General features: G+C 58.4%; 57 protein-coding genes and 1 other RNA gene (2 of these 58 only partly in view). 39 read left to right on the top strand and 19 right to left on the bottom strand.

What is annotated here, in order from left to right:
• On the top strand, positions 1-413 hold the 3' portion of the coding sequence (locus tag Q0903_RS01895) for an HlyD family efflux transporter periplasmic adaptor subunit (RefSeq protein ID WP_299024558.1). 769 nt of this gene lie to the left of the window's left edge; only the last 413 of its 1,182 coding nucleotides appear in the window; its start codon lies beyond the left edge, outside the window; the stop codon is at positions 411-413.
• Between the two features lie 54 nt (positions 414-467).
• Here Q0903_RS01895 and dtd read toward each other — a convergent pair whose 3' ends face one another.
• The 12 genes from dtd to Q0903_RS01835 form a co-directional block, all read right to left on the bottom strand.
• Positions 468-911 (bottom strand): D-aminoacyl-tRNA deacylase, encoded by a 444-nt coding sequence (dtd, locus tag Q0903_RS01890; RefSeq protein WP_299412355.1) that lies wholly within the window; start codon positions 909-911, stop codon positions 468-470.
• Positions 908-1,585, bottom strand: coding sequence for a nitroreductase (locus tag Q0903_RS01885; RefSeq protein WP_299412353.1), 678 nt, complete (start codon positions 1,583-1,585; stop codon positions 908-910). The genes dtd and Q0903_RS01885 overlap by 4 nt, the downstream gene beginning before the upstream one ends.
• 3 nt (positions 1,586-1,588) lie before the next feature.
• Positions 1,589-2,698, bottom strand: a complete 1,110-nt coding sequence (locus Q0903_RS01880) for a TFIIB-type zinc finger domain-containing protein (RefSeq protein ID WP_299412350.1) — start codon at positions 2,696-2,698, stop codon at positions 1,589-1,591.
• Between the two features lie 69 nt (positions 2,699-2,767).
• Positions 2,768-3,319 (bottom strand): cytochrome B, encoded by a 552-nt coding sequence (locus Q0903_RS01875; protein WP_299412347.1) that lies wholly within the window; start codon positions 3,317-3,319, stop codon positions 2,768-2,770.
• Between the two features lie 30 nt (positions 3,320-3,349).
• A complete protein-coding gene (locus tag Q0903_RS01870) occupies positions 3,350-3,751 on the bottom strand; it encodes a Rid family hydrolase (RefSeq protein ID WP_299412345.1) in 402 nt (133 codons plus the stop codon).
• A gap of 2 nt (positions 3,752-3,753) precedes the next feature.
• Entirely contained in the window at positions 3,754-4,863 is a 1,110-nt protein-coding gene (locus Q0903_RS01865) for an SPFH domain-containing protein (RefSeq protein WP_299024546.1), read from the bottom strand.
• A 101-nt stretch (positions 4,864-4,964) separates the two neighbouring features.
• Positions 4,965-5,609 carry a hypothetical protein gene (locus tag Q0903_RS01860; RefSeq protein ID WP_299412342.1) on the bottom strand — a complete coding sequence of 215 codons (645 nt, stop codon included), beginning with the start codon at positions 5,607-5,609 and terminating at the stop codon, positions 4,965-4,967.
• Positions 5,606-6,571 carry a DUF2927 domain-containing protein gene (locus tag Q0903_RS01855; protein WP_299412339.1) on the bottom strand — a complete coding sequence of 322 codons (966 nt, stop codon included), beginning with the start codon at positions 6,569-6,571 and terminating at the stop codon, positions 5,606-5,608. The genes Q0903_RS01860 and Q0903_RS01855 overlap by 4 nt, the downstream gene beginning before the upstream one ends.
• A 2-nt stretch (positions 6,572-6,573) precedes the next feature.
• Complete coding sequence (locus Q0903_RS01850; protein ID WP_299024540.1) at positions 6,574-7,758, bottom strand: toxic anion resistance protein; 1,185 nt, start codon at positions 7,756-7,758, stop codon at positions 6,574-6,576.
• 32 nt (positions 7,759-7,790) lie between these two features.
• A complete protein-coding gene (locus Q0903_RS01845) occupies positions 7,791-8,681 on the bottom strand; it encodes a 5-bromo-4-chloroindolyl phosphate hydrolysis family protein (protein ID WP_299412336.1) in 891 nt (296 codons plus the stop codon).
• A gap of 159 nt (positions 8,682-8,840) precedes the next feature.
• Positions 8,841-9,671: a tellurium resistance protein TerC gene (locus tag Q0903_RS01840; RefSeq protein WP_299024537.1), complete on the bottom strand. Its 831-nt coding sequence runs from the start codon at positions 9,669-9,671 to the stop codon at positions 8,841-8,843.
• Positions 9,672-9,992: 321 nt separating this feature from the next.
• On the bottom strand, positions 9,993-11,054 hold the full coding sequence (locus Q0903_RS01835) for a pseudouridine synthase (RefSeq protein WP_299412333.1): 1,062 nt from the start codon (positions 11,052-11,054) through the stop codon (positions 9,993-9,995).
• Positions 11,055-11,117: 63 nt separating this feature from the next.
• On the opposite strand from Q0903_RS01835, the gene Q0903_RS01830 reads away from it, so the two are divergent.
• The gene (locus Q0903_RS01830) at positions 11,118-11,582 is read left to right on the top strand and encodes a nucleoside deaminase (RefSeq protein ID WP_299412331.1); all 465 of its coding nucleotides are present in this window, start codon (positions 11,118-11,120) and stop codon (positions 11,580-11,582) included.
• Here the strand turns inward: Q0903_RS01830 and Q0903_RS01825 are convergent.
• Complete coding sequence (locus tag Q0903_RS01825; protein WP_299024531.1) at positions 11,579-12,277, bottom strand: metal-dependent hydrolase; 699 nt, start codon at positions 12,275-12,277, stop codon at positions 11,579-11,581. The two genes, Q0903_RS01830 and Q0903_RS01825, sit on opposite strands and share 4 nt — an antisense overlap.
• A 163-nt stretch (positions 12,278-12,440) precedes the next feature.
• Here Q0903_RS01825 and gatC point away from each other — a divergent pair, with 163 nt between their 5' ends.
• From gatC to Q0903_RS01790, 7 genes are all read left to right on the top strand, one after another.
• On the top strand, positions 12,441-12,728 hold the full coding sequence (gene gatC / locus Q0903_RS01820) for an Asp-tRNA(Asn)/Glu-tRNA(Gln) amidotransferase subunit GatC (RefSeq protein ID WP_299024529.1): 288 nt from the start codon (positions 12,441-12,443) through the stop codon (positions 12,726-12,728).
• 83 nt (positions 12,729-12,811) lie between these two features.
• Positions 12,812-14,302, top strand: a complete 1,491-nt coding sequence (gene gatA, locus Q0903_RS01815) for an Asp-tRNA(Asn)/Glu-tRNA(Gln) amidotransferase subunit GatA (RefSeq protein WP_299412327.1) — start codon at positions 12,812-12,814, stop codon at positions 14,300-14,302.
• A gap of 38 nt (positions 14,303-14,340) precedes the next feature.
• A complete protein-coding gene (locus tag Q0903_RS01810; RefSeq protein ID WP_366141467.1) occupies positions 14,341-15,084 on the top strand; it encodes a hypothetical protein in 744 nt (247 codons plus the stop codon).
• Between the two features lie 10 nt (positions 15,085-15,094).
• On the top strand, positions 15,095-15,757 hold the full coding sequence (locus Q0903_RS01805) for an N-acetylmuramoyl-L-alanine amidase (RefSeq protein ID WP_299412324.1): 663 nt from the start codon (positions 15,095-15,097) through the stop codon (positions 15,755-15,757).
• A 35-nt stretch (positions 15,758-15,792) separates the two neighbouring features.
• Positions 15,793-16,211: RNase P RNA component class A (gene rnpB / locus Q0903_RS01800), an RNA gene on the top strand.
• Positions 16,212-16,393: 182 nt separating this feature from the next.
• The gene (rpmG, locus tag Q0903_RS01795) at positions 16,394-16,561 is read left to right on the top strand and encodes a 50S ribosomal protein L33 (RefSeq protein WP_013961079.1); all 168 of its coding nucleotides are present in this window, start codon (positions 16,394-16,396) and stop codon (positions 16,559-16,561) included.
• Positions 16,562-17,078: 517 nt separating this feature from the next.
• Positions 17,079-17,222, top strand: a complete 144-nt coding sequence (locus tag Q0903_RS01790) for a hypothetical protein (RefSeq protein ID WP_299024508.1) — start codon at positions 17,079-17,081, stop codon at positions 17,220-17,222.
• On the opposite strand, the gene Q0903_RS01785 is transcribed toward Q0903_RS01790, so the two are convergent.
• The 3 genes from Q0903_RS01785 to Q0903_RS01775 form a co-directional block, all read right to left on the bottom strand.
• Entirely contained in the window at positions 17,219-17,527 is a 309-nt protein-coding gene (locus tag Q0903_RS01785) for a DUF1272 domain-containing protein (RefSeq protein WP_299412320.1), read from the bottom strand. The two genes, Q0903_RS01790 and Q0903_RS01785, sit on opposite strands and share 4 nt — an antisense overlap.
• Before the next feature lie 82 nt (positions 17,528-17,609).
• Entirely contained in the window at positions 17,610-18,386 is a 777-nt protein-coding gene (locus Q0903_RS01780) for a Bax inhibitor-1/YccA family protein (protein ID WP_299024504.1), read from the bottom strand.
• A 109-nt stretch (positions 18,387-18,495) separates the two neighbouring features.
• A complete protein-coding gene (locus Q0903_RS01775; RefSeq protein WP_299412317.1) occupies positions 18,496-18,696 on the bottom strand; it encodes a DUF1127 domain-containing protein in 201 nt (66 codons plus the stop codon).
• A 118-nt stretch (positions 18,697-18,814) separates the two neighbouring features.
• Here Q0903_RS01775 and Q0903_RS01770 point away from each other — a divergent pair, with 118 nt between their 5' ends.
• The 5 genes from Q0903_RS01770 (at position 18,815) to Q0903_RS01750 (ending at position 22,943) form a co-directional block, all read left to right on the top strand.
• Positions 18,815-19,666, top strand: coding sequence for a LysR family transcriptional regulator (locus Q0903_RS01770; protein ID WP_299024500.1), 852 nt, complete (start codon positions 18,815-18,817; stop codon positions 19,664-19,666).
• Positions 19,667-19,805: 139 nt separating this feature from the next.
• Complete coding sequence (locus Q0903_RS01765) at positions 19,806-20,180, top strand: helix-turn-helix transcriptional regulator (RefSeq protein ID WP_299024498.1); 375 nt, start codon at positions 19,806-19,808, stop codon at positions 20,178-20,180.
• A gap of 93 nt (positions 20,181-20,273) precedes the next feature.
• Positions 20,274-21,101, top strand: a complete 828-nt coding sequence (locus tag Q0903_RS01760) for an inositol monophosphatase family protein (RefSeq protein WP_299412313.1) — start codon at positions 20,274-20,276, stop codon at positions 21,099-21,101.
• Positions 21,094-22,473: an 8-oxoguanine deaminase gene (locus Q0903_RS01755; protein ID WP_299412310.1), complete on the top strand. Its 1,380-nt coding sequence runs from the start codon at positions 21,094-21,096 to the stop codon at positions 22,471-22,473. Before Q0903_RS01760 ends, Q0903_RS01755 begins: the two co-directional genes overlap by 8 nt.
• Positions 22,470-22,943 carry a CAP domain-containing protein gene (locus tag Q0903_RS01750; RefSeq protein ID WP_299412307.1) on the top strand — a complete coding sequence of 158 codons (474 nt, stop codon included), beginning with the start codon at positions 22,470-22,472 and terminating at the stop codon, positions 22,941-22,943. Before Q0903_RS01755 ends, Q0903_RS01750 begins: the two co-directional genes overlap by 4 nt.
• Positions 22,944-23,040: 97 nt before the next feature.
• Here Q0903_RS01750 and guaD read toward each other — a convergent pair whose 3' ends face one another.
• Positions 23,041-24,336 (bottom strand): guanine deaminase, encoded by a 1,296-nt coding sequence (guaD, locus tag Q0903_RS01745; protein ID WP_299412305.1) that lies wholly within the window; start codon positions 24,334-24,336, stop codon positions 23,041-23,043.
• A gap of 113 nt (positions 24,337-24,449) precedes the next feature.
• Between guaD and mgtE the strand changes: the two genes are divergently transcribed.
• The 23 genes from mgtE (at position 24,450) to Q0903_RS01630 (ending at position 52,829) form a co-directional block, all read left to right on the top strand.
• On the top strand, positions 24,450-25,850 hold the full coding sequence (mgtE, locus tag Q0903_RS01740) for a magnesium transporter (protein ID WP_299024487.1): 1,401 nt from the start codon (positions 24,450-24,452) through the stop codon (positions 25,848-25,850).
• A complete protein-coding gene (locus tag Q0903_RS01735; RefSeq protein ID WP_299412302.1) occupies positions 25,847-26,404 on the top strand; it encodes a 5-formyltetrahydrofolate cyclo-ligase in 558 nt (185 codons plus the stop codon). The genes mgtE and Q0903_RS01735 overlap by 4 nt, the downstream gene beginning before the upstream one ends.
• A gap of 394 nt (positions 26,405-26,798) precedes the next feature.
• Positions 26,799-27,383 (top strand): ANTAR domain-containing protein, encoded by a 585-nt coding sequence (locus Q0903_RS01730; RefSeq protein WP_299412300.1) that lies wholly within the window; start codon positions 26,799-26,801, stop codon positions 27,381-27,383.
• Complete coding sequence (locus Q0903_RS01725) at positions 27,380-28,528, top strand: CmpA/NrtA family ABC transporter substrate-binding protein (protein ID WP_299412297.1); 1,149 nt, start codon at positions 27,380-27,382, stop codon at positions 28,526-28,528. Before Q0903_RS01730 ends, Q0903_RS01725 begins: the two co-directional genes overlap by 4 nt.
• A gap of 247 nt (positions 28,529-28,775) precedes the next feature.
• Positions 28,776-30,146, top strand: coding sequence for a CmpA/NrtA family ABC transporter substrate-binding protein (locus tag Q0903_RS01720; protein ID WP_299412295.1), 1,371 nt, complete (start codon positions 28,776-28,778; stop codon positions 30,144-30,146).
• Between the two features lie 65 nt (positions 30,147-30,211).
• Positions 30,212-31,285, top strand: coding sequence for an ABC transporter permease (locus Q0903_RS01715; protein WP_299412292.1), 1,074 nt, complete (start codon positions 30,212-30,214; stop codon positions 31,283-31,285).
• 43 nt (positions 31,286-31,328) lie between these two features.
• Positions 31,329-33,017 (top strand): nitrate ABC transporter ATP-binding protein, encoded by a 1,689-nt coding sequence (locus tag Q0903_RS01710; protein WP_299412290.1) that lies wholly within the window; start codon positions 31,329-31,331, stop codon positions 33,015-33,017.
• Between the two features lie 4 nt (positions 33,018-33,021).
• Positions 33,022-35,451, top strand: a complete 2,430-nt coding sequence (gene nirB, locus Q0903_RS01705) for a nitrite reductase large subunit NirB (RefSeq protein WP_299412287.1) — start codon at positions 33,022-33,024, stop codon at positions 35,449-35,451.
• Positions 35,448-35,783, top strand: a complete 336-nt coding sequence (nirD, locus tag Q0903_RS01700) for a nitrite reductase small subunit NirD (RefSeq protein ID WP_299412285.1) — start codon at positions 35,448-35,450, stop codon at positions 35,781-35,783. The genes nirB and nirD overlap by 4 nt, the downstream gene beginning before the upstream one ends.
• Positions 35,780-38,371, top strand: a complete 2,592-nt coding sequence (locus Q0903_RS01695) for a nitrate reductase (protein WP_299412282.1) — start codon at positions 35,780-35,782, stop codon at positions 38,369-38,371. The genes nirD and Q0903_RS01695 overlap by 4 nt, the downstream gene beginning before the upstream one ends.
• Complete coding sequence (locus Q0903_RS01690) at positions 38,368-39,303, top strand: glycosyl transferase family 3 (RefSeq protein WP_299412279.1); 936 nt, start codon at positions 38,368-38,370, stop codon at positions 39,301-39,303. Before Q0903_RS01695 ends, Q0903_RS01690 begins: the two co-directional genes overlap by 4 nt.
• Positions 39,300-40,715, top strand: a complete 1,416-nt coding sequence (gene cysG, locus Q0903_RS01685; protein ID WP_299412277.1) for a siroheme synthase CysG — start codon at positions 39,300-39,302, stop codon at positions 40,713-40,715. The genes Q0903_RS01690 and cysG overlap by 4 nt, the downstream gene beginning before the upstream one ends.
• Positions 40,716-41,288: 573 nt before the next feature.
• The gene (locus Q0903_RS01680) at positions 41,289-42,023 is read left to right on the top strand and encodes a GntR family transcriptional regulator (RefSeq protein WP_299024454.1); all 735 of its coding nucleotides are present in this window, start codon (positions 41,289-41,291) and stop codon (positions 42,021-42,023) included.
• Positions 42,024-43,187 carry an enolase C-terminal domain-like protein gene (locus Q0903_RS01675; protein ID WP_299412274.1) on the top strand — a complete coding sequence of 388 codons (1,164 nt, stop codon included), beginning with the start codon at positions 42,024-42,026 and terminating at the stop codon, positions 43,185-43,187. It begins immediately after the preceding gene.
• A gap of 21 nt (positions 43,188-43,208) precedes the next feature.
• A complete protein-coding gene (locus tag Q0903_RS01670; protein WP_299412272.1) occupies positions 43,209-44,243 on the top strand; it encodes a transporter substrate-binding domain-containing protein in 1,035 nt (344 codons plus the stop codon).
• A gap of 54 nt (positions 44,244-44,297) precedes the next feature.
• Entirely contained in the window at positions 44,298-45,434 is a 1,137-nt protein-coding gene (locus tag Q0903_RS01665; protein ID WP_299412269.1) for an ABC transporter permease subunit, read from the top strand.
• 2 nt (positions 45,435-45,436) lie between these two features.
• Positions 45,437-46,516, top strand: coding sequence for an amino acid ABC transporter permease (locus Q0903_RS01660; protein ID WP_299412266.1), 1,080 nt, complete (start codon positions 45,437-45,439; stop codon positions 46,514-46,516).
• Positions 46,509-47,246: an amino acid ABC transporter ATP-binding protein gene (locus Q0903_RS01655; RefSeq protein WP_299412263.1), complete on the top strand. Its 738-nt coding sequence runs from the start codon at positions 46,509-46,511 to the stop codon at positions 47,244-47,246. Before Q0903_RS01660 ends, Q0903_RS01655 begins: the two co-directional genes overlap by 8 nt.
• Positions 47,243-48,190 carry an ornithine cyclodeaminase gene (locus tag Q0903_RS01650; protein WP_299412261.1) on the top strand — a complete coding sequence of 316 codons (948 nt, stop codon included), beginning with the start codon at positions 47,243-47,245 and terminating at the stop codon, positions 48,188-48,190. Before Q0903_RS01655 ends, Q0903_RS01650 begins: the two co-directional genes overlap by 4 nt.
• A gap of 12 nt (positions 48,191-48,202) precedes the next feature.
• Complete coding sequence (gene betC, locus Q0903_RS01645; RefSeq protein ID WP_299412258.1) at positions 48,203-49,738, top strand: choline-sulfatase; 1,536 nt, start codon at positions 48,203-48,205, stop codon at positions 49,736-49,738.
• Between the two features lie 309 nt (positions 49,739-50,047).
• Entirely contained in the window at positions 50,048-51,277 is a 1,230-nt protein-coding gene (fabB, locus tag Q0903_RS01640) for a beta-ketoacyl-ACP synthase I (protein ID WP_299412255.1), read from the top strand.
• 11 nt (positions 51,278-51,288) lie between these two features.
• Positions 51,289-52,080, top strand: coding sequence for an enoyl-ACP reductase (locus Q0903_RS01635; protein WP_299412253.1), 792 nt, complete (start codon positions 51,289-51,291; stop codon positions 52,078-52,080).
• Complete coding sequence (locus Q0903_RS01630) at positions 52,005-52,829, top strand: RDD family protein (protein WP_366141483.1); 825 nt, start codon at positions 52,005-52,007, stop codon at positions 52,827-52,829. Before Q0903_RS01635 ends, Q0903_RS01630 begins: the two co-directional genes overlap by 76 nt.
• Before the next feature lie 82 nt (positions 52,830-52,911).
• Here Q0903_RS01630 and Q0903_RS01625 read toward each other — a convergent pair whose 3' ends face one another.
• Positions 52,912-54,024 (bottom strand): class I SAM-dependent RNA methyltransferase, encoded by a 1,113-nt coding sequence (locus tag Q0903_RS01625; protein ID WP_299412250.1) that lies wholly within the window; start codon positions 54,022-54,024, stop codon positions 52,912-52,914.
• Between the two features lie 111 nt (positions 54,025-54,135).
• On the opposite strand from Q0903_RS01625, the gene Q0903_RS01620 reads away from it, so the two are divergent.
• Entirely contained in the window at positions 54,136-54,513 is a 378-nt protein-coding gene (locus Q0903_RS01620) for a hypothetical protein (protein WP_299024433.1), read from the top strand.
• Here the strand turns inward: Q0903_RS01620 and tcuA are convergent.
• Complete coding sequence (gene tcuA, locus Q0903_RS01615; protein ID WP_299412247.1) at positions 54,510-55,976, bottom strand: FAD-dependent tricarballylate dehydrogenase TcuA; 1,467 nt, start codon at positions 55,974-55,976, stop codon at positions 54,510-54,512. The two genes, Q0903_RS01620 and tcuA, sit on opposite strands and share 4 nt — an antisense overlap.
• A 59-nt stretch (positions 55,977-56,035) precedes the next feature.
• Between tcuA and Q0903_RS01610 the strand changes: the two genes are divergently transcribed.
• Positions 56,036-56,639, top strand: partial view of a GntR family transcriptional regulator gene (locus Q0903_RS01610; protein ID WP_299412244.1) — the 5' portion only. It continues 47 nt past the right edge of the window; 604 of the gene's 651 nt are visible here — the first part of the coding sequence; its start codon is at positions 56,036-56,038; its stop codon lies off the right edge, out of view.

Here is a 56,639-nt window from a genome sequence, read left to right as displayed (position 1 = left end):
TTGGCGGGGTTGTGCGCCCTGGCGAAGAGATTTTGCAGATCATTCCGCTGGACGAAGAGCTGTTTGTGGAAGCACGGGTGAAGCCCGAGGATATTGCAGGCGTACGGCGCGGGCAGGCGGCGACTGTAAAACTGTCGGCATATGATTACACGATTTATGGCACGCTCAAGGGCGAAGTGAAGCTGATATCGGCGGATACGTTCAAAGACGAGCGTGCGCGTGATCCTGACGGTGATCCGCACTACAAAGTGACGTTGGCTGTGGACACGGAGAACCTGACAGAGCGTCAGGTGGCGCTGGAAATTCGCCCCGGTATGCAGGCAAGTGTGGAATTGCACACAGGCTCCAAGACCGTGCTGCAATATCTGCTGAAGCCTTTGTATAAATCCAAAGAAGCATTCCGCGAGCCATAGGGCCTGCGCGCGCGCTCGCACAGCTACGCGTGCATCGCCCGCCCGCCGACCCTGTCAGCTGTCGGTATCGAGCCAGATGGTGACGGGACCGTCATTGGTGAGGGCCACGGACATATCGGCACCGAACTTTCCCGTTTGCACGGGAATACCCAGATCGCGCAGGGCACCAGCGAACTGTAGATACAGGGTTTCGGCCAGATCGGGCTTTGCCGCATAAGAGAAACCGGGCCTTGTGCCGCGGGATGTATCTGCCGCCAGCGTGAACTGGCTGACGACCAGCGCACCGCCACCTGTTTGCGCAAGGCTGAGGTTCATCTTGCCTGCATCGTCTTTGAACAGGCGCAGTTTGGATATCTTGAGTGCGAGGGCCTTGGCAGTGTTATCGGTATCGTCCGGCATTGCACAGACGAAGATCAGCATGCCCGTGTCGATCTGGCTGATGATCGCCCCTTCTACAGTCACACTGGCGTCTGTGACGCGTTGCAGCAGCGCCTTCATGTGTCGTGCCAGCGGATGATGTCATCGGTCTGCGCCCGTTGGGTGCGAAACTGGTTGGCGGGGGCCTGAGTATCGGCGTAGCCCAGTGAAATGGCACACAGGATCAGGCGATCGTCCGCGATGTCCAGATGCTCTTTGAGCAGGGGGGCATAGGCGGCGATTGCGGCCTGCGCGACCGTGGCAATACCCAGTGCTGTGGCGGCAAGAGTGAAGGCGGTGACAAAGCCGCCCGTATCCATCGCGCCGTAGGGGCCGAGTTCTGCGGGGGAGTGGATGATGGCCACGTGAGGCGCGTCAAAGAAGGCGTAGTTGCGCAGCATTTGCGCGGCACGGCCTGCGCGGTCCGATTTCTCGATTCCTACGGCATCATAGAGCTGGAAACCGCAAGTGCGGCGGCGCATCGCGTAGTCGCCTGTGTATTTGGAGGGCCATGTCAGATCGGGGGAGGGAGGTGTGCCTGCGCTGGCAGTCTCGGACAGTTTGGCGCGCAGGCGGTTGGTTGCCTCACCGCGCGTTATGTCCACTTGCCACGGCTGTGCGTTGCACCAGGACGGCACGTGGCGTGCGGCCTGCACAATGCGGCCTAGATCGGCATCCGGCACAGGATCAGGCAGGAATGCGCGGCAGGAATAGCGATCTGTCAGGATCTGGGAAAGGGTGTCGATCTGGCTCATGACTTATCCGTTTTGTGCATATAGGTAGCCGATAATGGCGGCGATGATGAGACCTGTGATCACTGCAAAGGCGATCTTTATCGCGGAATAGGGGCGTTCGCCCTGTACCCGCCCTGTACGGCCGTTGACGACAAAGCGGTAGGATTTGCCGCGGTACTTGTAGGCAGCCAGCCAGACAGGCAGCAAGATGTGTTTGAATGTCATATTGCTGAGGTCGACATCCATGTTGTGGATACGCTGGCGGTCACCGCCGATGTCGAATTTAACGTCGCGGCGGATCATGGCGTCCATCTTTGCGCGTGCCTCGGTAAAGCCTTCGTCGAGGGGGACAGTATAGCCCTCTGCGCGAAATCCAGCGAGGTATTCGGGGGCGTAGGGTTCCAGTGCGGCCAGATCCCACGGCTCTAGCGCGTCGGTGAAGCGTTTGGGCAAGGAGCGCGAGCCGAGTACCAGCACATCGTCAAAGAACCGCGCCACACGGCCCGAGACGCCGCGCCAGCGGACCTTGGCCACGCGCACAGTGGTGCGTTTGCCATCGCGCATGACGGTGCGGTTTTCATAATAGACTGTGCCGCGCTCGCCCGAATAGCGCGTGTCGCTTTGCGCGTCATAGGTCCAGTACGGAACATAGATGCCATCCATACGCCGCCCCTTGCGCGCGTAGGCTTGCAGCCCGTTTGGCGCAAACCACAGGCTGCCGAGCCAGTCTTTCATCGCATCGCGCGCGACCTCCTGCGGCAAGGCAAATGGTAGAACGGCGCGGGGTTTGATGTGGCGGTGCAGCCCTGTGTCCACCACCACGGGGGTGGCGCAAAAGGGACATTCAGCCGCTTGGGATTGTGCGTCGAATTCCACCTGTGCGGCGCAGTTGGGGCATTGGCTGACGCGGGTTTCTTCCATCTCGGCGGTGTCGAGCGTCTGGCTGAGGCCGCGTTGCAAATCAAGCTCGGCGATGGCGCGCGACTGCGTCCAGACAGTGCCTATCGGCTCTACATGGCCGCAATGGTCGCATTTCAGCTCACTTGCCTGGGGATCAAACCGCAGGTCGCTGCCGCATGTATCACACGGAAAGCGGTGCTCTTGCAGGACGGTGTCTGGTGTGGTGTCGGGCAAGGGCAGACCTTTTGGGGTTGGGGGTTCCGCGCCAACATTGTGCTTGCGCACGGTGGGGTCAAGGGGCGGTCACAAAAAGCGGTGAAGGAAGCGTGGGGCCATAATGCGCAGGGCGTTGTCGCGCAGTTTGACATGCCGCCAGATGTGGAAGGCTGCATGCCCCGCGATGAGTACCCCCAGCAGATAAAACTGGTAGATATGCAGCTTGCCGATGATCTCGTTTGCGTCGCGCCAGCCCATGGGCGGGGCGATGGGTAGCCACAGGCCCGCCTTGAGTTGCACAAAGGATGTGAGCCCCAGCGCGAAGCCGCCAAGGGCGACCAGAAACAGGCCCCAGATGATGCTCAGATGCAGTGGGCGATGGATGTACCGCGCCCAGCCTTGCAGCTTGGGACCAGGGCGAGAGGCAAGGCCGCGACGCATGACATCGGCCGTCCAGAGCAGGCAGATAGACACGAATACCAGCGCCAGATTGGAGTGGATCGCAAACCATGGACTACCCAGTGGCACGACCATGTCGGGCGTGACAATCAAAAACCAGATGAACAGCGGGATCATCAGGCCATGGGTCCACTTTAGCACCGTGCGGCGGTTGGGTTTGTATTTTGCAAAGCGTTGCATGGCGCTAAGGTAGTGCCACGGGCCTTTCTGTCACGTCTGAGGGAGGGGAGCGTGCACAACAATTCGCATTTCGATCACGGCACCTTCTCTGCGCAGGCCTGCGACCTCGACAGCCGTCCATGCGGGCAGGGGCAGGCCGAGTGTCTCGCGCAGCAGCGCATCTACAGTATCAAAATGATCGCGCAGGCCAATGTGATAGCTGGTGATCTCGACCACGTCTTGCGGCTGGGCGCCTGCGGCGTCGAGGATTGTCAGGACCTTTTGCAGCGCATTGCGGGTCTGTGTGGCGGCGTCATCAGGCATCACGCCTTGCGCATCAGCGCCAGTAGCCCCTGTCAGAAATATCAAGTCCCCCGCACGGATGGCGGGGGAAAAGCCGCTGGCGGCAACTGCGTGGGCCAGTGCGGGTGGAAAGACGGCCTGCCGTGCCATGATCAGGCGGGCGGCGGCGGCGGGGGCAGCACGGTGAAGAGCTGTGCCAACTCCATCACATCTTCGGCGCGCATCCAGCCGTCCTGACCGGGTGTCCAGACAAAAGTCTGGCGGGTCAGTTTGCCCTCGGCGGCCATGCGCCCCATCTTTGCCTTGGAATAGGGGCCTGTTGTCTCGCCCCCTTCGGCGATGTGCCACACATGTTCAACGGGTGGGGGGGGAGGCGCCATAGGGGCGGCTTTTGCTGCGGGTTGTGCGCCCCACGGGCCACCTGCTGCGGCCTGTGCGCCGATCTGCATACCAAGGCCAGCGCCCAGACCCGCCTGAATGGCTGCTGCCCCAGTGCCGTCACGGCCCAAAGCCTCGGCTGTCTGGAACTGCATATATTCGTTGAGGTTGCCGATCACGCCCATGGAAGAGCGTTTGTCCATAACTTCCTCTACCGCAGGGGGCAGCGAGATGTTCTCGATGTAGAGCTCGGGCATGGCGAGACCGTATTCGGCCAGTTGACCCGCGATTTCACCGCCGACCAGTTTGCCCAGTTCACGCGTGTTGGCAGCCATGTCGAGCACGGGGATCTGTGCGCGTGCAATGGTGCGCGAGAATTCCTGTACGATGATGTTGCGGATCTGGAACGAGATTTCGTCCATTGTGAATTCGCCGTCTGTACCGACGATTTCGCGCAGGAACAGGGCGGGATCGACCACGCGGATCGAGTAGGTGCCAAAGGCGCGCAGGCGCACAGGGCCGAACTCGGGGTCGCGCACGATGATGGGGTTTTTGGTGCCCCATTTCAGATCGTTGAACCGCGTGGTGTTGACGTAGTAAATCTCGGATTTGAACGGCGATTTGAACCCGTGGTCCCAATGCTGGAGCGTGGTCATGATCGGCATGTTGTTCGTCTCTAGCATGTAGAGACCGGGGGTGAAAACATCGGCCAGCTGGCCCTCGTGGACAAACACCGCTGCTTGCCCCTCACGTACGGTCAGCTTGGCGCCGTATTTGATTTCATGCGCCTCGCGCTCGAACCGCCAGACCAGAGTGTCGCGGGTGTCATCGGTCCAGTGGATGACGTCAATGAATTCACCTGAGAGGAAATCGAAAATGCCCATGGAATGTCCTTTAGGGTTGTTTGGCGATTAACCTAATCGCCGCGCGGCTGGTTATCAAGAAACAGCTGGTTGGGCGCATGAGCGGTCAACCTGCAAGACTGTCAGCCCTCACACGCTGGCGGGATGAGGGGGGATGTCGCCGTGCGGCTGAAGTCAACGGTCAAAGAGACCATATCGCCAGCACCGTCAAACAGGGCCGAGACGGAAAAACCACCGTCACCGCCTGTGAAAAAGCCGGGGAACACGACACCGTCCGGTAATTTGAACAAGGTCAGGTCGTTGCGACCATCATCGCTTTGATCTGCCAATAGCCCGTCGTACAGGCTCCATCCTTCGGGGAGCGTGGCGAGATATGCCTTGATGCTTTCTTGGGTTTTGGACGTTGTAAACGCGCCCATGCCGCCATCGACGCCAAACAGACCACCAGACCTATGGCAGACGGGCGTATTCCGAGAGAATGTGACAAATGCGGCCAAAGGCGCTTGGTTGGGCGGGCCAGACATCAGCATCTGGACCTGCGCTGGCCCGTTGGGAATTTTGACCCATTCGCTGTCGAAACTTTCGGGAAATACAACAGGATCAACAATTTGGATTTCGGTGCCGTCGGGTGTCCAGTCAAATGTCTGCGACAAGGTGCTGCCCGAGGGCGCGCGCGAAAGCATGAAATCTGCCGTTGACGGCCCTGCGTTTGCTGCGACTGGCATGAAAGCGGTGAGTAGCCCGACGAGCTTTTGTGTGATCTTCATACAGGCCCGCCGGTCGTCAGCTCTGACGCGATCTGGCGGACGGTGGGGCGCGCTTGATCCGCGCTCATTCCCGTGCGCAAGCGGGGATCATAGAGCATTTGCAATAGCAGCTCGTCATGGCGTGTCAGCAGCGCGAATTCATCATCATCATTAAAGATGGAGGGGCGTGCGGCAGGGCTATCATTGGCTAGCCCCATACCTTGTGCGAGCTCTTCGTGAATGCATGACAGGCGCAACAGGGAGGGGTTTTCAGCGCGGATCACGGCGACAGCGGCGGTATAGGTATTGGCATTGGCCCCCGCGGCATAGGCCGCGACCACGCAGTAGGTGTCGCGGGGCATATTGGCCAGCGGTGCAAGGCTGGCAGCCGTAATACCTGGCACGCGGGCAGCAGCGGCGGCAAGCGCCTCGCCGCGGTCATCCTCGCCTGCAACAATCACGATGAAATTCGCCGATCTGCCCATGCTGACAGGGTGGCCGGTGACGCGGGACAGTCGTGCGGCATAGCTGCGGATATTAGCTGCATCGCTGGATTGCTGTGAGGGCGGGACACCTTCGCCAAAAATCACGTCCATGCGGACGGGGGTGGCCCATCTGCGCAGCGGGCTTGCGCCGCCACGACCAGAGAAGTCCCCGTTATATTCGTTGTAAAAAGCGATCTGTTCGAAATTGCGCGCCAGCATCGTGTTGGTGAACGGCGTGTCTGCTCCGCCACCGTCACGGCGCAGCAGGCCTTGGCTTAGTTGTGCGCCCTGAACCTGATTGAGATAGCTGCGCAGTTGTGCGCTGGCTTCGGATGTGGGGCGCGCCACTTTGGGCGGGGCGGCCACGGGTTTGGCCGCTGCAGGGCGTGCCACTGGTTTGAGCACCGGATCTATAACCGCATTAGGGGCGGTGCAGGCGGCAAAGCCCAGAGCAATCAGCCCCAGCCCTGCCGCCCGTATGGTGCGCATCCGCGTCATGCTCAGGTATTGACCGTATCGCCCAGACCCGTCTTGGTGGCCTTGGCGGATGCCAATGTGTCGCGCAGCTTTGCTTCCATATCCTTGAGATCTTTTTCGGCGGCGGCGCGTTTTGCCTTGCCCGCATCAGCGATCTGGAGGCTTTCCTCGATTGTGCCGATCAGATCGGCGTTGGCTGCTTTGACCGCTTCGATGTCAAAGACGCCGCGCTCCATCTCTTCGCGGATCACCTTGTTGCTTTCGCGCAGGTTTTTCGCGTTGGAGGTCAGCAGTTCGTTGGTCAGGTCATTGGCTTCGCGCACGGCTTTGGCCGCCTCGAAGGAGCGTTGGATGGTGACCGCCTGAGCCAGCTGTGTTTCCCACAGGGGCACGGTGTTGACGAGGGTCGAGTTGATCTTGGTTACCAGTGATTTATCGTTTTCCTGCACCAGACGGATGGAAGGCAGCGATTGCATCGTTACCTGACGGGTGAGTTTGAGATCGTGCACGCGGCGTTCCAGATCATCGCGCGCGGCGCGCAGATCACGAAGCTCTTGCGCCTTCATCACCTGATCTTCTTCGGGGGCCGCGTTCACCTCAGCCTCTTTGGCAGGGATCGTGGTTGCGTCCAGATCGGCGATCTTGGCCTCGCCAGCGGCGATATACAGCGCCAGTTCGTCGTAGAATTGCAGGGTTTTCTCATAGAGCATGTCGAGCGACTTGATGTCTTTGAGCAGGGTGTGCTCATGCTCCAGCAGGTTGTCGGTGATGCGGTCGATCTGGCCTTGGACCTTTTCGAACTTGGCGGTGAATTTAGCAAATGGTGCTGCGCGCCCGATCAGCTTTTCCCACCAGCTGCGATCGCGCCGCACGTCCAGTTCGGATACGGAAAAGCCGCGGATCGTGGTCACGATCCCGCGCAGGCTATCGCCCGCTGGGCCTACATCCTTGTTGCGCACGTCTTGCAGCATTGCTTGCGAGATTTCCTGCAATTCGGCCTGCGCGGCAGAGCCGAAGCTGATGATCGACTGGGTGTCGTTCATATCCAGCTCGTCCATGCGGGCGCGGATTTCGGCACTGACGGGGGCATCTGCCTGCTCTAGCGTGACAACGGCGTTGGCGTCTTGGGGCTCTGGCAGCACCACGGCAGTGACTTCCTCGACCATGGCGAGGGATTGGGCGGCTTTTTCGCGGACGTTTTCAGACATTGGATTTCCTTGTTAATGCGGCGCGGCGCGGATCACTCCAGACGCACACCTTCACGCGACAGCCGCTCGCGCAGCACGTCGATTTCTACAGTCAGATCACTGCGGTCTTCGAGCAGGGATTTGCGGTTACGGGCGGCAAAATTCTTTTCGAGATCATCGAGAAGGGCCAGATAATCAGTGCGGGCTTGGGCGTCGCGGGTGCGCGAATAGATGTCGGCAAACTTGGCCGTCGCGTCGCGCGCGCCTTTTAGGTACACACCCAGATATTTGCGCGCGGCTGTCAGATCGCGCGGGTCTTCCTCAACTGTGCGGATAAGATCGCGGGCGGTGGCGCTGAAATCTTCCAAACGGGCGGCGGATGCGCGATCGCCTGCGCGGGCGATGGTTTCGCGCATGGTGGTCAGGTGTTTTTCGGCCTCGTCCACCACGCGGGCCACGCGGTCTTGTTGGAAGGTGTCGATGCCGTCCATACCCTTGTTGCGCATGGGGTCAAGCCCGAAGGCGGTGATGTGCAGGCCCGCTGCGGCAAGGCCATAGATGAGGGGCGAGACGATATCAAAGCTGTTCAGATGCGCGATCACGGCCAGTGCGGTGCCTATGCCGCTGAAACCCGCCGCAATAATCTTGCGCGGCAGGGCAGGGCGGCGGGCGACCTTGCGCGCGTCATAGGCGGCTTCGGCGCGCAGGCCACTGCGCAGCAGCCACGCTGCCAAGGTCAGCGATGCGGCCCCCAGCAGGGCGAACATCAGCGCAAACGGACCGTCAGAAAAGCTGGTTGCGACAAGGGGGATCGCGGGGATGAACAACACGTTGGCGCGGCCACCTACGGGATCTACATCAACGCGCCGTGCACGCGTCGGCGTATTCGCCGCCTGATCGCTGTTGTCGTCGGGGCTGAAACGCCCTCCATACCGCTTTGCCATGTTTAAAGGCCCCCCAGCCAGCCGGAACTGACCCCGAACAAGAGCACAATCAGCGCAATATAGGCGCCTTTTTGAAATGGTTTTGGTCCCATGGGTCCCCCGACTTGCGCCGCATCCGCGCCGCTTTCATCCTATCATAAGCAGCGCGCGGTCCGAGTTCTAGTGCTGCGTGCCGCCGCGGCGGCCTGTGCGGCGCTCTGCGTTGAGTTTGCGGGTATAGCCCGACTGGATAATCTCAACTGCGACCAAGACCAAGACGCTGAAATAGAAGGTGGTTTTGGACATCGGGATGACTTCGTAGCCGAAGAAGCGCAGCGCCAGATCAGGATCATGCATTGCATGTGCTGCGGCCTGGCCCGCTTCGCCCAGCAAAACGATGCCCACGATCAACAAGATAAACAGGCCCAGAACCTCATACATGCGGTTGGCTTCCAGAAACTGCGTGACCCGCTCGGCCAGCACCAGCATCGCGATGCCCGATAGGATAATCGCAAAGGCAAGGATGGGGAAAACATCGGTAATGGCCAGTGCCGACAGCACGGAATCAAACGAGAAGATGAGGTTCATCAGCACGATAAGGCCCACGACCTTGGCCGCAGACTTGCCCGACTTGCCCTCGATATCGGTGCCGAGATGCTCGACCGAGAGCATGTGGCCGATTTCCTTCACCGCCGTGTACATGATGAATGCACCACCGATGATGAACACCAGTGTGGCAAAGTTCACGCCGCCTGTGATCACGCCTTCCCAGTTCATGATAAAGAACGGCTCGGCCATGGCATCAATGGCGCGGATCATAACAAACAACAAGATCACCCGCAGGGCCACCGCAAGGATGATACCCCATTTACGCACAGCCGCCTGTTGGGCCACGGGCGCGCGCTGGCTCTCGATAGAGATATAGAGCAGATTGTCGAACCCCAGCACCGCCTGCAAAAAACACAGCATGATGAGGTTGCCCAGATTTTCGATTGTCAGCAGATCGGCCATTGGAGAGTTTCCTGGTTATTGTTGTGCGAACGGCTTAGCGCAGCTTGTCTGTAATGTGAATTGAGCTGCAGGGGGAAAGCGGGGAATATTTGACCCTGCCGAATGACGCAGCGTTCTTATTAGGTTTCGAAAAACACGTGAGAACGAAGAGGCCAAGAATTGCAACAACGTCATCTGAGAGACAAGCCCAAGCCTGCTGCGACGAAATCCAACAAGGCAAAGCGCCGTGCCAAGCTATGGTTGCTGTTTTGGGCAGGATGCCTTGCGCTGCTGTTCGGAGCATTTGTCTATGTTTAGCAGGCGCAGGCCCGTTTTTGGACGTTAACGGCGGCGGGTTGGTTTGCCCCCAGAGGGTGGGCGCGCTTTGGCGGCCGCGCTTTTGAACACGCGGGGCTTTGCAGGGCCACCCTCGGCGCGGGCTGCGTCACGTGCGTTTTTCTCACGGGTGGCTTTGTCGGGGCGGGACGCTTTGAATGATTTGGCGCGCTTGGAGTGTGGTGGCGCCATTTCTTCTGGCGCTTTGGGGAAGCCAGGCTGGCCGCGGCCGCCGAATTCGCCCTTTTTTTGCACAGTGCGCCGTTTGAAGCTGCGTTTGACTTCCGTAGGGGCCGCAGGAGCAGCGCCCAGCAGGTCTTCTGCATCGGGGCCGAGCTGGTCGCGCAGCACCTTGCGGCGTACTTCCTCGACCGCGCCCGGTTTCAGATCACCCAGCTGGAACGGGCCATAGCTGACGCGGATCAAGCGGTTTACGCTCAGGCCTATCTCGTCCATCGCGCGGCGGATTTCGCGGTTTTTGCCTTCACGCAGACCTACTGTCAGCCACGCGTTCGCGCCTTTCTGGCGGTCGAGGACCACGTCCATCGGCTGAAACGGCTCGCCCTCGGCGATGATGCCCTTGCGCAAAGGCTCCAGATCTTCGTCTGTCGGTCGCCCGTTCACGCGCACGCGGTACCGGCGCAGCCAGCCTGTTGAAGGCAGCTCTAGCATCCGTTTGATACCGCCATCGTTGGTGAGCAGCAGCAAACCTTCGGAGTTGAGATCAAGCCGTCCCACGCTCATCACGCGGGGCATGTCATCTGGCAGCGCGTCATATATCGTCTCGCGGCCTTTTTCGTCGCTGTCGGTTGTGACCAGGCCTGTTGGCTTGTGATAGAGCCAAAGGCGCGCTGGTTCTGGCTGGCCTACGGGCTTGCCATCAACAGTGATACGGTCGGCGGACGTAACGTTGAGCGCGGGCGAAGTGATGACCGCGCCGTTCACCGACACGCGGCCTGCCTCGATCATCCGCTCTGCCTCTCGCCTGCTGGCGACACCTGCACGGCTGAGGGTTTTGGCGATTCGATCGCCCTTAGGCGCGGCGGAGGAGGGAGGTGTATTAGTCATGTGTCATGCCATAGCGCAAGCGTTCCACTTGCGAAAGGACGCGTTTTGCCCGCATCTAGGGGCATGGCATTTAGATCGTTTATGGAATTGGCGCTGGAGGAGGCCCGCAAGGCTGCGGCGCGGGGCGAAGTGCCTGTGGGCGCTGTGGTGGTGTCACCGCATGGCGAGGTGATCGGCAGCGGTGGCAATCGCACGCGGGCGGACAATGATCCAACTGCCCATGCAGAGGTGCTGGCCATTCGCGGAGCCTGTGCGCATCTCGGAGCGGAGCGGCTGTCGGGTTGCGCGCTCTACGTCACGCTGGAGCCTTGTGCGATGTGTGCGGGCGCTATTTCGGCAGCGCGTATCGGGCGGCTCTATTACGGCGCGGCGGACCCGAAATCGGGTGGTGTGGCGCAGGGGGCGCGGGTGTTTGCGCATCCGCAATGCCACCACGCGCCCGAAGTGTTTGACGGCATTGCCGAACGCGAGGCCGCAGCACTGCTGACAGAGTTCTTTTCAGCCCGCCGCGACGCTGCGACGCGCTAGAGCGAGATTGGCTGCATCACCTCAGGCTCGATTACCGAGGTGCCGGGAAGTACACCATTTACGAGGGCTTGGGCTGATTGCTCCAGCGCGTCGAAGGTGCGGTAGTGGCAGGGGATGACCACTTTGAAATCAAAATAGGTGCGCGCGGCGTAGGCGGCCATGTCCATATCCATCGTAAAATGCCCTCCTGCCGACAGGATGCCGATATCGGGCTTATGGTAATCCCCGATCCACGTCATATCGGCCATCAGTCCCGTATCGCCGCTGATATAGATCGTGCGGCCCTCGCCTTTGAGCACGAAACCGGATTCGTTGCCCATATACCGCCGCACGCCGTCTACTTCTGCCGCAGAGGAGTGGGAGGCAGGTACCATGCTGGCCCGCACTTTGTCGCCGATAGATATTGTCCCGCCCATGTTAAAGGCATTGCCCTCTACAGCGCCTTCGCCGTGCAGGTGCAGGGCCAGTTCGTACATGCCCGATACCGGCGCTCCAGTGCTTTTGGAAATTTCAACTACATCTGCGATGTGGTCAAAATGGCCGTGTGTGACCAGAATATGCGTGGCGCCCTTGGTTGCGGCTGCGTGCTGGTCTTCGGGCAGCATGGGGTTTCCGTTCAGCCACGGGTCTACCAGAACAACCTGATCTTCGATCTCGATACGGAACGAGCCGTGGCCTAGCCAAATGATGTTCATGCGATTTCTCCTGCTGGTTGTTTGTGCGTAGTTTAGCGTCAATGCCCCGGATAGCGAGAGCGGGGGCCAAGTTTTGCGCGTTGGTGGGCGCTGCGCTGCTGCCGATGGCTTGCTTGCATCGCGCGGGGGCGGTAGAGGACGGATAAGCAGATGAGGAACAGTCATGTCTATTGATGAAAGCACAGCCGCGCGGGTGGCAAAACTGGCCCGTATCAAAGTTGAACCCGAAGCGTTGCCCGCACTGGCAGCCGAATTCAACACGATCCTCGGGTTCATCGAGCAACTGGGCGAAGTGGACATTGAAGGCGTGGAGCCGATGACCTCTGTGACCCCGCAAAACCTGATCCGCCGCGCGGATGTGGTGGCGGATGGTGACCAGCAGGAGGCGATTTTGAAAAACGCGCCCGACGCGCGTGAGGGATTTTTCGCAGTACCCAAGGTGGTTGAATAAACAGCGGCCTTGAGATTGCCCGTGACGGGTAGTTTCGGCCATAGACGGGCACTGCCCGCCCTAAAAATCGGAGAGATTTTGACATGACTGATCTGAACAAACTGGGTCTGGCAGAAGCCCGCGATGCGCTGCGCAAAGGCGAGACGACCTCCAAGGAATTGACCGAGGCTTGCCTGACGGCGATCGAGGGTGCAGGGGCGCTCAACGCTTTTGTCCACCACACGCCCGAACTGGCGATGGAGCGGGCAGGCAAGGCCGATGAGCGCCTGAAAGGCAGCGAAGAGGCACCCGCCATGTGCGGCTTGCCCATCGGGATCAAAGACCTTTTTGCCACCAAGGGTGTGCCGACACAGGCAGCCTCGCGGATTCTCGAAGGGTTCAAGCCCGAATACGAATCTACTGTCAGCCAGAACCTTGCGGATGCGGGTGCTGTGATGCTGGGCAAGCTGAACATGGACGAATTTGCCATGGGGTCGTCAAACGAGACTTCTGTCTACGGCAATGCGGTCAACCCGTGGCGTCGCGCGGGGGATGACGCACCTCTGACGCCCGGCGGCTCGTCGGGTGGGTCCGCGGCTGCGGTGGCGGCTGATCTGTGTCTGGCGGCGACAGGGACGGATACGGGCGGCTCGATCCGCCAACCTGCGGTGCTGACGGGTATTGTGGGGATCAAACCGACCTATGGCCGTTGTTCGCGCTGGGGGGTGGTGGCCTTTGCCTCCAGCCTCGACCAAGCGGGACCGATGACCAAATCCGTGCGCGACGCGGCGATTATGCTGGGCGCGATGAGCAGCTATGACGCCAAGGACAGCACATCGGCCAATCTGGCTGTGCCGGATTTCGAGGCGGCACTGACGGGTGACATGCGCGGCAAGAAAATCGGTATTCCGCGCGAGTACCGCATGGACGGGATGCCTGCCGAGATTGAAAAGCTGTGGGAAGAGGGCACAGCCATGCTCAAGGACGCAGGTGCCGAGATTGTCGATATCTCGCTGCCGCATACCAAATACGCCTTGCCCGCTTATTACGTGATCGCCCCTGCGGAGGCGTCATCGAACCTCGCACGTTATGACGGAGTGCGTTATGGTCACCGCGCCAAACTGGACGCAGGCGATGGCATCACCGAAATGTACGAGAAAACCCGAGCCGAAGGGTTCGGGCCAGAGGTGCAGCGCCGCGTTATGGTCGGAACCTATGTGCTGTCAGCGGGCTTTTATGATGCATATTACAATCGCGCCCGCCGTGTGCGTACGTTGATCAAGAAAGACTTTGACGATGTGTTCGCAGCAGGGATCGATTGTATCCTGACCCCTGCGACCCCATCGGCGGCCTTTGGTCTGGGCGAGATGACAGATGCGGACCCGATCCAGATGTATCTCAACGATGTATTCACCGTGACAGTAAACCTTGCTGGCCTGCCAGGGATCGCGGTGCCGACCGGCACGGATGCGCAGGGACTGCCGCTGGGTCTTCAGCTGATCGGGCGCCCGTGGGAAGAGGGCGATCTGCTATCTTCCGCCTATGCGCTGGAGCGGAGCGCGGGTTTTGTAGCCAAACCGGACAAATGGTGGTAAACGCCCCCAACGCGTAATGAATAATGCAGGCTTTTGAGATGATGAGTGTTCGATTTGTGCTGGGCGCGTGCGCCCTTGCCGCTGTTGCGGCGTGTCAGCCCGCAGCCCCTGAAGACAGCCGGTTTGGCGTAGGGTTCGACCAGACGTTCGATGCGCAGCGCGCCAATCGTGATGCCGTCCTGACGGGCAATGTACCTGCTGCGCCCGCTGTCAACGCACAGCCCTTGCCACCTGCGGGATCCGCCGCGGATACAGCAGCGCAAACTACCGCTATTCTGGCGCAGACCAGCCCCACAGCGGATGCAGAGCGGCTTGCGGCAGCGGCCAATAACTCTGGTGTGCCCCCGCTCGAGGCGAGCCCGTCCAACCCCGCACCTGCTGTGATTAACAGCGCCACGGGGATTAGTCAGGAAAACAACTTTGATGCGGTATCAAACCAGCGCAGCATTGAAAGCGATGCGGCGCGGATCGCGGCCAACCGTGCGCAGTATCAGGTGATCCAGCCGCAGGCACTGCCCGAGCGGACCGAGACAGGCCCCAATATCGTGGCCTATGCCTTGTCCACGACCCATCCTGTTGGCACCAAGCTGTATAAGCGTAGCAAGTTTAACGCCAAAAACCGCTATCGTCGCAGTTGTGGCAACTATCGCTTCATGGATCAGGCGCAGGCCGATTTTCTTGCAGCGGGTGGGCCGCAGCGTGACCGCAAGGGCATGGACCCCGACGGTGACGGCTACGCATGCATGTGGGATCCGGCAGTCTACCGCACTACGGGCGGCTAAGGCGCGCCGCGTGGTGCTGTGGCGTCCCTCGCCAAACTGCGGCCCGCGCAGGGATGGCTTGCTGCCGTCCCTGATTGTCATTCACTACACCGCTATGGAGAGTGCTGAAGCGGCTCTGGACCGCTTGTGCGACCCTGCTGCCGAAGTCTCGGCCCATTATCTGATAGACGCGCAAGGCCGCGTTACCCAGATGGTGGAGGAAGATGCGCGCGCGTGGCACGCGGGCGCGGGAGAATGGTGCGGGCTTGATGATATCAATTCACGCTCAATCGGGATCGAGCTTGATAACCGCGGCAACCACCCGTTTTCTGCCCCACAGATGGATGCGCTTGAACTGCTTTTGCAGGGAATCATGGCGCGGTGGCGAATTGCGCCTCAAGGGGTGATTGGACATTCCGACATGGCCCCCGGCCGCAAGTCTGACCCCGGTCCGTATTTTGATTGGGCGCGCTTGGCGCGTCAGGGGCTGGCAGGCTTGGCGGGGTGTGATGCTGGTCCTCAATCCCCTGATTTTGACAGCTTCAGATCCGTGGCGCGTAACGCGGGGTACACGGCGCCAACGGACGATGCAGCATTGCTTGCAGCAGTACGCCTGCGGTACCGGCCTTCTGCGCAGGGGCCATTGTGTGCGGATGACTACACGCCGCTTGGACACACCGCGATGTGGACTTGACCTTCGTGCTATCGGCAGGATAGGCGCACCCTTGCGCGGAAGGCTGGATGGCCGCTTTGTTGGGCAACCGACGGGGAGGAAAGTCCGGACTCCAAAAAGAAACGGTGCCGGGTAACGCCCGGGCGGGGCAACCCGACGGAAAGCGCCACAGAAAATAAACCGCCTGTCGTTCCATTGCTTGCTTTGGAGTGTCGGCAGGTAAGGGTGAAACGGTGGGGTAAGAGCCCACCGCGCGGCTGGCAACAGCGGCGGCATGGCAAGCCCCACCGGGAGCAACGCCAAATAGGGACCGCGTGCTGTCTGTGCCTTTCGGGGCAAGGCGGCGGAGCTTCTTTTGCTCCAGCAGGTCCGGGTTGGCGGCTGTAGCTGCGTCGGTAACGGCGTGGTCAGAGGAATGGTCATCCATGAGGGGCAACCTTCGGGACAGAATCCGGCTTATAGGCCTTCCGCGCATAGGTTTTATTGGCTGACCGGAATTTTCGAAAATTCCGCTGCGGAAAATTCGAATTTTCCGTCTCCTGTGGCTCCTGAGGAGCGATACGGGGTTGACTCGGGTGCTGGCGAGGGTAGAAGCCGAAGCCTAGAGATTATGCGCACAGATCAATGGGTCTGCCGCGCCGCACAGGAGAATATCAAATGGCTAAGCCAACCACGATCAAGATCCGTCTGAACTCGTCCGCGGGCACAGGCCACTTCTACGTCACCAAAAAGAACGCGCGCACCATGACCGAGAAGATGGTCATCCGGAAATATGACCCCGTTGCGCGCAAGCACGTGGAATACAAAGAAGGCAAGATCAAGTAAGATCGCTGTCCCTCGACGCTTTGAAAGCCGCGCATCATTGCGCGGCTTTTTGCGTTTGGAATGCATGTTCTGACCTGTCCGTGCCTGTGGATAGGGTGGGATTGAGTTTAAGGGAAAAATAAAGAATTCGGAGGGGCTGGCGTGCGGCGTGTGATGATTGCCGGGGATGCAGGATCGGGCAAATTCAGGTTGGTGCGGGGGCTGGGGAGCGCATAGGTCTTTGCGTCTATCATCCGGATCGGGTGTTCTGGACGCGGGATTGGACGCGACGACTGGAGGCCGAGAAGCCGGGGATTGTGGCAGCGGTCAGTGCGCAGGAGCGATGGGTCATTGACGGGACAATCGCTGCCACATTCCCCAACCGCATCAACCGTGCTGATATCTTGATCCGGTTGGGTTTTCCGGTGTCTTTACGCTTCTGGCGGGCGATGAAAAGAACGATCCGCCAGCGTGGGAGGACACATAAGGAAAGGCTTGCGGGTTGTGTCCGGTGATTTGAAAAAATACAGCTTTGTTTTTGAAATCGATATGGGGCGACCATCTGGACGGGCCTGCACAGCTGGCCGCCTACCGTGCACCCGCCAGTGATGATCCTGATGTGCACCATCTGACCAATTGCCGCGCAGTGCGGGCCTTTCAGCGGACGTATCAGGCGGACTAACGCTCCGTTGGGGGGAGATGGCGTCGCTTTGCGACAAAGGCGGTGATATCTGCGGTGGTCCATTTCAGATTACGGCGTTTGGTACCTGCGGGATGGTGGCGCAGGCCTGTGCCGTCGCGGTGCGCGGTTGCGGGGCGCACTGGGCGCGGCACAAAACCGCCGCCACAGTTGGGGCAGACATCGCGCAGGACCGTGTCCACGCAATCTGCGCAGAAGGTACACTCATAGCTGCATATGCGGGCCTGTGTGCTGTTAGCGGGCAGGTCACAGTCACACATTTCACAGTTGGGGCGGAGTTCGAGCATCTGGTTTCCTGTCGTCTGCTGAATAGGCACAAAAAAGCCGCCCCCGAAGGAGCGGCTTGATCAATTCTACCGGTGAAAGCGATTACTCGCGGTTGCCGAAGAGCTGCAGCAGCATCATGAACATGTTGATGAAGTTCAAGTACAGGCTCAGCGCGCCCATGATGGCCGCTTTGCCCAGCCAGTCTGCGTCGCCGTGCTGTGCGTGGGCGATATAGTCTGTCTTGATGCGCTGTGTGTCATAGGCTGTCAGACCCGCAAAGATCAGCACCCCGATCGCAGAAATTGCGAAGGTCAGCGCCGAACTGGCGAGGAAGATGTTAACAACCGATGCCACGATCAGGCCAATTACGCCCATGATCAGGAACGTACCCCAGCCGGAGATGTCTTTTTTCGTTGTGTAGCCGTACAGAGACAGCCCTGCGAAGGCGATGGATGTGATCAGAAAGACCTGAACGATCGACGCGCCTGTGAACACAAGGAAGATGGAGCTGATGGACAGACCCATGACAAAGGCAAACACATAAAAGAGCGTCTGGGCCGTTGCCGCGGACATCTTGTTGATCGCGGCACTCAGACCGAAGACAAAGGCCAAGGGTGCAAACATGATCACCCATTTGAGCGGTGACGCATAAAGCGCATAGCCGATGTCTGTCAGGTACTGGCCTTCGCGCATTTGGGCGACGCCTGCCGATGGATCGGATGTAACCGCAAGACCTGATATGGCCCAAGCGGCGGCGAATGTAATCAGCATGCCTACGGACATTGTGCCGTAGACTTTGCTCATGTGTGCGCGCAGGCCTTCATCAATCGCGGCTGTGCGGCTTCCGGCACTGGTCCGGATTGTATTCACGTCTGCCATGTAAAACTCCCTCAAGCTGGCCCGCGCAAATGTTTACGCGGGGTATGCCCGTAATATCGGGTGGGCTTGCCGCTAATTCAAGGTTTTTCGATCAGGTTTTTAGCTGTGGTCAACACTTCCACGATGCGGGGGCGTCCCAGACGGGTCTGCGTGCTTCTGCTGAGGCGTCTGCGCGGGAAATGCCAATATCGTCAAGCTGTTCGGCGCTTAGAGCGGCGAGGGCGCGTCTGCTGCGCCAAAGCGTCACAGTTTCGCGCAAAGTGCGGCGGTTTCTGGATGTAGAGGCGATGAGGGGGAGGGCGATACGCATTGTCTGTTCCATTTCTGTGATGATTGTGTGAAATTCATTTCGCAAGTTGATGTATCGCAGATTTAGACATATCATGAAAATGAATGTTATTGATGTAATGTATTTTGATTGGTGATGTATGAGGAATCTTGATCTTGCGACCTTGCGCGCTTTGGTAGCTGTCGCGGATGCAGGCGGCGTCACGCGGGCAGCGGGCTTTCTGAACCTGACGCAATCAGCGGTGTCTATGCAGTTGAAGCGGTTGGAGGAGGTGCTTGACGTGCAGTTGCTGGATCGCAGCGGGCGGGGGGTGACATTCACCGCAGGTGGGGATCAGTTGCTGACCTATGCGCGCCGGATGGTAGCCATGAATGATGAGGCGGTGATGCGGCTGACGGCAGATGCGCCAGCAGGCACGCTGCGTCTGGGGGTGCCTCACGATATCGTTTACCCCGCGATTCCCCAAGTATTGAAACAGTTTAACGCGATGTATCCCGCGATCCGTATCATGTTGGAGTCCTCGCATACTCGTGTGTTGAAAGACATGTTCGCAAAGGGCGAATGTGACGTGATCCTGACGACGGAAACAGAGCTGGGGCCCGGCGGGATTACGTTGTCCACCCGCCCGCTGCACTGGATCGGTGCACCTGGTGGCGCAGCATGGCGCCAGCGGCCGCTGAACATCGCATATGGCCGGCTTTGCACTTTTCGTCCGCTGGTGGTCGCCGCGCTGGATGCGGCGGATATCCAGTGGCAGATGCTGGTCGAGACAGACAACGACAGTGCGATTCACGCCACGGTCAGCGCCGATCTGGCCGTTCACACTGCGATTGAGGGGACAGAGCCGCAGCAGTTGGCGCGAATCAAGCATGGGGGTGCTTTGCCCGAATTGCCGGTCCAGTTGATCAATCTTTATCAGGCAGAGGGAAAACTGGCTGAGCCCTTGGCACAGTTGGTATCGCTACTGGCGGCAAAAATCGCCAAAAAATAATGCAGTTTCGGGCATGCGTTCACATTTTTTAACCTAAACAACTGGTTATAAAAGAAAACCTAGTCTCAAGCTGTTCTTTGGCGTAGGGTGGGCGCGCTGACACGCATATCGTGCCGGTTTGTTAAGCACAGATATTTTTATGACCCATTTAGTAGATCTCCATGTTGGCAAAATGATTAGGCAGCGTCGATGGTTGGTCGGGATGACCCAACAACAACTCGCCCAGATCGTTGGTATAAAATTTCAGCAAATCCAGAAATACGAGGCGGGGACGAACCGTGTAAGTGCCTCGCGCCTTTGGGATATCTCGCTTGCGCTGAATGTCTCTGTCGCGTCGTTCTTTGCGGGCTTGAAGCCAGAGGTTCCAACCTTCTTGGATATCCCCGAACAGCTGCCAGAGACTGTTCTGGAGGACAAAGAGGCGATGGATCTGATCCGCTCTTACTATGCTATTCCGGCGCCAGAACGCCGGCGCCTTTTTGATCTGGCGCGGGTGTTGCGCGATGCGGCATGACCTTGCTGTGTATGCGCGGTTTATAACCTCGCTGCTCTGACTTTTCTACTCAGTGGACTTGCGTGTCGCGCGACAGAGTGAGACGACTGAGTGATGAACAGCGATCCCCAAGTAACCGATGCTCTGATCTCAGAGCTGACCCGCGTGGCCCATCTGATGGCAGATGCCGCCCGCGATGCGATTCTGCCGTATTTCCGAAGCACTGATCTGAGTACGGATAATAAGTTGGCGGGGGGATATGACCCTGTCACGGTCGCAGACCGTGCAGGGGAGGCTGCGATGCGCGAGGTGCTGGCGCGCAACCGTCCGCAAGATGCGATTTTTGGCGAGGAAATGGGCAGTCAGGCGGGCACGAGTGGCCTTACGTGGGTTCTGGACCCGATTGATGGCACGCGTGGATTTGTATCGGGCACGCCGACTTGGGGTGTGCTGATAGCCGTGGGCGGGCAGGCGGGGCCGTTTTTGGGCATCATCGACCAGCCCTATATTGGCGAGCGATTTATTGGCACCCCGCATGGTGCAAGCCTGATCCGTGCGGAACGCAGCGTACCGATCACCACCAGACCGCCGCGACCTTTATCAGAAGCGATTATTTTTACGACCTTTCCCGAAGTAGGCAGTGCGCAAGAGGAGGCTGCCTTTCACGCGGTTTCCGAACGTGCGCTGTTAACGCGCTACGGGATGGACTGCTATGCCTATGCTTTGGTTGCGTCAGGTCAGGTTGATCTGGTGATCGAGGCGGGGCTGAACGCTTATGATATCCAAGGCCCATTGGCGCTGGTCGAGGCGGCGGGGGGGGTTGTGACCGACTGGCACGGCGGCCCTGCGCATAATGGTGGGCGAGCGATTGCAGCAGCAAATCCGCAAATTCATGCAGAGGCTTTGGAGATCCTCAAAAACGCAGGCGTGCTGGATGGCTGATATGGTGCAGGCCAAAGACCGGCAAGGTGATGTGGTGCTATTGCGCGGTGCGCATACTATTCTGACAATGGACGATACAAGGCGTGAGCTGGTCGGGGCGGATATCTTGCTGCGCGGTGGCGTCATTGCAGCCATCGGGATGGACCTGTACGCCCCCGAGGGCTGTGTTGTGCATGAGGTGGCGGGTTGTGTGCTTACACCCGGGCTGGTCAACACGCACCACCATTTGTACCAGAGCCTGACCCGCGCTGTGCCCGGCGGGCAGGATGCGTTGCTGTTTGGTTGGCTGCGCACGCTCTATCCGATCTGGCAGCGGTTTACGCCAGACCACATGTTTGTTTCGGCGCAGGTCGGGCTGGCAGAGCTGGCGCTGTCGGGCTGCACGCTCAGCTCGGACCATCTGTATCTGTATCCCAACGGGTCGCGGTTGGAAGATACAATCCATGCAGCACGCGAGATCGGGTTGCGGTTTCATCCCACGCGCGGCGCAATGAGCATAGGAGAGAGCGCGGGTGGCTTGCCGCCTGACGCGCTGGTGGAGCAGGAAGAGGCGATACTGACAGACTGCGTGCGCGTGATTGATGCGTTTCACGACCCTGCAGAAGGGTCCATGTGCCGTGTAGGCATCGCGCCATGTTCGCCTTTTTCGGTCAGTACAGACCTGATGCGCGAAGCAGCGGTGCTGGCGCGGGACAAGGGTGTGATGCTGCATACCCATCTGGCTGAAAACGACGAGGATATCGCCTATTCGCTGGAGACTTTCGGCTGTCGTCCGGGGGAATACGCCGAGATGCTGGGCTGGGTGGGTCCGGATGTGTGGCATGCCCACTGTGTCAAGCTGGACGCCGCCGAAATCGCGCTGTTTGCGGCGACGGGGACGGGCGTGGCGCATTGCCCCTGCTCAAACTGTCGCCTTGGCAGTGGTATCGCACCGCTGAGGGGGATGCGCGATGCGGGAGTCAAGGTTGGGCTGGGGGTTGACGGCTCTGCCAGCAACGACGCAGGCAATCTGGTTTCCGAGGCGCGACAGGCGATGTTGTTGCAGCGCGTGGCGCTGGGCGCTGACGCGATGAGCGCGCGCGAGGCGCTAGAGATCGCTACGCGCGGCGGTGCAGATGTGCTGGGCCGCCCTGATTGCGGACGTCTGGCGGTGGGCAAGCGCGCTGATATTGCGGTCTGGGATGTCACGGGCGTGCAATCGGCGGGATCATGGGACCCTGCTGCGCTGCTTTTGGCTGGTCCAACGACCGTGCGGGATCTTTTTGTGGAAGGGCGCGTTGTGGTGCAGGATGGCCAGGTGACAACAACAGACATGGCGGCGCTGTTGGCGCGGCAGCGCCAGATGGCCCAAACCCTGAAGGAGACACTATGAGACGGATATTTGTATCGATAGCACTATGCCTTGCCGTGGCGGCCTGCAGCGGTGGCAATTCGACCTCTCTGTCCACGTCGCAAGCGGACACACCCGCTGTTCTGGGCAGCTCTGGAGGCGGTACGTTGAATGCGATCCGTGCGGCGGCTGGGCAAGCTGCGGTGCGCCGCAACGCTGTGTTGGATGCTGCTGCGTTGGGGCATGCGCAAGATATGGCCAGCAATGGTTTTTTTGATCATAAGGGCAGCAACGGGTCTACAGTTGGCAAACGCGTAAAGCGCGCGGGCTACCGCTGGTGCACTGTTGCCGAGAACATCTCCAAGGGCTACAGCAGCCGCGATGCCGCGTTTGAAAGCTGGCGCAAGTCGGCACCACATTACCGCAATATGACCAAGCGCAAGGTCACTGATTTCGGGTTGGCCAAAGCGGGGGACTATTGGGTACTGGTGCTGGCCGCAAAACGCTGCTGAGCGAAGTTTGACTTGATCGAACGGCCTCGCCCTGCGGGCGGGTGCCGTGATCCTTTCTCGGGGCGCGGGTGTCTGGCGTGAGCCACACCGTATACGGCTATTGCGTAACGCAGGCGCCTGCGATCCATGTGGCGCGGATCGCCCTGTCATCACCCATCATCAGCGTTGCAAACACGTCTTCCCAGACATCTGCAGAACGGTTAGTGCGCTGACTGATCGCCGCTGTGGAGTGCAGGTCTATCACAGCAATATCTGCGTAATTTCCTGTAGTTATGCTCCCTATCTCATGTGATAGGTGAAGTGCATTTGCTGATCCTGCGGTGGCCAGCCACATCAGCTGTGCTGCATGCAGAGCATGGCCGTGATGCTGTGCTGCCTCATAGGCCGCCGCCATCGTACGCAGCATTGAAAAAGATGACCCGCCGCCAGTATCTGTGGCCAGTCCTAATGGCACGCGATGCGCTGCCAGCATCGGCAAATCGAGAGCGCCCGAGCCGATGAAAGCATTGGACGTGGGGCAGTGGATGACGCGGCCCTGAACTTCGGCCAGCCTGTCAATTTCGCGCGGGCGCAGGTGGATGGCGTGCCCATACAGCCCGCGCGCGCCGAGCAGGCCGTGGGCTTCATAGGTATCCAGATAGTCGCGGGCATCGGGAAACAGGGTACCGACCCACGCAACCTCGTCGGGTTGCTCGCTCAGGTGGGTTTGCATGAGGCAGGTCGGGTTCTCGGCCCAGAGCGCGCCAAGGGCGGCCAGTTGGTCTGGCGTGGAGGTGGGTGAGAAACGCGGTGTGATCGCGTATCGGGCGCGCCCTATGCCATGCCATTGCGCGATCAGCGCCTTGCTGTCGTCATAGGCAGACTGCGCGGTATCGCGCAGATCGTCGGGGGCGTTGCGGTCCATACAGGTTTTACCTGTTACCACGCATTGACTACGCGCCGCGGCGGCAGTGAACAGGGCCGTTACGCTGTGTGGATGGATGGTGGCAAAGGAAGCTACTGTTGTGGTGCCGTTGGCCGCTGTCAGGTCGAGGTAGCGCGTAGCGATCTCCTGCGCATAGTCAGCATCTGTAAACCGCGCTTCCTCGGGGAAGGTGTAGGTATTGAGCCAGTCGATCAGCCGTTTGCCCCAACTGGCGATCATCGCGGTCTGGGGATAGTGCGCATGTGCATCCACAAATCCGGGGCAAATCAGGTCACTGCCGTATGAAATTTTTGTCGCCTCTGGATAGGCTGCGGCAAGTGTAGCGGCATTGCCTACGGCGATGATACGCGCCCCTTCCAATACGACGCCACCCGCACTGTCGATCTGCACACAGTCCTGCCAGGGCTGCGCAAATGGATCGCCATGAAAGGTCAGGATTTGGCCGGTCAGAAGGGTTTGGCTGGTCATTTGCGAGTTTGTACCTTTTTCACGTCGCGGCGCAATGGCTTGCGGTATTGATGTAGCATTGTGGTAATTGGAGTGGCTGCCTATGTTGCGGAAAGATCATTGGGGAGCAACGCATGTCAGATCACAATTCACAGGCCGATACGCTCCCTGAGGACGACATGCCAGAGGCTTATGTGCTGGGCAAACGCGATGTTTCGGCAATTTTATATGCTGTCGAAATTGATGACCGCGAAAAGCTGATCGAGTTGATGGACCCGTTACACGCGGCCGACATCGCCGACCTGCTGGAGCAGATCAGCGGATTTGAGCGTGCACGTCTGATCCGTCTTTACGACCGCGAGTTTGACGGTGAAATCCTGTCGGAACTCGACGACTCGATCCGTGACGAAGTGATTGCGATCCTGACACCGCAGGTGCTGCAAGATGCGATGCGTACGCTAGACAGCGATGATGTGGTCGACATCATCGAAGATCTTGAGGATGCGCAGCAGGAGACCATTCTGGGCGCACTGGATGACGGTGACCGTGCCGCGGTCGAACAGGCGCTGACTTACCCTGAATATTCTGCAGGTCGCTTGATGCAGCGCGAGGTCGTAATGGCGCCCGAGCACTGGACCGTCGGGGCCGCTATCGACCATTTGCGCGCCACCCCCGAGGACGATTTGCCTGACCAGTTCTACCACATCATTGTGGTTGATCCGCGCCTGCATCCTGTGGGGAATGTGACATTGGGCAAACTGATGCGCTCGAAGCGCGAAGTGCCTCTTGCCTCGCTCTATGAAGAAACGTTCCAGATTATTCCCGCCACGCGCGATGAGGGCGATGTGGCCTATGCGTTCAACCAGTACCACCTGATTTCGGCACCTGTTGTAGATGAAGATGGCCGCCTGATTGGTGTGATTACCATTGATGATGCTATGGCAGTGCTGGACGAAGAGCATGAGGAAGACATTCTGCGTCTTGCGGGGGTCGGGGAAGGTTCGCTCTCTGACCGTGTGATCAACACGACCAAACAGCGCCTGCCATGGCTAGCCGTGAACCTTGTCACGGCCATTGCTGCAAGCCTTGTTATTGCGCAATTCGAAGTGGCGCTGGCGCAGATCGTGGCTTTGGCCGTGCTGATGCCTATTGTGGCGTCGATGGGCGGCAATGCGGGCACCCAAAGCCTGACGGTTGCGGTGCGCGCATTGGCGACGAAAGACCTCACCGGCTCGAACGTGTGGCGGGTAATCCGGCGTGAGTGTCTGGTGGGGCTGATCAACGGTACGATCTTTGCCGTGGTGATGGGCATTGTGGGCGTGATCTGGTTCGGCTCGCCCGCGCTGGGTGGTGTCATCGCTGTGGCGATGGTGATCAATATGGTGGTGGCAGGGCTGGCGGGGACGGGCATCCCGATTGTACTGGAGCGCATCGGCGTTGACCCTGCGCTGGCCTCTGGTGCGTTCGTGACGACGGTGACGGATGTGGTCGGGTTTTTCGCCTTCCTCGGTTTGGCCGCGGCGGTGCTGCTGTGAGCCTGACGGAACTCAAGGCGCAGGCCCGCAAAGAAGCATTTGCCCGCCGCAAGCCGCTTTTTGACGCGGCCAATGCCGCACAAGCGGGATATCTGAGCGAAGTTCTTGCTGGATATCGGGGCGTGCCGGTGTCTGGCTTTATGCCGATCCGCACCGAGATTGATCCGCGTCCCGCGATGGCAGAAGCCACCGCGCATGGCATGGTCGGTGTGCCAGTGATCGAGGCCGAGGCGCAGCCGCTGAAATTTGCGCGCTGGACGCCTGATGCGGCGATGGTGGCAGGGTCGTTCGGGGCGGCCATTCCAGAAACCCTTGAGTTTTTCGAGCCTGAAATCCTGATCGTGCCATTGCTGAGTTTTGACCGCAAAGGCGGGCGCTTGGGATATGGCGGTGGCTTTTATGACCGCACGCTAGAGATGCTGCGGGCACGCCGTGCAACGATTGCTGTCGGCTTTGCCTTTTCGGGGCAAGAAGTGGACGCGGCACCTTTGGAGGCGACGGATCAACCGCTTGATCTAATTGTGACAGAGGCGGGTGTGATCGAGGTCGGGTGACGTATCTTGAAATTTCACTTTGCTGGAAGCTGCGATGGTTTGCTTTGCGGACAAAACTGACCTTGCCGTTGACGGGGCGAAAGGCTGCTTTTGCAGTCGTGCATCGGCGGTAAGATACGCCTTCGGCAATAGCTGAGCGGTCGCAGTTGATTTATTTCAGGCCACAGTTGCAAATCATAGCGCTTTCACTCCGAAATGTATATCGACCAAGAGCTTGCCTTACTTTTGCAGAATGCCGTCGTCCTCGGTCTTACAAACTCTCTACATATTCAGAAAATATCCAGCGTCTGATCATCGCTTTGAAATGCTTAATAAACAGGCAATCAGGTAAAATCTTCATTCAAAAAAGACCCGTTGCCTATTCTCTTTTTGAGGGGAGGGTTATCGAGAGGGTATGCGACAAAACCTGCGTATACTTGTCGTCGAGGCTGATGATGCCAAGGCGAAAAACATAATTGACGCTTTGCTGGAAGCAGGGTGGACCGATTTGCATGCCATTGCGCAGGTATCGGGCCTTGAGCAGTCGATCGTTACACATGCACCCGACATCGTCCTTATCGACGTGGCCAACCCCGACCGCGATACGCTGGAGCATATCGGCGTTGTATCGGATACCAAATCGCGGGCTGTTGCGATGTTTGTGGATCAGACCGACCCGCTTTTGACCCAAGCGGCTCTGGCTGCTGGTGTTAGCGCATATGTTGTTGACGGGTTACAAATGAACCGCATCAAATCCGTGATCGAGACGGCCATCGCACGGTTTCAGATGATGCGTCAGATGCAGTCGGAACTGGATGCGGCGAAAAAAGCTTTGGAGGACCGCAAAACCATTGACCGCGCCAAGGGGATCGTGATGCGGCGGCGGTCTATTTCCGAGGATGAGGCCTATAAACTGATGCGCAAGGCGGCGATGGATCAGGGGCGTAAAGTGATTGATGTGGCGCAAGCGCTCGTGACTGCGGCGGATTTGATGTCATGAACCGCACAGTGCTGAACTGCGGTTATGTTCCTTTGGTCGATTGCGCACCATTGATCATCGCCCGCGAATTGGGATTTGCCGCCGAGGAAGGGCTGGATCTCAATCTGATCCGCCAGCCGTCATGGTCAGCATTGCGCGACATGTTGGCGTTAGGGCATCTTGATGCCGCGCAGATGCTGTCACCGATGCCTATTGCGATGTCCCTGGGGCTGGGCGGGTTGGCCGCACGCATTGATACACTCATGGGGTTGTCGGCCAATGGCACAGTATTTGGCCTCTCGACAAGAATGGCGCAGGAACTGGGCGAAGTGCCCTTTGGCGATCCCCATGTTTTGCTGTCTGCTTTGACGCGGCAAATGCGTAGACCGCTGCGCGTTGGCGTACCTTTTCCTTTCTCCATGCACCGCTTGCTCTTGTCGTATTGGACGGCCTGCGCTCCTGATCTGACTGTGGAAGTTGTGACCGTGCCGCCGCCGCGCATGGCGACAGCTGTGGCAGAAGGCCATGTGGACGCCTTCTGGGTCGGGGAGCCATGGGGAAGCGCAATTGTGGGCCGCGGTGTGGGAAGTATCGTGATGGCCGGCCGGCATGTCTGGGGTTTTGCCCCTGAGAAGGTGTTGGCTGCGCGCCATGACTGGATTGCAGACAACCCCGATACGACATGCCAGTTGATGCGCGCTGTTTATCAAGCTGCCCGCTGGTTGGATGTTGAAAACAACAAACCTTTGGCTGTCGAAATTCTGGGCCGGAGTGAGCATCTCAACCTGTCGCACGAAGTGATCGAGCCTGCGGTCACTGGCAATCTCACGCTCACACAGGGCGGCCCCCCTATATCCGTCGACCGCTTCTTGATGTTCCATGACCACGCGGCGTCGTTTCCGTGGCGCAGTCAGGCCGCATGGATCGCAGCACAGCTTGGTGCGGATGCCGCTGGTATTGCGAAGGCAAAGGATGTTTGCCGGACGGATCTCTACCGTAAGAACCTTGGCCCTATCGGTTCAGACCTGCCGGGTGCTTCGGAAAAAATTGAAGGTGCGATGGCTGAGGCAACCGCAGTTGCGTCCTCTCGGGGGCAGATGATTCTTGCGCCAGATGCTTTTTTTGACGGCAGGACGTTTGATTTCGGCACAGCATCAGATGAATAATTAGGCAGTTTAGTGCAGCCGTCAAAGAATCCATGCCGCAGCGCAGAAATCTCTTGAACCCACACCTGATCTGTTAAAATCCTATTCCAACAGGTCCGGCGCTGCTGTCTGACCCTCTTCTGCCAATGACGGTGGAACACTCCACAGAGCAAAGCCGCTCGTAAGAACCACGGACAATGCCGTGATGCTTACGTGCGGCTTTTTTCGTTTTTGCGGGCTTTGCCCGACCAGACAAAGGACATGATTGATGTTGAAAAAGTTCCCCATACTCCTCGCGGCAACGGGCCTGATGGCGACAGCTTCCTATGCTGAAATGCTTGATCTTGAGAAAGACGAGCTGACCTTCGGCTTTATCAAGCTCACCGACATGGCACCTTTGGCTGTCGCTTATGAGAACGGGTATTTCGAGGACGAAGGCTTGTTTGTTACGTTGGAAGCGCAGGCGAACTGGAAGGTGCTTCTGGACGGTGTGATCGACGGGCAACTTGACGGGGCGCATATGCTCGCGGGTCAGCCGCTGGCCGCAACCATTGGCTACGGCACCAAGGCGCATATCATCACACCGTTCTCAATGGACCTCAATGGCAACGCGATCACTGTGTCTAATGACATCTGGGCGCAAATGAAACCGAATGTCCCTACAATGGACGATGGCCGCCCGCAGCACCCGATCAGTGCCGAGGCGCTCAAACCTGTGGTGGAAGAGTTCAAGGACCGTGGCGAGCCGTTCAACATGGGCATGGTCTTCCCTGTCTCGACCCACAACTACGAAATCCGCTACTGGCTGGCTGCGGGCGGGCTTCAGCCGGGCTATTATTCACCTCAGGATATCTCTGGCCAGATCGGTGCCGACGTTTTCCTCTCCGTCACCCCTCCGCCACAAATGCCCGCCACCATGGAGGCAGGTACGATCTTTGGCTACTCTGTGGGCGAGCCATGGAACCAGCAAGCTGTGTTCAAGGGCATCGGCGTGCCCGTGATCACCGACTATGACATGTGGAAAAACAACCCCGAGAAAGTCTTTGGCATCACTGCCGAGTTCGCGGAAGAGAACCCCAACACTACGGTTGCGCTGACCAAGGCGCTCATCCGTGCGGCGATCTGGCTGGACGAGAATGACAACACAAACCGCAAAGAAGCAGTCGAGTTGCTGTCACGCTCCGAATATGTAGGCGCCGACGCCGAGGTGATCGCCAACTCCATGACCGGCTTTTTCGAGTTCGAGAAAGGCGATGTGCGCCCTGCGCCTGATTTCAACGTATTCTTTCGCTACAACGCGACCTATCCCTTCTACTCCGACGCGATCTGGTACCTGACCCAGATGCGCCGTTGGGGCCAGATCGCAGAGCCGAAATCCGATGAATGGTTCATGGACACCGCCAAAGAGGTCTACCGCCCCGACATCTATCTCCAGGCCGCGCGCCTGCTGGTGGATGAGAGCATGGCGAACGAGGCGGATTTCCCTTGGGACAGCGACGGGTTCAAAGCGCCGACCCCCGCTGAGGATATCATCGACGGCATCGCCTATGACGGGCGCACACCCAACGCCTACCTCGAAAGCCTGCCAATTGGCCTGAAGGGCCAGCAAATGATCGTGAACAACCAGATCCAGAACTGAGCAATCCTGCCCCTCGCGCAGGTCGCGGGGGGCAGATGCCCGTCCCGATTTCAGGAGCCCAAGATATGTCCGTCACTGATCCAGAAACACTCAGCAACGAGGCGAAGCGCGCCCGCCTTTTCACCCGCATCAACAAGGCCGATACCTGGTTTCAGGTGTTGGGCCTTGGCTGGATGACACCAATGCTAAAGGCGGCGGCAGGGGATAACCCCCGTGCGCAACTGTCGGAAATCTGGCGCCTTTTGGGGGTTCCGTTGCTGGCGATCATGCTCTTTTTGGTAGCATGGGGTACATTGGCGCCCAAAGTGCAAACCTCGCTGGGAGCGGTGCCCGGTCCGGCCCAAGTCTGGACCGAAGCAAAAGGTCTGCATGCCGATGCTGTACGCGAAGGAGAGAAGGAAGCCGCCTTCTATGAGCGCCAAGATGTTCGCAACGCCAAACTGGTGGCCGATGGCCGTGCCGACGACGTGCGTGAACGCGTCTATACGGGCCGCCCGACATATTATGACCAGATCGTCACGTCGATCTACACGGTTTTCTTCGGCTTTCTGATCGCCTCGGTCATAGCGATCCCGCTGGGGATTGCGGCGGGTCTGTCCAAGACAGCCAATGCCGCCCTCAATCCGCTGATCCAGATTTTCAAACCCGTCTCGCCACTGGCATGGCTGCCGATTGTGACCATGATCGTCTCGGCGGTCTATGCCAGCAATGACGGCATGTTCTCCAAATCTTTCCTAATATCGGCCATTACTGTGACGCTTTGCTCGCTTTGGCCCACACTGATCAACACGGCCTTGGGCGTGAGTAGCATCGACAAAGACCTCGTGAGTGTCTCCCGCGTGCTCAAGATGAACACCTATACCAAAATCACAAAACTGGTGCTGCCCTCCGCGCTGCCGCTGATCTTTACCGGTCTGCGCCTGTCGCTCGGGGTGGGCTGGATGGTGCTGATCGCGGCCGAAATGCTGGCGCAAAACCCTGGTCTGGGAAAATTCGTTTGGGATGAGTTCCAGAATGGGTCAAGTCAGTCACTCGCCAAAATCATGGTCGCTGTCTTCACCATTGGCATCATCGGCTTCTTGCTGGACCGCGTGATGTACGCACTGCAGTCGGCCTTCACCTTTTCGGCAAACCGGTGACTTGCGCGTCAGCAGCGAAGCGGTAGCGCATAAAGGAAAGAATATGAGCATTCTGAGCATCAAAAACGTGAGCAAGGGCTTCGGTGTGGGCATCCACCGCGCTGAAGTCCTCAAGGGTATCAATCTGGAAGTGAAGGAGGGGGAATTCCTTGCCATTCTCGGGTTTTCGGGTACCGGCAAGTCGACGCTTATGAACATGATCGCTGGGCTTGAGATGCCCGACAGCGGCACATTGACCTACCGCGGTGCGCCTATCACTGAACCCGGTCCAGAACGGGGGCTTATCTTCCAAAGCTATTCGTTGATGCCGTGGCTGACAGTGGGCGGCAATGTAGGGCTTGCCGTGGATGCGGTTTTTCCCAAACTGGGAAAGGCAGAGCGGCAGGTTAAGATCGATCATTACGTCTCCATGGTCGGCCTGAGCCATGCTACATCTCGGCGTCCCGCCGAGCTGTCCGGTGGCATGCGCCAGCGGGTCGCTGTGGCCCGCGCACTGGCGATGAACCCTGAGATGCTGTTGCTGGATGAGCCGCTCTCCGCGCTGGATGCATTGACCCGCGCCAATCTGGCGGACGAGATTCTCGACATCTGGGAACAGGACAAGAAGACCTGCATCCTGATTACCAATGATGTGGATGAGGCCATATTGCTTGCCGACCGCATCGTGCCGCTAAACCCGGACGGGACCCTCGCCGATCCTATCGACGTCAACATCGCGCGGCCGCGTGACCGGATGGCGATGAACAACGACGATACCTTCAAAGCCCTACGCGCCAGCGTCACGAAATACCTGATGGATGTGGGGATCGAGGCAAAGGTTGACGAGACGAAGACCCTGCCAAATGTTACCCCCATCCATGCCGTGCCAAAAGTCGTGGCCGACGCACAGAAAAGCCCGATTGAAGAACGCTACCTCACATTTTCGCAGTTGCACAAAGTCTACCCCACGCCCAAAGGGCCGCTCACCGTAGTTGAGGATTTCGACCTCAAGATTAACAAGGGCGAGTTCATCTCGCTCATCGGGCATTCCGGCTGTGGCAAATCCACGGTGCTGACCATGGCCGCAGGCCTCAACCCGATCTCGAAAGGTGCGATCAAGCTGGACGGTTGGAACGTGGAAGGTGCGGACCCCGAACGTGCTGTTGTCTTCCAGTCGCCCAATCTTTTCCCTTGGCTCACCGCAAAAGAGAACGTCGCGATAGGGGTGGACAAAGTCTATCCCCGCGCGTCACAGGCCGAGCGGCAGGATGTGATTGAGTACTACCTCGAGCGTGTAGGCCTTGCCGACAGTATGGACAAGAACGCAGCCTCGCTGTCGAACGGCATGAAACAGCGCGTTGGCATCGCCCGCGCCTTTGCCCTCTCGCCCAAGCTGTTGCTGCTCGATGAGCCGTTCGGCATGCTCGACAGTCTCACCCGCTGGGAGTTGCAGGAGGTGCTGATGGAGGTCTGGTCACGCACAAAAGTGACTGCAGTTTGTGTGACCCATGACGTAGACGAGGCGATCCTGCTGGCCGACCGCGTGGTGATGATGACCAACGGACCGCAGGCGACAATTGGCAAGATCACAGACGTGAACCTGCCCCGTCCGCGCACGCGCAAGGCGCTGCTCGAGCATCCCGATTATTACACCTACCGGCAGGAGGTCCTCGATTTCCTTGAGGAATACGAGCATGGCAACACCTCCAAAAAGGGTAAAGCCACGCCCCCCAAACCACTTGCAGCGGAGTGAGACAATGAAGCAAAAGCTGATTATCATAGGGGCTGGCATGGCGACGGGCCGTGCATTGGAAACCCTGCTTGAGCAGGCCCCCGACGCCTATGACGTAACCTTGTTCAATGCAGAGCCGCGGGGGAATTATAACCGCATTATGCTCTCGCCCGTGCTGGCGGGGGACAAGACCTATGCCGAGATCGAGACGCATACGCCCGCATGGTATGCCGACAATAATATTACCTGCCGCTTCGGCGAGAAGATAACCAGCATCGACCGCGAGGCCAAAACGGTCACCGCGCAAAACGGCGATGTTCTGGCCTATGACAAACTGATGTTCGGCACAGGTTCCAACCCCTTTATGATCCCGCTGCCAGGTCATGATCTGGAAGGCGTGATCGCTTACCGCGATCTGGAAGATACCGAGCGGATGATGGTGCTGGGGCAGGACAATAAATGTGTGGTCATCGGCGGCGGCCTGCTGGGGCTGGAGGCAGCGGCGGGCATGGCCGCACGCGGCGTTGATGTCACGGTTGTGCATATCATGGGCCACCTGATGGAGCGTCAACTGGACGAAGCCGCAGGCTATCTTTTGCGCCGCGCGCTGGTGGACAAAGGCATCACGATCAGATGCTCCGCCAACTCGAAGGAGATACTCGGCAAGGACGGGCATGTGCGCGCATTGTTATTGGACGACGGAACCGAGCTGCCTTGCGATCTGCTGGTCATGGCCGTGGGCATCCGTCCCAATGTGGCGCTGGCAGCCGAGGCGGGATTGGCCGTCGGGCGCGGCATCCATGTGGACGACCAGATGGTAACATCCGATGCAGATATCCTCGCCGTGGGCGAATGTGTGGAGCATGACGGCACCATCTTCGGCCTTGTCGCACCGCTCTATGATCAGGCGCGGGTCGCGGCCAAAACCCTGCTCGGTGAAGAGGCGACATTTGTGCAAAAGGAGCTGTCGACCAAGCTCAAGGTCACGGGCTGTGATCTGTTCAGCGCGGGTGATTTTGCCGATGGCGAGGGGCGCGAAGACATCGTGTTCCGTGATCCAGCGCGCGGCGTTTACCGCCGTTTAGTGATCGAGAATGATGTGGTGATCGGTGCCGTGATGTACGGCGATACCGCCGACAGCAACTGGTTCTTCGGCCTGATCCGCGACAAAACAGATATCGCACAGATGCGCGACACATTGATCTTTGGCCCCGCCTATCAGGGAGGGACCCCGCTGGACCCGCTCGCAGCCGTTGCAGCCTTATCGCGTGATGCGGAAATCTGTGGCTGCAACGGCATTTGCAAAGGCCAGATCGAAGACGCCATCGCAGCAGGAGCCAGCGACTTAGCGGCGATAAAGGCCACCACCAAGGCCTCGGCCTCCTGCGGAACCTGCACCGGATTGGTGGAGCAGGTTCTGGCTGTCACTTTGGGCGATGATTTTGTGTTGCCTGCCGCAGCAAGCATTTGTGCCTGCACCGACATGACCCATGAAGACGTGCGCCGGATGATCAAATCACAGCGCCTCACCTCGATGCCTGCCGTCTGGCAGGAGTGCGGATGGAAAACGTCCTGCGGCTGCCATGTCTGCCGCCCCGCGCTCAATTTCTACTTGCTGGCCGATTGGCCGTTGGAATACCGCGACGACCCGCAGAGCCGTTTCATCAACGAACGCAAGCACGCCAACATTCAGAAGGACGGCACATTCAGTGTCGTGCCGCGCATGTGGGGCGGGATCACCACCCCGAACGAGCTGCGCGCGATTGCGGATGCGGCCGACAAATACAGGGTGCCGACGGTTAAAGTCACGGGCGGTCAGCGTATCGACCTGCTGGGCGTCAAGGGCGAGGATTTGCTCGCCATCTGGGCTGATCTAAACGCGGCAGGCATGGTCTCGGGCTATGCTTACTCCAAAGGGCTGCGCACCGTGAAGACCTGCGTGGGCACCGATCATTGTCGCTTTGGCACTCAAGACAGCACTGGCCTTGGTATCAAGCTTGAGAAGACCCTGCATGGCTCATGGACGCCGCATAAGCTCAAACTCGGTGTGTCGGGCTGCCCGCGCAACTGCGCAGAAGCGACCTGCAAGGACATCGGCGTGGTCTGTGTCGACAGCGGATTTCAGATCAGCATCGGTGGCGCGGCGGGGATGGACGTTAAAGAGACCGAACTGCTCGTGCAGGTCGCCACTGAAGAAGAGGCGATTGATGTGATCAAGGCAATCACACAGCTTTACCGCGAGAATGCCAAATACCTCGACCGGATGTACAAATGGATGGCCAAGGTCGGGCTGGACTGGATTACCGAGCGGGTCGAGGCCGAGCGGGACGCGCTGGTCGAGCGTTTCGAGCTCAGCCAGAGCATCTATCGCCATGATCCTTGGGCCGCACATGTGGCGCAGCAACCGCAAAGCTATCAGCCCCTTGCGAACCTTGCTTTGGAGGCAGCGGAATGAGCGATTGGATGGATATTGCCGCGTTGGACGAGGTTCCCCAGCGCGGGGCGCGGGTGGTGAAAACGGCAGGCGGTTGTGTTGCAGTGTTCCGCACGGCGCAAGATGAAGTCTATGCGCTGAACAACTCCTGTCCGCACAAGGGGGGGCCGCTCTCCGAAGGCATCGTGCACGGTGCCTCCGTCACTTGCCCGTTGCACAACTGGGTTTTCTCGCTGGAGAGTGGTGAAGCGCAGGGCGCAGACAGTGGCCGCGTAGAGACTTATCCCGCCCGTGTTGAGAACGGCCGCATCTTGCTAGACAGGTCCGTGATTGCGGCGCAGGCACCAGCATGAGCCTGACGCGCACCACTTGCCCCTATTGCGGTGTCGGTTGCGGCGTTCTGGCGGGCGCGGGTGGCACCATCAAAGGCGATCCCGATCATCCCGCCAACTTCGGCCGTCTCTGCTCCAAAGGCTCTGCTCTGGGCGAGACGATTGATCTCGAGGGTCGCCTCCTTCACCCGCAGATCGCAGGTGAGCGCGCGGATTGGGACAGCGCGCTTGATCTGGTGGCCGAGAAATTCAGCGCGGCAATCCGCGATCACGGACCTGATAGCGTGGCCTTTTATGTGTCGGGGCAACTCCTGACCGAAGACTACTACGTCGCCAACAAGCTGATGAAAGGGTTCATCGGGTCGGCAAATATCGACACGAATTCGCGGCTCTGTATGGCGTCGTCCGTCGCAGGACATAAGCGCGCCTTTGGCACCGATACCGTTCCCGGCACCTATGCTGATCTGGAGGAAGCCGATCTGATCGTCCTTGTTGGTTCCAACCTCGCGTGGTGCCATCCTGTCCTTTACCAGCGTATCGCCGCGGCCAAGGAAGCGCGCCCGAACATGCGGGTCGTCAACATAGACCCGCGCCGCACGGCGACTTGTGATCTGGCGGACCTGCACCTGCGCGTGGCCCCCGACGGGGATGTGGCACTGTTCAACGGGTTGCTCGCCTATTTGGCGGATCATAGCAAACTGGACACGGATTATATCACCGCGCATGTGGGGGGCTGCACCGTTGCAATCGCAGCAGCCCGCGCCACTGATCCGCTGGACTGCGGCGCCGCCCCCGACGAGATCGCTAGCTTTTTTCAGCTTTGGGCGAACACGCCCAAGGTCGTCACCGTCTATTCCCAAGGGGTGAACCAGTCCGCCAGCGGCACAGACAAAGTCGGCGCGATCCTGAATTGTCATCTTGCGACGGGCCGGATCGGGAAGGCAGGGAGTGGCCCGTTTTCCGTCACTGGCCAGCCCAACGCTATGGGCGGGCGCGAAGTCGGCGGTCTGGCCAATATGCTGGCCAACCATCTGGATATCGAGAACGCCGCCCACCGTGAGACAGTGCAGGAATTCTGGAACAGCCCGACAATCTGCACAGCAGCGGGGTTGAAAGCTGTCGATCTGTTTGAGGCTTGTGCTGCGGGCAAGATCAAGGCGCTGTGGGTCATGTCCACCAATCCAGCCGTTTCGATGCCAGACGCAGACAAAGTTGCACTGGCCATCCGCAATGTTCCCTTCGTCGCCGTCTCCGACATCATGGCACGCACGGATACGGGCGATCTGGCCGATGTGCTGCTGCCCGCTGCGGGCTGGGGTGAGAAAGACGGCACCGTGACCAATTCGGAGCGCCGCATCTCGCGCCAGCGCGCCTTTTTGCCTGCGCCTTCGCAAACCCGCCCTGACTGGCGCATCATCAGCGATGTCGCCACGCGCATGGGATTTGGTGCGGCCTTCGCCTATGACACACCTGCGGATATCTTTGCCGAATACATCGCACTTGATGCCGCAGCACGCCCCTTTGCCCGCGATCTGGACCTGAGTATCTTTGCCGATGTGGACTATGCCACTCTGGTTCCGACACAGTGGCCGCGGAATGACGTACGCTTCTTTGCGGACGGCAAATTTTATCACGCAGATGGCAAGGCGCGGATGCTTGCCGTGCAAGCGCCGACCCCACTAAAGGCCGTACCGACCCTCAATACCGTGACCCTCAATACAGGCCGCAACCGCGACCAATGGCATACGATGACGCGCACGGGTAAAGCTCCAAAGCTTGGCGCGCATCTGGCGGAGCCTTATCTGGAGCTGCACCCCGATGATGCGGCAAAGGCGGGCGTTGTACACGGTGATCTGGTCAAGGTGCAAAACGCCCTTGGTCGCACGATCCTGCGTGCACTTGTCACGCAACGTGTAGCCCGAGGCCAGCCTTTTGCCCCGATGCACTGGACACGGCAAACCGCACGCGGTGGCACCGTCAACAGCGTCATCGCCTCCGTGACCGATCCGGTCTCGGGCCAGCCTGCGCTAAAGCGCGGCTCTGTATCGGTGAGCTTGTTCAAGGCTGGATGGTACGGGTTTCTGGCCTGCGCGCCACGGCCTGTTGCGGATACATCCTACGCTGCAACCTCCCGCACCGCGACGGGCTGGCAAGTTGAGATGGCAGCGCTTGAGACGCCCGAAGATTGGGTGCAACTGCTGCGTGATATTACGCGATTGCCTGACGCGACGGCGTCGGTTTTGGACGATGGTATACAGGGCACCATACGCGTAGCGCTTTATGAACAGGACATTCTACAAGCCGTGTTCTTTGCCGCACCACAGCCTGTTGTGCTGTCGCGTAGTGCTGCGATTGCCTATGTTGGGACATCCGCGCCGCCGCTTGCCGCACTTGCGGGCCGCATGGGACAAGACCAGCCTGATCCGGGGCCTGTGGTCTGTGCCTGTTTCAATGTGGGTCAGAACACGTTGCTGGCCGCTGTGAATGCGGGGGCAGGTACGGTCAAAGCGTTGGGCGCTGTGACCTGTGCTGGAACAAACTGCGGCTCCTGCAAGCCCGAGTTGGCACGTCTTGTCGCGCAAGCCGCCTTGCCGTTGGCGGCGGAATGACCCTCGCGCCGTTTGTCAGGATCGTCGCACAGGGCAAGGGCCGCGCGCGGGCGATGACCTTGAGTGAGGCGCAAGAGGCGATGACCGTGATCCTTGAGGACCGCGCAGCACCTGAGGCTGTGGGGGCGCTCCTGATGGTCCTGCGGCTACGCGGTGAGGAGCCGCAAGAAATTGCAGGGTTTACGGCCGCATTGCGGGCCCATGTAAGCGGCACGCTGCCTCCTGCCGATCTGGACTGGCCCAGCTACGCGGCAGGTCGCAGCCGTGGTGCGCCGCTCTATCTGCTGGCGGCACGGCTGGTGGCAAAGGCTGGGGTGTCTGTCTCGATGCATGGGTATAACGCCTATCAAAACGCAAGTTTGAGCACTGCTGAAATCCGTGAATTGGTCGGACCCTTGGTCCGCTATGATCCGCTGGCAGGTCTAAGCCCGAAAGCATTTGCGCTCCTAGATTTGCGCAGCGATCTCGGCCTGCGCTCTTGCATCAATACAGTTTTGCGCATGTGGAACCCGTCGTGCGCCCCTGCAACGGTGCAGGGTGTGTTCCACCCGTCTTACCGCAGCCTACAGGCCCGTGCAGCCGAACTGCTAGGGCAGAGGACCCTCACTATCATCAAAGGCGGCGGCGGAGAGTTCGAGCGGCATCCGTCAAAAGAGATCATTTGCTTCGGCCTGCGTGATGGCACCCATATCCAGCAGGCAGCACCCGCAATCCTGTCTCAGACCCGCCGCCTGAACGACGCGGACGCGCAGGTCGACCCCATGGCCTTTTGGCGCGGCGACATTGGCGATCCGTTTGCCGAAGCGACGGTGACAGGCACAGCTGCCCTCGCGCTTTGGACTGTCGATCCCAACGCCACGCTTGATCAAGCCCAAGAGAAAGCACAGGCGCTCTGGGCCAATCGCGCGATATCCCAAGGAGTCCCCGCATGAAGACGTTTCCAATGTTCATCCAGATGGAAGGCCGCAGGGTCGTGATTATCGGAGGCGGCGAGCAAGCGGCACAAAAGACCCGACTGATACTCAAGACCGAGGCACAGATCATCCTGCGCAGCGATTACCTTGATGATGAGTTGGCCGCTTTGGCCGCCGCTGGCCGCATAATTCATCAGCACGGCGCACTTCAAGCAGAGGAATTGAAAGACACGGCACTGGTTTTCATTGCAACGGGTTGCGCGGGGGCGGATATGGCCCTGCATGCGTTGGCCAAAGCAGCAGGCGCCACTGTAAATGTCGTCGACCAGCCGGCATTGTGCGATGTCATCACGCCTTCTATTGTGGACCGTGATCCTGTCGTTGTTGCGATCGGGACCGAAGGCACGGCACCCGTTCTTGCGCGTCAGATCAAGACACAGATCGAGCAGATGCTGGAGCCGAACCTTGGTGATCTGGCCTCACTTGCGGGGCGCCTGCGGGCCAGTGCTGCTGCACGTCTTGGTCCGCGTGCGCGACGTGACCTGTGGCGCTGGGTGTTCGGCGATGTGCCACGCCGCACCCATGCGCGGGGCGCTGCGCGCGAAGTGGCACAAATGATCAAACAGGCGATCGCCACAGGTGATTTCGATCAGCAAATAGGGGGCAGTGTCGCCCTTGTCGGTGCAGGGCCTGGTGCCAAAGATCTGATTACATTGCGGGGTGTGCAGCGCCTGCAAGAGGCGGATGTGATCTATTACGACCGTCTCGTTGATCCTGAAATTCTGGAACTTGCCCGCCGCGATGCCGAACGGATTTATGTGGGCAAGCGCCCTGGGTGCCACAGTTGGCCACAAGAGAAAATTACGCAGACTGTCGTGACAGCCGCCCGAAACGGGGCGCGCGTGGTCCGGTTGAAATGTGGTGATCCGGGCATTTTTGCGCGCAGTATGGAAGAGATGGACGCTGTGCGCGCCGCAGGAATTCCGCTGGAAATTGTACCCGGCGTGACGGCTGCCTGCGGCGCTGCTGCTGCAAGCGGGCAAACCCTGACAGAAAGAGAGGCGATCGACACATTGATCCTGACGACAGGTCATTCCACCGATGGCTGCGCTGTCCCCGACGGCGTAAAAAACCTCATGCCGGGCAGTTGCATCGCACTCTATATGGCGGTCTCGGCAGCACCGGACATCAGCGCATATCTGGCGGCCCACCATGACGCTGCTGATATTAGCGTCACGATCGTCGCGCATGCACAGTCGTCACGCGAGATTATTGCCACCTGCGATATCACGTCGCTTCCTAAGACATTGGATCAGCACTGTATCACCGATACCGCAATGCTGTTTCTAAAGCTGCGTAAGAAGGGTTCATACCGAGGTGCTTTGGTGCAGCCAGAAGTCTGGGGGAGTAGTGAAGTCGGCGTAGCCTAAGCTTCTGCGTATGATGTCGATCTATTTTCCAAAAGCGGACTTTAGCCGCGGCACAGAAAATTGGTAAAGTGGGCTCTTTGCTGCCGTTCGCTGCAAAATGCTTTTATGTCCGCTGTGCGGACAAACCAGCCTTATGCATCTGCAGCTATTGCTGATGCAGCATTCGTTCTCAATTGCAGCGGCGCGTTTTTGGCATTGCAGCACTTTTCACCAAAGCAGTCGTTCAAACTGGTCAATAGCCCTGAATCTCAAACTGACCTTTCGCCGCACGGTGCATAAACTCACACACCGCAGATGAAGTAGCCTTGTGCAGGTGCAGACATTGAGAGCTTTCACTGAAGCTGCTCCGTGCGCGGCTGTTGTCTTTTCTGCATGAAATAAGTGGCTTGGATGACTTTCGTCCAGTACTGGTGCGCGCTGGTTGAAGGCTGTTCTTTCAAACTTTGCGCTCTGAGTGATGAGTAGAATTCGTTTGTCGTATGCCGCTTTGCAAGAGATTTGTAGACACAGGCTTAATTTGTCGACACACTGTCGACAAGAATTATTTCTCTAGTACCTTCTGGGGCATTTCCTGTGGCATCCGACAAACCGGCAAAAACCTATCAGCGTGGAGCTGCGTCAAACGAGATTTACGGCGTTCTGCGTGACGAAATCTTGACGCTAAAGCGAGAGCCAGGTGCGGCGCTAGATGAAACAAGCTTGTCCAAGCGGTTTGCGGTATCACGATCTCCGATACGCGAGGCGTTGAACCGCCTGTTGGCTGAGCGGCTTGTCGAAACCTTGCCGAACCGCTCGACGATTGTGGCGCAGATCGATTTGCGCAACTTTGCTGCATTCATTCAGGCGCTAGACATTCAGCAACGCCTCGCGACGCGACTGGCTGCCGAAAACCGGACAGACGCAGACCTTGCCAACCTTCGCAATCTTGCAAGCGCATTTAACAAAACCATAGTTATGGCCGTGCCACTGGATATAATGCAGGCCAACTTTGCCTTCCACATCGCGGTCTCCGAGGCGGGAAAAAACCCCTATGTGACTCGCCACTACCGAGAGCTTCTATCTGAGGCCCGCCGTCTTTTACATATGCATGTTCAGGTGCTTGATACAGTCGCGCGCAAAGAAGTCATGCAGGACCAACATGGCGATTTCATAGACGCCATCGCCGCTCAAGATATCATGCAGGCCGATGCTATTGCCCATGCTCATACCATGCAATTTCATGACCGCTTTCTAAAGGCGCTGCAACACACGCCTGATAGGGATTTTGATATTGGGCTTTCGTTGGCCTCAACAAAGGCGGGCCAATAGATGTCCGCCAAAATCACCCGCATATCTGTGTTCACCCATTGCAACGATCTGGGTGGCAAAATCTGGAACCCTGCGATCCGCTGGACAAAGAAATACGCAGTGTTCGTCTGCATTCAAGACGACACAGGGCGGCAAGGGCTGGGTGAATGTTGGTGCTTTGACACGGCTCCCGATGCGTTGTTAGCGTTTGTGCGCACCGAAATGATCCAACATTTTCTTGGAACCTCCCTTGAGGATATGGCAGATATCTCTAACACCATGATCACACGTGCAACACTGACAGCGCGTCATGGTATCTTGGCCTCGGCTTTGTCAGGGATCGACATAGCGATGTGGGATTTGCGGGCACAGCACGCGCGCCAACCCATCTGGAAAACTCTGTCCCCAAACGCGTGCGGCACAGTCAATCTGTATGCCAGCGGCGGTCTGTACGGGACCGGCAAAACCCTCGCGATGTTAGCTGATGAAATGGCGGGGCACGCACAACGCGGGTTTAAGCTTTCCAAAATGAAAGTGGGCGGGGAAACGATCCAGACGGATGTCGCGCGCGTTCATGCTGTTCTTGATGTTCTGCCGCCTGACACCAAGCTGATTATCGACGGTGTATATACCTATTGCGCTGATGACGCTCTGCGCGTGTTTGAGGCGCTGCCGAATGACCGGATCGAGGCGTTTCAATCCCCTACCAAAGCGTGGGATTACGACGGCATGGCACAACTGTCTAAAGCGGGTGTGCCTGTGATGGCAACCGAGGCAGAATACCGCCCCGAATTACATGAAAAACTAACCCATGACGCACAGGTAGCGTTTTTACAGACCGCTCCAATTGCCTGCGGTGGCATCTCTCGGGTTACGGCCTTGTCGCGATTGGTTGCAGACACCCCGACGCGCCTGTCGCTCGAGGTGTCCTCAACCGCTGTGGCCTTAATGGCCGCCTGCCAGATTGCAGCCGCAGATCCAATGATCGCCCATGTTGAACACCACAGCGTTCACTCCGTCTTTTTCGACACTCTGCGCCTGCAAAAGCAAGCCAACAACCGCCATTCCCTGCCCGATGAACCGGGCTTGGGTATCACGCTGCCGAGCACTGATGTTTCGACAGCCTATTCAACCGGCGATGATCACATCGCCCAACTACCGCGCCAAGCGGTGACGACTATCTGAAACACAACAGTGGAGAGAACGATGAAAAACATACTCACAAGCCTCGCGGTTGCAGGCACAATTGCATTGGGCAGCGTCACCGCCGTTCAGGCTGAAGGCCAAGGCCTCCTTGACACAATTATTGAACGCGACAGCCTGCTGTGTACGGGTCACAACGGCAGCTACCTTGGCTTTGCCGAGGTGGATGGCGAAGGTGAATGGCAAGGCTTTGACATTGAGTTCTGCAAAGCGCTGGCCACCGCCATCCTAGGCAGCCCTGACAAGCTTCAAATCATCCCTGTCAGCTGGGCACAGCGGTTCCCGGCCATCCAATCGGGTGACATCGACGTGATCATCAAGGTCACGGGTTGGACCATGACGCGCGACACCGAACTGGGCCTGCAATATTCGCGCCCCTATTTCATTGGCCCGTTTTACGTGATGTCCAAGACAGAGCTTGGGGCAGAAGGGATCGCAGACCTTGAGGGCGGTGTTTTCTGTGTCAACGCAGGCACCACAGTTGAGCGCGTATTGACTGACTATATGGAAACCAATGGCATCGAATATGAATCCCTAGCCTTTGAAAAAGGCGAAGAGCTGCGCGCAGCATTCTACGCTGGACGTTGCGATGCGATTGCCGGCTTTGGTCCGTTCCTGTCAGCAACCCGCGTTAATGCCGAAAACCCCGACGACTTTGAAATCCTCGGAGATGTTCTGGCACTTGAGCCTGAAGGCATTGTGACCCGTCAAGGCGAAGACGACTTTATGGACGTCATCAACTGGATGGTCAGTGCGCTAATGATGGCTGAAGAGAACGGCATCACCCAAGCCAACGTGGATGAGATGAAGGCCAACCCGCCCTCTGCTTCAATCGAGCGTTTGCTGGGTGTGACCCCCGGTGTCGGCACGCGCCTCGGGTTGCATGATGATTGGGCCTATAACGTGATCAAAACCGTCGGCAACTACGGCGAAATCTATGACCGCACTATCGGCGAAGGATCACGCTACAAACTGCCGCGCGGCTTGAACAATCTGTGGAACAACGGCGGCCTACACTACCCGCTCGTTCTAGATTGATCAAACTATCGGGGCCGCGTTTGACGTGGCCCCGAACCATTTTGGGGTAAGTTCATGAGCCAATTATTCGCATCACAGAAGTTCAGACGCACGGCCCTGCAGGCAGGGTTTGCCATCGCTGCCGTTCTGTTGATCGTATCGATCATCCTGACAGGCCAACGCAATATCGCGGACCAAGGCATCGCCACCGGATTTGGTTTTTTGGAGCGCACAACCGGCTGGCCCATAAATTTTTCCGTCATCGAAGTCTCAGGTCGATCCACCTATGCCCGCGTGCTATGGGCCGGATTGCTCAACACCATGTTGGTGGGTTTCTTGACCTTAATTTTTGCCACTATCCTCGGGTTACTGCTCGCCCTCATGCGGGTATCTAGCAATACATTGATGAAGCTGGTCGGCACCACATACGTCGAGGTGTTCCGCAATGTACCCGTGATCCTGCAAGTGTTTTTCTGGTACGCGATCCTGACCCATCTGCCGAGCCCCAAACAGGCCTATTCCATCGCTGACAGCATTTATCTGTCGAACCGTGGCCTGATGTTTCCGGCTCCCTCATTTTCTGGCAATGACTTGCTGTTGACTGCACTCGCGTTTGTTGCGCTCTGCATTGGCATATGGGTCATGCGCAACCACCACACTGCGATGCGTCGTTGGATTGGTGCCGCTGTGGTCTTCGGCGTCATATGTGCGGTTCTGCTGGTTACCGGCCGTGAACCCGACATGCCGCTCATCTCAACCCCTGAACTCAAAGGCCTGCGCTTTGTCGGTGGCATTTCCCTCAAACCCGAATTTTCAGCCCTCTTAATCGGTCTGGTCCTGTTCGGTGCCTCCTATATCGGTGAGATCATTCGCGGTGGCTTGCTCTCGGTTGATCGCGGCAAGCTGGAGGCGGGGACGGCCCTTGGCCTTTCACCCTTCCAAATCAACCGTCTGATCCGCATTCCACTGGCGTTTCGCGCGATGCTGCCGTCGCTGACCAACCAATATGTCTGGCTGATGAAGGGCACGACCGTTGGCATCGCCATCGGTTATCCTGACTACTTTGCCATCGTGTCCACCTCGATCAACCAAAGCGGCCAAACCATGGAGCTGCTGGCGTTGCTGATGGGCGGCTTCATCGTGATCAACTATTCCATCGGCTTTGCAATGAACATGCTGAACGAGCGTATCAAACTTAAGGGCAGGAGCTGATCATGACAGAAGCAATGGCACCTCCGGCCCCGCAAATGGGCGCAATCACTTGGCTAAAAAGGAACTTTTTCAACACATGGTACGATACCATATTTTCGATCATCTTTGCCGTCCTCATTTTCTGGGGCCTGCAAGCACTGATCGGCTGGGCGTTTGTTGACGCAATATGGCGGGTCGAGAACAAGGACCAATGCACCCATGATGCCGGTGCCTGCTGGGCCGTCATCGAAAGCCGCGGTCGGCTGATCCTGTTCGGGCTTTACCCGTACGACGAGCAGTGGCGCTCCACGCTCGCGTGTATCGCCGTGATCATCACGATCGCGCTGTCCTGTCTGCCGCGGTTTTGGTCGATCCGCCGGTTGCCGTTGATGTGGGTCGTCGGGTTTGGTGCTTTTGTTCTGCTGATGCGAGGCGGATTCGCTGGCCTACCATTAGTCACGTCTGAGCAATGGGGCGGCCTGTCCCTAACGATCTTCATCTTCTCAGGCGTCTTTGTGATCGGCATGCCGCTGGCAGTGGTCTTTGCTTTGGCACGCCGTTCCAGCTTGCCGGTGATCGCCAAATCAATGGGGTTCTTTATCGACATCGTGCGTTCCTTACCCTTGCTGACAATCCTGTTTGCAGCGGCTGTGATTGTGCCCTTGCTGGTGCCTGAATGGTTGCAAGGCAGCAAGCTAATGCGCGTGGTTGTCGCCTTTGCGGTGTTCTTTGCGGCCTATCAGGCAGAGATCATTCGCGCTGGCTTGCAATCCACACCTGATGGCCAAGCGGAGGCCGCTTCCGCCCTTGGCATGCCCTATTGGTCGTTGGTGGTGGACATTCTGCTGCCTCAAGCATTCCGCAACACGCTGCCATCAACCATCAACCAAGCGGTGATCACCTTCAAAGAAACTTCTATCGTTACAATCATCGGATTCTTTGAGGTCATGGCCTCAGGCAACGCCGCGATTGGCACGGGCGAATGGGGCAATCAATATATCGAGGTCTACGTCTTTCTGGCACTGATCTATTTCGTCTTTGTCTTTGGTCTGTCGCGCTATGGGGCGTGGCTGGAAACACGAATGAGGCTTGGCCATGCATAATCCAGCTATCTCAATCATCTCACTTGAGAAACATTATGGTGATTTTCACGCTCTTAAGAACGTCGATCTTGAGGTGCCCGATGGCCAAACCCTTGTTATTTGTGGGCCATCGGGATCGGGTAAATCGACGTTGATCCGCTGCATGAATGGGCTTGAAAGCTATTCCTCTGGGCAGATCGACGTCTTGGGAATGGCCGTGGGCGACAATACGCAGGTGCTTGACCAAGTACGCAAACGTGTCGGCATGGTGTTCCAGAACTTCAATCTGTTCCCGCACCTCACAATATTGGAAAACTGCGTTCTGCCGCAAATCCGCGCCTTGGGTCGGGATCGTGGGGCCGCCACTGAGGAAGCGCGAGACCAGCTCAAGAAAATGCAAGTCGACATCCACGCCTCCAAATTCCCTGATCAAATATCGGGCGGGCAACAACAGCGCGTGGCCCTTGCGCGCGCTTTGTGTCTCAAACCCGAAATCATGCTGTTTGATGAGCCGACCTCGGCATTAGACCCCGAAATGATCTCAGAGGTACTGGACGTGATGCAAGACCTCGCCCGCGCAGACATGACGATTGTTTGCGTCACCCATGAGATGGGGTTTGCACGCGCCGTCGCGGATCGCGTGATCCTGATGGCGGCAGGTGAAATCGTTGAGGAAGGCACACCAGAACAGATGTTCAACAACCCGCAACACGAGATCACCCGCGAATTTATGAAAGTTGTGAATTCATGAAGACCATCACCGCCAACGCTCTTGGTCCAGACATCCTTTGGCCCCTGTTTATAAATGCTATCGACGCAGGCCATGCGCTGCCACCCGCCCAGATTGAGGACACGTTCTTAGGGCCGCAGGGGCAAACCCTTCTCAGCCGCGCAGCTTGGATTCAAGGCTTGGGCTTTGGCGTGAAAAGCGTGACGGTGATGGCAGGCAATGCAGGTATTGGCTTGCCGACGGTTCAGGGAGCCATGCTGGTCTTTGATGAAACGCGAGGGACGTTACGCGCTGTCATTGAAAGCGATCTGGTGACCAACCTGAAAACGGCAGCGGATTCCGCTTTGGGAGCGCGTTATCTGGCAAGGCCTGACAGCCGCAAAATGCTAGTGATTGGGGCTGGAAAGGTCGCTGCGAACGTCATTGCCGCCTACAGTCAGACCTTCTCAGAATTGCGGGAATTTATGATTTGGAACCGCACCGGATCAAAAGCCAAAGCGCTGGCAACCGAGCTCAGTGCCAAAGGCCTGAATGCTACGGCAGTTGATAATCTGGAAGCCGCAGTTGTTGAGGCCGACATCATCACCACCGCCACGATGTCCACCGAACCGGTGCTAAAGGGCGCATGGGTACAACCGGGCACCCATGTCGATCTGATCGGTGCTTTTCGCGCTGAAATGCGCGAGGCCGATGACGCATTGCTGCAAAAGGCCCGCCTGTTTGTCGACAGCCGAGACACCACGGTGCACCATATCGGTGAGATCAAGATACCACTGGCAGCAGGCATTATAACCGAAACTGACATTCTGGCAGATCTCTATCAACTCAAAGCCGGGGCACTGGGGCGCACATCGCCGGCAGACATCACCGTCTTCAAAAACGGGGGGGGTGCGCATCTGGATCTCATGACCGCATGCGCAATTCTGGAGACGTGTTCTGTTTCCTCAGATCAGCAGTTTCCATAAGGATGCCCTTCAATGACCAAACCAAATATCATTCTGTTTATGGTCGACCAGCTGACTGCCTTTGCTCTGAATGCCTACGGCGGCAGCACCTGCAAGACCCCGCATATTGATGCACTTACTGCGCGCGGTACGGTCTTTGAGAACGCGTATTGCGCTTATCCGCTTTGCGCACCGTCGCGGTTTGGGATGATGGCGGGCCGCTTGCCATCCAGGATCGGGGCCTATGACAACGGGGCCGAATTCACGGCATCCACGCCAACATTCGCGCATTATCTTCGATCAGCAGGCTATTACACCTGTATCTCAGGCAAGATGCATTTTGTCGGCCCAGATCAATATCACGGATTTGAGGAACGCCTGACTACCGAGATTTATCCGGCAGATATGTCATGGACTCCGGACGCGGATTTTCGAGACTACAACAGTGATGAAGAACGCGCCTATACATTTGGCGTATCAACCATCGATACGGTCAAAGACGCGGGTCCCGTCGCTCGGTCCATGCAGATCGACTATGATGAAGACGTCATTCACCACGCAAAGCGCGAGCTGTTTGCGCGCGCGCGCTCAACAGACGACCGTCCTTTTATGATGACCGTCTCGCTGACCCATCCACATGATCCCTATGTAACGACGCAAAAGTATTGGGACATGTATCCAAACGACACCATTGAACCGCCGCGGGTTTCTGACATTCCAGTTGAAGCACGAGATCCACATAGCCAATCGCTGTATTACCATTACGGGCAGGACAAATGCACGCTGAGTGAGCAAGATTACCAGCATGCGCGGCGGGGCTACTACGGTATGATTTCCTATGTGGATGATCTGTTCGGACAGTTGATGCAGGCCTTGGAGGATGCCGGGTTCTCCGACAATACCGTTGTTCTTTTTTCCTCGGATCATGGGGACATGATTGGTGAGCGTGGCATGTGGTTCAAGAAAACCCTATTCGATCCGGCAATACACGTGCCTTTAATGATCTCTTATCCTGGTCTAGCAGCAGGCCGTGTTGCGAGCCCCGCATCGCTGTTGGATATTTTTCCAACCCTGCTGGATATTGCAGGGATTCCCGTTGATCAGATCAAAACACAACTCGACGGCAAAAGCCTTGTTCCGGCGATGCACGGAAACCCAATTCATGCACCAGTGTTAGCCGAGCACATTGATGGCGGAACCGCTGCACCGCGTGTGTGTGTTCGGGATGGGAATATGAAGCTAACGATTTCTCGTGCCTATCCGCCGCAATTGTTTGACCTGTTGGCCGATCCTCTTGAGCTCACAAATCTTGCCGGAAACGACCATCCAGAAGAAGAGAGATTGCGAACAATTGCAGAAAATACGTGGCCTTTGGATACTCTTTTGGATGATGTCATTCGCTCGCAAATCGATCGCAAGGTAATCGACAACGCGCTCAGCATTGGTCGCGAAGAGCTTTGGGATTTCACTCCGCGCGCATTGACTCAAAATACAAATTACGTGCGGCGGGGCGACGCCTTTCCCGAAGTTGAGCGCAGAGGCTATTTGTCGATCTCTCGCAGAAAGTGAAGTCTGGCCGTGCTTTTCCTGAATGACAGGTTCTTTCGCCGCAAGGCAGCATAGAAAATATTGCATGTGCCGCATATTTTCCGCTGCGAGCGCACACAGCGAGGAAATCAAATTTACTGGTTGGGCTCAAAGCAGCCACTGAGGATGGACCTCTTTATTCAAAGCTTGGTCCATCCTCGATCTCGCCGATGGGACCACCATAAGACCTAAGTCTTTCATCCCTACTGCCTATCGTTGTAACGTCCATCCTCTTGCCCCCATGCCGTTGCTCACTTACACCGAAGGTAAGTCAGTAAAAGGGAGCCGCATATGCGCCGTGTCGTCGTCACAGGTTTGGGGATTGTCTCCTCCATCGGGAACAATGCAGCCGAGGTCAAAACATCTCTGAAGGCTGGCACCAGCGGGATTGTCGCCTCGGAGGAGATGGCAGAACACGGGTTTCGCAGCCAGATTGCGGGTACGCTCAAGCTGGATCCGGCAGCCCTGATCGACAAGCGCACCTATCGCTTTATGGGGCCGGGGGCGGCCTATGCCTATCTCGCGATGGGGCAGGCGATCGAGGACGCGGGGCTGGGTGAGGATATCGTTTCCAACCCGCGCACGGGTCTGGTTGCAGGGTCGGGGGGGCCGTCAACCTCGGCAATGCTGGCGGCGCACGACGTCGTTAAAAACACGGGTGCAACCAAACGGATCGGCCCCTTTGCCGTGCCAAAATGTATGTCTTCGACGGTGAGTGCGAACCTATCCACCGCCTATAAGATCAAGGGCATCAACTATTCCATCACCTCTGCCTGCTCGACTTCTTTGCATTGCATCGGGAACGCAGCAGAGCAGATTATGATGGGTAAACAGGATGTTATGTTTGCGGGCGGCGGGGAGGAGCTGGACTGGACCCTGTCATGTCTGTTCGACGCCATGGGCGCGATGAGCAGCAAATATAACGACACACCCGAACTGGCGAGCCGCGCGTTCGATCAGGACCGCGACGGGTTTGTGATCTCTGGTGGTGGTGGCCTGGTGGTGCTTGAGGATCTTGAGCACGCCCTTGCCCGTGGTGCAAAAATCTACGCCGAAGTCACGGGATACGCAGCCACTTCTGACGGCCACGACATGGTCGCGCCCAGCGGCGAGGGTGGTGAGCGGGCCATGCGTCTAGCGCTGTCCACGCTGCCTGAAGGCCGTACAGTCAGCTATATCAACGCTCATGGCACCTCCACTCCCGTTGGCGACGTGGGCGAGATCGAGGCCGTGCGCCGTGTGTTCGGGCAAGGCTCCACTCCGCCGGTCAGCTCAACCAAATCCATGACCGGCCATGCTCAAGGTGCTGCTGGCGCGTTGGAGGCGATATTTTGTCTGCTGATGCTGGAGGATGATTTCATCACCCCGTCCATCAACGTGCATACACTGGACGAGCGGCTGGACCCGTCCGAGATTGCGACCACACGGGTGGACAATGCAGGGCTTGATTCCGTCATGACCAACTCTTTCGGATTTGGCGGCACCAATGGATCAATGATCCTTTCAAAGTATAACGGGTAAGGATCAGTAAGATGAGTGGCATGTTGAGTGGTAAGCGCGGTCTGATTATGGGGGTCGCGAACGAGCGTTCCATCGCATGGGGCATCGCAAAAGCGATGGCAGGGGCAGGGGCCGATCTGGCCTTTACCTATCAGGGTGAGGCGTTTGGCAGTCGTCTTAAACCGCTGGCAGAGAGTGTCGGCTCGGACTTTATGGTCGATGTAGATGTAACCGATGATGCCTCATTGGATGCAGCGTTCGAGCAATTGGGTGCGCGTTGGCCGACGATTGATTTCGTGGTCCATGCGATTGCGTTTTCGGACAAATCCGAACTGACGGGGCGGTTTTTGAACACCAGCCGCGCCAATTTCAAACACTCCATGGATATCTCGGCTTACAGTTTTATCGAGGTGGCGCGGCGCGCGCATCCTATGATGGTCGAGAATGGCGGAACGCTGATGACCTTGACCTACCAAGGCTCCAACAAAGTGGTGCCGAACTATAATGTGATGGGCGTGGCCAAGGCGGCACTTGAAAGTGCCACGCGTTATCTGGCCAACGATCTGGGGCCAGAAGGCATCCGTGTGAATGCCATATCGCCCGGTCCGATGAAAACGCTGGCGGGCGCGGCTATTGGCGGGGCGCGCAAGACCTACAAACATGCTGGGCAAAACGCACCCATGCGTGAAAATGCAACGCTTGAGGCTGTGGGCGGCACTGCTGTTTATCTTGCCTCTGACGCGGGTGCCTGTACCACCGGCGAAATTATCCACGTCGATGGCGGCTATCACGTGTTGGGCATGCCACAGGCGGAAAACCTCTGAGCGCGCCTCCGGATATTCCGCAGCCGCGCTATTTCTGGCGTCGGCTGCTGGCCGTGTTTGTGGACTGGTTTATCGTTGCCGCGCTGACGACAGTCTTGCTGTTGCCCTTTTTGCGGGTCGATGAGACGGGTCTGCGGCTGTCAGGCGCGCCGCTGACGTTCACGACTTGTCAGAATGTCAGTTCGGTGCGCCAAGAGATTGCCGATCTGGTCGCGCCCGAGGTGATTGCGGCGGCGACCCTGTGCGAGGTCCGGCCCTTTATGATTAACAATGGGCGTACGCTGACGTTGGTTTATGCCCTCAATCAGAGCGGCAACACCTCTACGTCGCGCAGCCTGTCGCTGGCGGTGGATGGTGAGGGACTACCCGTTCAGGCGATTGTGCCGCAATCGATTGCCACGCCCTTGTTGCTGATGATTCTGAGTGGCCTGTTTTTGGCGCGGGGGTGGCAGACGCCTGGCAAGCGGCTCGCCAAAATAAGAGTGACGGGTGAGGGCTGTGCAATGTGCCGCGAGCTTCGGCGCTGGGGGATGTTTGTTCTCATCGGGTGTGTGACTTTTACGATAAGTGCGCTTTCGACCAGTTCTTTGGCTGCACTGGCGCAGGCACCTGTATGGATGTTTATTGCGGGTGGGCTGACTGTGTTTCTTGTCTTTTTCGCCATGTATATCTGGCCTATCCTTCGCTGGCGTGGGGCGATGCCCTATGACCGTGCGACAGGTTTCAGGGTCGAGCGGGCGGGCAGGTAGTTCCAAAAGAGGGGCTCTGCCCCATCTGCCCCAAGGGGCAGCTTCCCCGGAGGATTTATGGCCAAGAAAAATAGGCGGGATCCTATCTAAGGGGTGGTGTTTGCCAAAGCCAGACTTTGGTGCCGCCGTGGGCGATGGCAGGGCCTTGTGGTTTCCATGGGAGGGCTGTGGCTTTGGCCAATGACGGCTCGGACGTGACCAGTGCCACACGCCAGCCTTTGAACCGGGTCAGCAGCGTCTGGCCTAGTGTGCCATAAAGGGGATAGAGCAGGTTCTTGTTGCCGATCCGCGCGCCATAAGGCGGGTTCACGATCACAAGGCCAGCAGGGCCGTCGGGTGGTGTAATCTCGCCTGCGGCATGGTTTTCGAAACGGGTAATATCGGTAATGCCTGCGCGTTCGGCATTGGCGCGGGCCATGCGGACTGCCCCTGCGTCGCGGTCTGATCCGTAGAATTGTGAAGGCGGCGCTTTGTCAGGGTGGGATTTCAGGGCGTCAAAAGCTGCGGCATCGAAATTGGCCAAGTCCTGAAACGCGAAGCTGCGGGACCGGCCCGGTTGCAGGCCAGACGCAATCTCTGCCGCCTCGATAACAAAGGTGCCCGAGCCGCACATGGGGTCGAGAACAGGCTCCGTGCCGTGATAGCCTGCCTGCCGCAGCATGAGTGCTGCCAGTGTCTCGCGCATGGGTGCTTTGCCGACCGCTTCTTTGTGGCCCCGTTTGTGCAGGCTTTCGCCCGATGTATCGAGGCTGAATTGCACTTGGTTGTCGTCAATGCGTGCTTTCAGCACCAGCGCCGCCTCGGGGTCGAGGGTGAGGCCGTGCGTGTCTGTCAGGGCGGTCTCGATCCGCTGTGCAGCGGCGCGGGCGTGATAGATCTTGGATGCTTTGGTGGTCACTTGCACACGCAGTGGCACATCTGCGCGCAGCAGATCGCCAAAGGGGAATTTACGGCTGCGTTTATCGAGCTGGGCAAGATGGAAGGCCATGAAACCACCGATCCGCGCCAGCACGCGTGTTGCCCCGCGCAATACCAGATTGGCGCGCCATACGTCTGTCCAGTTGCCCAGAAATGCGACACCCCCCGGTTGGGCCGTAGCGCCTGTAAACCCCTGCTCCAGAGCTTCATCACATAATACCTGTTCCAGCCCGGGAACGGTAACAAGGAAAATCTCGAAGGTGTGGTCTGTGTTCATAGCCCTCCATCTAGGGGATGGGCGGGGCTGCTGCACGTCATTTCTATACGTTTGGCTCAAGTTTCACGCGGTGGTCAAACTATCGCCGTGATTGTTGGGTACGGTCACGTCATGAGTTTTGCAGAAACATACCGCGAAGAGCGACTGATCAACCGCCGGTCACGGGCGCGCAAAGCCCGCATTGCGGGCCGGGTGATCGGCTTTGGCCTGACTGCCTGTTTGATGGTGGCGCTGCGGACGGATCCGCAATTGCGCGCGATGGTTCAGGATGTGACCATGGCGGCTGTTGGCGCAAGCATGCCCGACAGTGCTGGCCAGACCGCCAATGCGCAATCCGATGCGATCCGCGCGCTAGGCTATGCCCAAGGCAGTGATGAGGCGCGCGCGCTTGAGACGCTGGGCATCTCGGACAGCGCGGCACCCCAGCAGCCCACCACCGCGCGCATGCCGCAGAGCAGGGTCAAAATCAACCGTCCCGGATCAGGTTAGGCTGCGGCGCCGTACCCCGCGCGGCGGCCAAAGACCGCCCCAGAGGTGAGGCCAGACCCACCCGGATAGCCCGCATAGAATACGCCGCCGACAATTTCGCCGCAGGCAAACAGCCCTTCTATCTTGCTGCCATCCCGTGCGGTCACGGTGCCGTCCGTATCTACTTTCAAACCACCATAGGTAAAGGTGATGCCGCCTGTCACAGGAAAAGCGCGAAACGGGCCTGCATCAATCTTTTGCGCCCAGTTTGATTTGGGCGGCGTGATGCCTGCTGTGCCCTTCCCGTCGAGAACAGTCGGGTCAAATGGGCAGGCTTCGTCGACGGCCGCGTTATACGCATTGAGTGTCGCCAGTGTTGCATGTGGGGCGATGCCTTCCATCTTTGCGGCCAACTCTTCCAGTGTCGGGGCTTCGACGAAATGGGCATCGTGGAAACGGTATTCCGCGTAGAGTAGATCAAACACTTTGCTATCAAAGACCTGCCATGCGAATTGTCCGGGCTGCTCCAAAATCGCGGCGCCGTATTGCGCATAGGTGTAGTTGCGAAAATTTGCACCCTCATCCACAAACCGCGCGCCCTCGGCATTCAGCATGACACCCAGAAAATACGAGATTTTGCGATAGTTCTTACGCTCGGACGGGGGCAGGTCGAGACCGCCGAAATCGGCCATATGCAAATCCATCGGGGTGGCATGGCACCCTGCGTAAAGGCCGTATTCGGCAGCACCCGCATCAAGCGCCATCAGCAGGCCATCGCCTGTGTTATGGGGGGTGCCACGCACTTTGGCCGCTTGCCAATTTGGCCCCATATGCTTGACGCGCAAATCCTCATTCGCCTCGAACCCGCCGCTGGCAAGGACCACGGCATCGGCCAGCAGTTCTTCATCACCCACACGCACACCTGTGACGCGGGTGCCGTCCATGATCAGGCCGGTTACGGCCGCGTTATAGCGCACGGTGCCGCCCAACCGCGTCACCGCCGCCATTTCCATATCAAAAAGGCCGACGCCCTCGTTTTCGGCGGCCAGTGTCAGCCCCCCCCAGAAAACGTGACGCCCGTCTTTTTCAAAGCTCTGGCGCGCCCAGATCGGCTCGAACTTGACTTCGTGTTGCGCCAGCCAGCGCATTGTCTCTCCCGAAGTCTCGACCAGTGTCGTTTGTTCGTCCGATAGCGGGCGACCGTCGTTGAAGCCCAGCAGATCAGCGGCGAATTTGTCGGTGGTGTAGCTGCCAAAGTCTGTATGGGACAGGCGGGCATCGTCAGGATCGCGCAGCAGCGGCAGCAAGTCTTCGGCACCGTCATAGGCAAACCGCATCGCCCCCGCAGTGTATTTCGTATTACCGCCCGCCAATGCTTCGTCCGCTTTCTCCAGCAATGTCACCTGCGCGCCTTTTTCCAGCGCCGCAAGGGCGGCACATAGGGCGGCATTGCCTGTTCCCACGACGATCACTGATTTTGACATTGGTGTTTTCCTTTGGTTGCTGTATTGTATCCACGTGGATACAATATGGGCTGATTAAAATGGACGCGCCGCAATTACAAGAACTTTCGCAGGGCGAGCTTGCTTACCACCGGCTGCATACGGCGATCCGTACAGGGGTCTATACCCCGGGTGATCGTCTTCGCGAGGTTGAGGTCGCCGCTGAGTTGGACCTGTCGCGTACGCCTGTGCGCGAGGCGCTGCGCAAACTGGAGAGCGACGGAATTGTCGAGCATCGCCCCCGCATCGGGGCAGTGATCCGCACATTGTCGCAGCCCGAGGTGGTTGAGCTGTATGAAATGCGGCTGGTGTTAGAGCGCACGGCAGCGCAGATGGCCGCTAAACACGCAAGTGCGGCAGAGATCGACGTGCTGGAGGATCTGAATGCTCAGATCCACGCGGCGGGGGACGATACCCAAGCCGCCGCCGCGCTTAATCAGGATTTTCACCGCTGTATCTACATGGCCACGCGCAACCGCTTTTTGCTGGATGCAGCGCGGGGATTGAACAATGCGCTGCTGTTGCTGGGGCCCACGACGCTGGATGCCGAGGCACGGATTGTCACCGTTTGCGCCCAACATGGCGAGATTATTGCCGCCATTCGTATGGGGGACGCAGAAGCGGCGGGCGAGGCGGCAGCGGCGC

Origin of the sequence: uncultured Sulfitobacter sp. (assembly GCF_947502895.1) — a bacterium.
GTDB lineage: Bacteria > Pseudomonadota > Alphaproteobacteria > Rhodobacterales > Rhodobacteraceae > Sulfitobacter.
Note: the sequence above shows the minus strand (reverse complement) of the source record. Positions and strands in the feature narration are given on the sequence as shown.

Coding starts and splice junctions, on each gene's coding strand:
- dtd (WP_299412355.1), bottom strand. CDS start 911: ATGAAGGCGCTGCTGCAACGCGTCACAGACGCCAGTGTGACTGTAGAA.
- Q0903_RS01885 (WP_299412353.1), bottom strand. CDS start 1,585: ATGAGCCAGATCGACACCCTTTCCCAGATCCTGACAGATCGCTATTCC.
- Q0903_RS01875 (WP_299412347.1), bottom strand. CDS start 3,319: ATGCAACGCTTTGCAAAATACAAACCCAACCGCCGCACGGTGCTAAAG.
- Q0903_RS01870 (WP_299412345.1), bottom strand. CDS start 3,751: ATGGCACGGCAGGCCGTCTTTCCACCCGCACTGGCCCACGCAGTTGCC.
- Q0903_RS01865 (WP_299024546.1), bottom strand. CDS start 4,863: ATGGGCATTTTCGATTTCCTCTCAGGTGAATTCATTGACGTCATCCAC.
- Q0903_RS01860 (WP_299412342.1), bottom strand. CDS start 5,609: ATGAAGATCACACAAAAGCTCGTCGGGCTACTCACCGCTTTCATGCCA.
- Q0903_RS01855 (WP_299412339.1), bottom strand. CDS start 6,571: ATGACGCGGATGCGCACCATACGGGCGGCAGGGCTGGGGCTGATTGCT.
- Q0903_RS01850 (WP_299024540.1), bottom strand. CDS start 7,758: ATGTCTGAAAACGTCCGCGAAAAAGCCGCCCAATCCCTCGCCATGGTC.
- Q0903_RS01845 (WP_299412336.1), bottom strand. CDS start 8,681: ATGGCAAAGCGGTATGGAGGGCGTTTCAGCCCCGACGACAACAGCGAT.
- Q0903_RS01840 (WP_299024537.1), bottom strand. CDS start 9,671: ATGGCCGATCTGCTGACAATCGAAAATCTGGGCAACCTCATCATGCTG.
- Q0903_RS01835 (WP_299412333.1), bottom strand. CDS start 11,054: ATGACTAATACACCTCCCTCCTCCGCCGCGCCTAAGGGCGATCGAATC.
- Q0903_RS01830 (WP_299412331.1), top strand. CDS start 11,118: ATGGCATTTAGATCGTTTATGGAATTGGCGCTGGAGGAGGCCCGCAAG.
- Q0903_RS01825 (WP_299024531.1), bottom strand. CDS start 12,277: ATGAACATCATTTGGCTAGGCCACGGCTCGTTCCGTATCGAGATCGAA.
- gatC (WP_299024529.1), top strand. CDS start 12,441: ATGTCTATTGATGAAAGCACAGCCGCGCGGGTGGCAAAACTGGCCCGT.
- gatA (WP_299412327.1), top strand. CDS start 12,812: ATGACTGATCTGAACAAACTGGGTCTGGCAGAAGCCCGCGATGCGCTG.
- Q0903_RS01810 (WP_366141467.1), top strand. CDS start 14,341: ATGATGAGTGTTCGATTTGTGCTGGGCGCGTGCGCCCTTGCCGCTGTT.
- rpmG (WP_013961079.1), top strand. CDS start 16,394: ATGGCTAAGCCAACCACGATCAAGATCCGTCTGAACTCGTCCGCGGGC.
- Q0903_RS01785 (WP_299412320.1), bottom strand. CDS start 17,527: ATGCTCGAACTCCGCCCCAACTGTGAAATGTGTGACTGTGACCTGCCC.
- Q0903_RS01780 (WP_299024504.1), bottom strand. CDS start 18,386: ATGGCAGACGTGAATACAATCCGGACCAGTGCCGGAAGCCGCACAGCC.
- Q0903_RS01775 (WP_299412317.1), bottom strand. CDS start 18,696: ATGCGTATCGCCCTCCCCCTCATCGCCTCTACATCCAGAAACCGCCGC.
- Q0903_RS01770 (WP_299024500.1), top strand. CDS start 18,815: ATGAGGAATCTTGATCTTGCGACCTTGCGCGCTTTGGTAGCTGTCGCG.
- Q0903_RS01765 (WP_299024498.1), top strand. CDS start 19,806: ATGACCCATTTAGTAGATCTCCATGTTGGCAAAATGATTAGGCAGCGT.
- Q0903_RS01760 (WP_299412313.1), top strand. CDS start 20,274: ATGAACAGCGATCCCCAAGTAACCGATGCTCTGATCTCAGAGCTGACC.
- Q0903_RS01755 (WP_299412310.1), top strand. CDS start 21,094: ATGGCTGATATGGTGCAGGCCAAAGACCGGCAAGGTGATGTGGTGCTA.
- Q0903_RS01750 (WP_299412307.1), top strand. CDS start 22,470: ATGAGACGGATATTTGTATCGATAGCACTATGCCTTGCCGTGGCGGCC.
- guaD (WP_299412305.1), bottom strand. CDS start 24,336: ATGACCAGCCAAACCCTTCTGACCGGCCAAATCCTGACCTTTCATGGC.
- mgtE (WP_299024487.1), top strand. CDS start 24,450: ATGTCAGATCACAATTCACAGGCCGATACGCTCCCTGAGGACGACATG.
- Q0903_RS01730 (WP_299412300.1), top strand. CDS start 26,799: ATGCGACAAAACCTGCGTATACTTGTCGTCGAGGCTGATGATGCCAAG.
- Q0903_RS01725 (WP_299412297.1), top strand. CDS start 27,380: ATGAACCGCACAGTGCTGAACTGCGGTTATGTTCCTTTGGTCGATTGC.
- Q0903_RS01720 (WP_299412295.1), top strand. CDS start 28,776: ATGTTGAAAAAGTTCCCCATACTCCTCGCGGCAACGGGCCTGATGGCG.
- Q0903_RS01715 (WP_299412292.1), top strand. CDS start 30,212: ATGTCCGTCACTGATCCAGAAACACTCAGCAACGAGGCGAAGCGCGCC.
- Q0903_RS01710 (WP_299412290.1), top strand. CDS start 31,329: ATGAGCATTCTGAGCATCAAAAACGTGAGCAAGGGCTTCGGTGTGGGC.
- nirB (WP_299412287.1), top strand. CDS start 33,022: ATGAAGCAAAAGCTGATTATCATAGGGGCTGGCATGGCGACGGGCCGT.
- nirD (WP_299412285.1), top strand. CDS start 35,448: ATGAGCGATTGGATGGATATTGCCGCGTTGGACGAGGTTCCCCAGCGC.
- Q0903_RS01695 (WP_299412282.1), top strand. CDS start 35,780: ATGAGCCTGACGCGCACCACTTGCCCCTATTGCGGTGTCGGTTGCGGC.
- Q0903_RS01690 (WP_299412279.1), top strand. CDS start 38,368: ATGACCCTCGCGCCGTTTGTCAGGATCGTCGCACAGGGCAAGGGCCGC.
- cysG (WP_299412277.1), top strand. CDS start 39,300: ATGAAGACGTTTCCAATGTTCATCCAGATGGAAGGCCGCAGGGTCGTG.
- Q0903_RS01675 (WP_299412274.1), top strand. CDS start 42,024: ATGTCCGCCAAAATCACCCGCATATCTGTGTTCACCCATTGCAACGAT.
- Q0903_RS01670 (WP_299412272.1), top strand. CDS start 43,209: ATGAAAAACATACTCACAAGCCTCGCGGTTGCAGGCACAATTGCATTG.
- Q0903_RS01665 (WP_299412269.1), top strand. CDS start 44,298: ATGAGCCAATTATTCGCATCACAGAAGTTCAGACGCACGGCCCTGCAG.
- Q0903_RS01660 (WP_299412266.1), top strand. CDS start 45,437: ATGACAGAAGCAATGGCACCTCCGGCCCCGCAAATGGGCGCAATCACT.
- Q0903_RS01655 (WP_299412263.1), top strand. CDS start 46,509: ATGCATAATCCAGCTATCTCAATCATCTCACTTGAGAAACATTATGGT.
- Q0903_RS01650 (WP_299412261.1), top strand. CDS start 47,243: ATGAAGACCATCACCGCCAACGCTCTTGGTCCAGACATCCTTTGGCCC.
- betC (WP_299412258.1), top strand. CDS start 48,203: ATGACCAAACCAAATATCATTCTGTTTATGGTCGACCAGCTGACTGCC.
- fabB (WP_299412255.1), top strand. CDS start 50,048: ATGCGCCGTGTCGTCGTCACAGGTTTGGGGATTGTCTCCTCCATCGGG.
- Q0903_RS01635 (WP_299412253.1), top strand. CDS start 51,289: ATGAGTGGCATGTTGAGTGGTAAGCGCGGTCTGATTATGGGGGTCGCG.
- Q0903_RS01625 (WP_299412250.1), bottom strand. CDS start 54,024: ATGAACACAGACCACACCTTCGAGATTTTCCTTGTTACCGTTCCCGGG.
- Q0903_RS01620 (WP_299024433.1), top strand. CDS start 54,136: ATGAGTTTTGCAGAAACATACCGCGAAGAGCGACTGATCAACCGCCGG.
- tcuA (WP_299412247.1), bottom strand. CDS start 55,976: ATGTCAAAATCAGTGATCGTCGTGGGAACAGGCAATGCCGCCCTATGT.